The 57,218-nt window shown below is 45.0% G+C and carries 59 protein-coding genes and 1 riboswitch (2 of these 60 running past the window's edge); of the genes, 43 read left to right on the top strand and 16 right to left on the bottom strand.

Annotated elements, in window-relative coordinates:
- Together emrD and ACXABW_RS17770 are read right to left on the bottom strand one after the other, a co-directional pair.
- Positions 1–108, bottom strand: partial view of a multidrug efflux MFS transporter EmrD gene (gene emrD / locus ACXABW_RS17775; protein WP_457526640.1) — the 5' portion only. Its footprint begins 1,098 nt before the window's first position; only the first 108 of its 1,206 coding nucleotides appear in the window; its start codon is at positions 106–108; its stop codon lies off the left edge, out of view.
- Between the two features lie 209 nt (positions 109–317).
- Entirely contained in the window at positions 318–626 is a 309-nt protein-coding gene (locus ACXABW_RS17770) for a DUF1289 domain-containing protein (protein WP_252031158.1), read from the bottom strand.
- Between the two features lie 133 nt (positions 627–759).
- Here ACXABW_RS17770 and ACXABW_RS17765 point away from each other — a divergent pair, with 133 nt between their 5' ends.
- Together ACXABW_RS17765 and yegD are read left to right on the top strand one after the other, a co-directional pair.
- Positions 760–1,017 (top strand): hypothetical protein, encoded by a 258-nt coding sequence (locus ACXABW_RS17765; RefSeq protein ID WP_457526638.1) that lies wholly within the window; start codon positions 760–762, stop codon positions 1,015–1,017.
- A gap of 102 nt (positions 1,018–1,119) precedes the next feature.
- A complete protein-coding gene (yegD, locus tag ACXABW_RS17760; RefSeq protein WP_457526636.1) occupies positions 1,120–2,472 on the top strand; it encodes a molecular chaperone in 1,353 nt (450 codons plus the stop codon).
- Between the two features lie 65 nt (positions 2,473–2,537).
- Here the strand turns inward: yegD and ACXABW_RS17755 are convergent, their stop codons facing one another.
- On the bottom strand, positions 2,538–3,476 hold the full coding sequence (locus ACXABW_RS17755; protein ID WP_457526634.1) for a DMT family transporter: 939 nt from the start codon (positions 3,474–3,476) through the stop codon (positions 2,538–2,540).
- A gap of 171 nt (positions 3,477–3,647) precedes the next feature.
- Here ACXABW_RS17755 and ACXABW_RS17750 point away from each other — a divergent pair, with 171 nt between their 5' ends.
- Positions 3,648–4,100, top strand: a complete 453-nt coding sequence (locus tag ACXABW_RS17750; RefSeq protein ID WP_252034102.1) for an Lrp/AsnC family transcriptional regulator — start codon at positions 3,648–3,650, stop codon at positions 4,098–4,100.
- On the opposite strand, the gene ACXABW_RS17745 is transcribed toward ACXABW_RS17750, so the two are convergent.
- The 4 genes from ACXABW_RS17745 to melA all read right to left on the bottom strand — a co-directional run bounded on the left by ACXABW_RS17745 (position 4,081) and on the right by melA (position 8,609).
- Positions 4,081–5,127, bottom strand: a complete 1,047-nt coding sequence (locus ACXABW_RS17745; RefSeq protein WP_457526632.1) for a GGDEF domain-containing protein — start codon at positions 5,125–5,127, stop codon at positions 4,081–4,083. The two genes, ACXABW_RS17750 and ACXABW_RS17745, sit on opposite strands and share 20 nt — an antisense overlap.
- Positions 5,128–5,255: 128 nt before the next feature.
- The gene (locus ACXABW_RS17740) at positions 5,256–5,636 is read right to left on the bottom strand and encodes a hypothetical protein (RefSeq protein ID WP_457526630.1); all 381 of its coding nucleotides are present in this window, start codon (positions 5,634–5,636) and stop codon (positions 5,256–5,258) included.
- Positions 5,637–5,736: 100 nt separating this feature from the next.
- Positions 5,737–7,155: a melibiose:sodium transporter MelB gene (melB, locus tag ACXABW_RS17735; RefSeq protein WP_457526628.1), complete on the bottom strand. Its 1,419-nt coding sequence runs from the start codon at positions 7,153–7,155 to the stop codon at positions 5,737–5,739.
- Positions 7,156–7,253: 98 nt separating this feature from the next.
- On the bottom strand, positions 7,254–8,609 hold the full coding sequence (gene melA, locus ACXABW_RS17730) for an alpha-galactosidase (protein ID WP_457526626.1): 1,356 nt from the start codon (positions 8,607–8,609) through the stop codon (positions 7,254–7,256).
- 323 nt (positions 8,610–8,932) lie between these two features.
- Between melA and melR the strand changes: the two genes are divergently transcribed.
- Complete coding sequence (gene melR, locus ACXABW_RS17725; protein WP_457526624.1) at positions 8,933–9,934, top strand: transcriptional regulator MelR; 1,002 nt, start codon at positions 8,933–8,935, stop codon at positions 9,932–9,934.
- Positions 9,935–10,057: 123 nt separating this feature from the next.
- Entirely contained in the window at positions 10,058–11,437 is a 1,380-nt protein-coding gene (locus tag ACXABW_RS17720; protein ID WP_457526622.1) for a sensor domain-containing diguanylate cyclase, read from the top strand.
- Positions 11,438–11,495: 58 nt separating this feature from the next.
- Here ACXABW_RS17720 and ACXABW_RS17715 read toward each other — a convergent pair whose 3' ends face one another.
- A complete protein-coding gene (locus tag ACXABW_RS17715) occupies positions 11,496–12,926 on the bottom strand; it encodes a methyl-accepting chemotaxis protein (protein ID WP_457526620.1) in 1,431 nt (476 codons plus the stop codon).
- 188 nt (positions 12,927–13,114) lie between these two features.
- Entirely contained in the window at positions 13,115–14,320 is a 1,206-nt protein-coding gene (locus ACXABW_RS17710) for an aromatic amino acid transport family protein (protein WP_457526618.1), read from the bottom strand.
- A 696-nt stretch (positions 14,321–15,016) separates the two neighbouring features.
- Here ACXABW_RS17710 and ACXABW_RS17705 point away from each other — a divergent pair.
- Together ACXABW_RS17705 and ACXABW_RS17700 are read left to right on the top strand one after the other, a co-directional pair.
- The gene (locus tag ACXABW_RS17705; protein ID WP_457526616.1) at positions 15,017–15,616 is read left to right on the top strand and encodes an acyl carrier protein phosphodiesterase; all 600 of its coding nucleotides are present in this window, start codon (positions 15,017–15,019) and stop codon (positions 15,614–15,616) included.
- Between the two features lie 36 nt (positions 15,617–15,652).
- Entirely contained in the window at positions 15,653–16,912 is a 1,260-nt protein-coding gene (locus ACXABW_RS17700; RefSeq protein ID WP_457526614.1) for a DEAD/DEAH box helicase, read from the top strand.
- A gap of 77 nt (positions 16,913–16,989) precedes the next feature.
- On the opposite strand, the gene ACXABW_RS17695 is transcribed toward ACXABW_RS17700, so the two are convergent.
- Entirely contained in the window at positions 16,990–17,706 is a 717-nt protein-coding gene (locus ACXABW_RS17695; protein ID WP_252031116.1) for a TetR/AcrR family transcriptional regulator, read from the bottom strand.
- Positions 17,707–17,858: 152 nt separating this feature from the next.
- On the opposite strand from ACXABW_RS17695, the gene ACXABW_RS17690 reads away from it, so the two are divergent.
- From ACXABW_RS17690 to ACXABW_RS17660, 7 genes are all read left to right on the top strand, one after another.
- On the top strand, positions 17,859–18,932 hold the full coding sequence (locus ACXABW_RS17690; RefSeq protein WP_457526612.1) for an efflux RND transporter periplasmic adaptor subunit: 1,074 nt from the start codon (positions 17,859–17,861) through the stop codon (positions 18,930–18,932).
- A complete protein-coding gene (locus tag ACXABW_RS17685) occupies positions 18,933–20,006 on the top strand; it encodes an efflux RND transporter periplasmic adaptor subunit (RefSeq protein ID WP_457526610.1) in 1,074 nt (357 codons plus the stop codon).
- Positions 20,003–23,065 carry an efflux RND transporter permease subunit gene (locus tag ACXABW_RS17680; protein ID WP_457526608.1) on the top strand — a complete coding sequence of 1,021 codons (3,063 nt, stop codon included), beginning with the start codon at positions 20,003–20,005 and terminating at the stop codon, positions 23,063–23,065. Before ACXABW_RS17685 ends, ACXABW_RS17680 begins: the two co-directional genes overlap by 4 nt.
- A gap of 593 nt (positions 23,066–23,658) precedes the next feature.
- Positions 23,659–24,399, top strand: coding sequence for an SDR family oxidoreductase (locus tag ACXABW_RS17675; protein ID WP_457526606.1), 741 nt, complete (start codon positions 23,659–23,661; stop codon positions 24,397–24,399).
- A gap of 13 nt (positions 24,400–24,412) precedes the next feature.
- Positions 24,413–25,618, top strand: coding sequence for an acetyl-CoA C-acetyltransferase (locus tag ACXABW_RS17670; protein WP_252031102.1), 1,206 nt, complete (start codon positions 24,413–24,415; stop codon positions 25,616–25,618).
- Positions 25,619–25,658: 40 nt separating this feature from the next.
- On the top strand, positions 25,659–26,006 hold the full coding sequence (locus tag ACXABW_RS17665; RefSeq protein WP_252031100.1) for a phasin family protein: 348 nt from the start codon (positions 25,659–25,661) through the stop codon (positions 26,004–26,006).
- A 61-nt stretch (positions 26,007–26,067) separates the two neighbouring features.
- The gene (locus ACXABW_RS17660) at positions 26,068–27,864 is read left to right on the top strand and encodes a class I poly(R)-hydroxyalkanoic acid synthase (protein WP_457526603.1); all 1,797 of its coding nucleotides are present in this window, start codon (positions 26,068–26,070) and stop codon (positions 27,862–27,864) included.
- Positions 27,865–27,932: 68 nt separating this feature from the next.
- On the opposite strand, the gene ACXABW_RS17655 is transcribed toward ACXABW_RS17660, so the two are convergent.
- Together ACXABW_RS17655 and ACXABW_RS17650 are read right to left on the bottom strand one after the other, a co-directional pair.
- Positions 27,933–28,418: a hypothetical protein gene (locus ACXABW_RS17655; protein WP_457526601.1), complete on the bottom strand. Its 486-nt coding sequence runs from the start codon at positions 28,416–28,418 to the stop codon at positions 27,933–27,935.
- Entirely contained in the window at positions 28,409–29,227 is an 819-nt protein-coding gene (locus tag ACXABW_RS17650; RefSeq protein WP_457526599.1) for a winged helix-turn-helix domain-containing protein, read from the bottom strand. Before ACXABW_RS17650 ends, ACXABW_RS17655 begins: the two co-directional genes overlap by 10 nt.
- 287 nt (positions 29,228–29,514) lie before the next feature.
- Here ACXABW_RS17650 and ACXABW_RS17645 point away from each other — a divergent pair, with 287 nt between their 5' ends.
- Together ACXABW_RS17645 and ACXABW_RS17640 are read left to right on the top strand one after the other, a co-directional pair.
- Complete coding sequence (locus ACXABW_RS17645; RefSeq protein WP_457526597.1) at positions 29,515–30,099, top strand: outer membrane beta-barrel protein; 585 nt, start codon at positions 29,515–29,517, stop codon at positions 30,097–30,099.
- Between the two features lie 161 nt (positions 30,100–30,260).
- Positions 30,261–31,430 carry an MFS transporter gene (locus tag ACXABW_RS17640; protein ID WP_457526595.1) on the top strand — a complete coding sequence of 390 codons (1,170 nt, stop codon included), beginning with the start codon at positions 30,261–30,263 and terminating at the stop codon, positions 31,428–31,430.
- A gap of 67 nt (positions 31,431–31,497) precedes the next feature.
- Here ACXABW_RS17640 and ACXABW_RS17635 read toward each other — a convergent pair whose 3' ends face one another.
- Positions 31,498–32,136 carry an NAD(P)-dependent oxidoreductase gene (locus ACXABW_RS17635; RefSeq protein WP_457526593.1) on the bottom strand — a complete coding sequence of 213 codons (639 nt, stop codon included), beginning with the start codon at positions 32,134–32,136 and terminating at the stop codon, positions 31,498–31,500.
- A gap of 124 nt (positions 32,137–32,260) precedes the next feature.
- On the opposite strand from ACXABW_RS17635, the gene ACXABW_RS17630 reads away from it, so the two are divergent.
- From ACXABW_RS17630 to ACXABW_RS17580, 11 genes are all read left to right on the top strand, one after another.
- Positions 32,261–33,151 carry a LysR family transcriptional regulator gene (locus tag ACXABW_RS17630; RefSeq protein WP_457526591.1) on the top strand — a complete coding sequence of 297 codons (891 nt, stop codon included), beginning with the start codon at positions 32,261–32,263 and terminating at the stop codon, positions 33,149–33,151.
- A gap of 105 nt (positions 33,152–33,256) precedes the next feature.
- A riboswitch (TPP riboswitch) is annotated at positions 33,257–33,355 on the top strand.
- A 63-nt stretch (positions 33,356–33,418) separates the two neighbouring features.
- The gene (gene thiD / locus ACXABW_RS17625) at positions 33,419–34,261 is read left to right on the top strand and encodes a bifunctional hydroxymethylpyrimidine kinase/phosphomethylpyrimidine kinase (protein ID WP_457526589.1); all 843 of its coding nucleotides are present in this window, start codon (positions 33,419–33,421) and stop codon (positions 34,259–34,261) included.
- Between the two features lie 70 nt (positions 34,262–34,331).
- On the top strand, positions 34,332–35,105 hold the full coding sequence (locus ACXABW_RS17620) for an ABC transporter ATP-binding protein (RefSeq protein WP_457527222.1): 774 nt from the start codon (positions 34,332–34,334) through the stop codon (positions 35,103–35,105).
- Complete coding sequence (locus ACXABW_RS17615) at positions 35,098–35,895, top strand: ABC transporter permease (RefSeq protein ID WP_457526587.1); 798 nt, start codon at positions 35,098–35,100, stop codon at positions 35,893–35,895. Before ACXABW_RS17620 ends, ACXABW_RS17615 begins: the two co-directional genes overlap by 8 nt.
- A gap of 40 nt (positions 35,896–35,935) precedes the next feature.
- Entirely contained in the window at positions 35,936–36,886 is a 951-nt protein-coding gene (locus ACXABW_RS17610; RefSeq protein ID WP_252031079.1) for an ABC transporter substrate-binding protein, read from the top strand.
- Positions 36,887–36,907: 21 nt separating this feature from the next.
- On the top strand, positions 36,908–37,582 hold the full coding sequence (tenA, locus tag ACXABW_RS17605) for a thiaminase II (RefSeq protein ID WP_457526585.1): 675 nt from the start codon (positions 36,908–36,910) through the stop codon (positions 37,580–37,582).
- 12 nt (positions 37,583–37,594) lie between these two features.
- A complete protein-coding gene (thiM, locus tag ACXABW_RS17600; RefSeq protein ID WP_252031075.1) occupies positions 37,595–38,380 on the top strand; it encodes a hydroxyethylthiazole kinase in 786 nt (261 codons plus the stop codon).
- Between the two features lie 63 nt (positions 38,381–38,443).
- Entirely contained in the window at positions 38,444–39,070 is a 627-nt protein-coding gene (gene thiE / locus ACXABW_RS17595; RefSeq protein ID WP_457526583.1) for a thiamine phosphate synthase, read from the top strand.
- A gap of 57 nt (positions 39,071–39,127) precedes the next feature.
- On the top strand, positions 39,128–39,760 hold the full coding sequence (locus ACXABW_RS17590; RefSeq protein WP_457526581.1) for a DsbA family protein: 633 nt from the start codon (positions 39,128–39,130) through the stop codon (positions 39,758–39,760).
- 551 nt (positions 39,761–40,311) lie between these two features.
- The gene (locus ACXABW_RS17585) at positions 40,312–40,833 is read left to right on the top strand and encodes an NADPH-dependent FMN reductase (protein ID WP_457526579.1); all 522 of its coding nucleotides are present in this window, start codon (positions 40,312–40,314) and stop codon (positions 40,831–40,833) included.
- Positions 40,834–40,851: 18 nt separating this feature from the next.
- The gene (locus tag ACXABW_RS17580) at positions 40,852–42,240 is read left to right on the top strand and encodes an MATE family efflux transporter (RefSeq protein ID WP_457526577.1); all 1,389 of its coding nucleotides are present in this window, start codon (positions 40,852–40,854) and stop codon (positions 42,238–42,240) included.
- Between the two features lie 23 nt (positions 42,241–42,263).
- Here the strand turns inward: ACXABW_RS17580 and ACXABW_RS17575 are convergent, their stop codons facing one another.
- Entirely contained in the window at positions 42,264–42,791 is a 528-nt protein-coding gene (locus ACXABW_RS17575) for a Crp/Fnr family transcriptional regulator (protein WP_457526575.1), read from the bottom strand.
- 89 nt (positions 42,792–42,880) lie between these two features.
- Here ACXABW_RS17575 and ACXABW_RS17570 point away from each other — a divergent pair, with 89 nt between their 5' ends.
- From ACXABW_RS17570 to ACXABW_RS17555, 4 genes are all read left to right on the top strand, one after another.
- A complete protein-coding gene (locus ACXABW_RS17570) occupies positions 42,881–43,609 on the top strand; it encodes an SDR family oxidoreductase (protein ID WP_457526573.1) in 729 nt (242 codons plus the stop codon).
- On the top strand, positions 43,609–44,070 hold the full coding sequence (locus tag ACXABW_RS17565; protein ID WP_457526571.1) for a DUF2141 domain-containing protein: 462 nt from the start codon (positions 43,609–43,611) through the stop codon (positions 44,068–44,070). The genes ACXABW_RS17570 and ACXABW_RS17565 overlap by 1 nt, the downstream gene beginning before the upstream one ends.
- Positions 44,071–44,080: 10 nt before the next feature.
- On the top strand, positions 44,081–44,740 hold the full coding sequence (locus ACXABW_RS17560; protein WP_457526569.1) for a TVP38/TMEM64 family protein: 660 nt from the start codon (positions 44,081–44,083) through the stop codon (positions 44,738–44,740).
- Between the two features lie 147 nt (positions 44,741–44,887).
- Entirely contained in the window at positions 44,888–45,694 is an 807-nt protein-coding gene (locus ACXABW_RS17555) for a hypothetical protein (RefSeq protein WP_457527220.1), read from the top strand.
- Between the two features lie 60 nt (positions 45,695–45,754).
- Here ACXABW_RS17555 and ACXABW_RS17550 read toward each other — a convergent pair whose 3' ends face one another.
- A complete protein-coding gene (locus ACXABW_RS17550) occupies positions 45,755–47,458 on the bottom strand; it encodes an FAD-dependent oxidoreductase (protein ID WP_457526567.1) in 1,704 nt (567 codons plus the stop codon).
- A gap of 280 nt (positions 47,459–47,738) precedes the next feature.
- Between ACXABW_RS17550 and ACXABW_RS17545 the strand changes: the two genes are divergently transcribed.
- From ACXABW_RS17545 to ACXABW_RS17525, 5 genes are all read left to right on the top strand, one after another.
- Positions 47,739–48,032 (top strand): ArsR/SmtB family transcription factor, encoded by a 294-nt coding sequence (locus ACXABW_RS17545; RefSeq protein ID WP_457527218.1) that lies wholly within the window; start codon positions 47,739–47,741, stop codon positions 48,030–48,032.
- Positions 48,029–48,448, top strand: a complete 420-nt coding sequence (locus ACXABW_RS17540) for a YeeE/YedE family protein (RefSeq protein ID WP_457526565.1) — start codon at positions 48,029–48,031, stop codon at positions 48,446–48,448. The genes ACXABW_RS17545 and ACXABW_RS17540 overlap by 4 nt, the downstream gene beginning before the upstream one ends.
- Positions 48,449–48,464: 16 nt before the next feature.
- Entirely contained in the window at positions 48,465–48,914 is a 450-nt protein-coding gene (locus tag ACXABW_RS17535; protein WP_265686360.1) for a YeeE/YedE family protein, read from the top strand.
- A 132-nt stretch (positions 48,915–49,046) separates the two neighbouring features.
- Positions 49,047–49,382 carry a hypothetical protein gene (locus ACXABW_RS17530; protein ID WP_457526563.1) on the top strand — a complete coding sequence of 112 codons (336 nt, stop codon included), beginning with the start codon at positions 49,047–49,049 and terminating at the stop codon, positions 49,380–49,382.
- Positions 49,383–49,618: 236 nt separating this feature from the next.
- Positions 49,619–49,990 (top strand): thiamine-phosphate diphosphorylase, encoded by a 372-nt coding sequence (locus ACXABW_RS17525; protein WP_457526561.1) that lies wholly within the window; start codon positions 49,619–49,621, stop codon positions 49,988–49,990.
- Between the two features lie 81 nt (positions 49,991–50,071).
- Here the strand turns inward: ACXABW_RS17525 and ACXABW_RS17520 are convergent, their stop codons facing one another.
- Complete coding sequence (locus tag ACXABW_RS17520) at positions 50,072–50,959, bottom strand: endonuclease/exonuclease/phosphatase family protein (RefSeq protein ID WP_457526559.1); 888 nt, start codon at positions 50,957–50,959, stop codon at positions 50,072–50,074.
- A gap of 297 nt (positions 50,960–51,256) precedes the next feature.
- Between ACXABW_RS17520 and nrdD the strand changes: the two genes are divergently transcribed.
- From nrdD to ACXABW_RS17485, 7 genes are all read left to right on the top strand, one after another.
- The gene (gene nrdD / locus ACXABW_RS17515) at positions 51,257–53,377 is read left to right on the top strand and encodes an anaerobic ribonucleoside-triphosphate reductase (RefSeq protein WP_457527216.1); all 2,121 of its coding nucleotides are present in this window, start codon (positions 51,257–51,259) and stop codon (positions 53,375–53,377) included.
- Positions 53,378–53,428: 51 nt separating this feature from the next.
- On the top strand, positions 53,429–53,899 hold the full coding sequence (nrdG, locus tag ACXABW_RS17510; RefSeq protein WP_457526557.1) for an anaerobic ribonucleoside-triphosphate reductase-activating protein: 471 nt from the start codon (positions 53,429–53,431) through the stop codon (positions 53,897–53,899).
- 337 nt (positions 53,900–54,236) lie between these two features.
- Complete coding sequence (locus tag ACXABW_RS17505) at positions 54,237–54,668, top strand: hypothetical protein (RefSeq protein ID WP_334423463.1); 432 nt, start codon at positions 54,237–54,239, stop codon at positions 54,666–54,668.
- 159 nt (positions 54,669–54,827) lie between these two features.
- Positions 54,828–55,451, top strand: coding sequence for a hypothetical protein (locus ACXABW_RS17500; RefSeq protein WP_457526556.1), 624 nt, complete (start codon positions 54,828–54,830; stop codon positions 55,449–55,451).
- Positions 55,452–55,593: 142 nt separating this feature from the next.
- Positions 55,594–55,908 (top strand): DUF6693 family protein, encoded by a 315-nt coding sequence (locus ACXABW_RS17495; RefSeq protein WP_457526554.1) that lies wholly within the window; start codon positions 55,594–55,596, stop codon positions 55,906–55,908.
- Positions 55,909–56,059: 151 nt separating this feature from the next.
- Positions 56,060–56,671 carry a hypothetical protein gene (locus ACXABW_RS17490; protein ID WP_457526552.1) on the top strand — a complete coding sequence of 204 codons (612 nt, stop codon included), beginning with the start codon at positions 56,060–56,062 and terminating at the stop codon, positions 56,669–56,671.
- Between the two features lie 209 nt (positions 56,672–56,880).
- Positions 56,881–57,218, top strand: partial view of a hypothetical protein gene (locus tag ACXABW_RS17485; RefSeq protein ID WP_193272084.1) — the start only. It continues 547 nt past the right edge of the window; the window shows 338 of its 885 coding nt (coding positions 1–338); it begins with the start codon at positions 56,881–56,883; the stop codon falls past the right edge of the window.

The following is a 57,218-nucleotide window of genomic DNA, read 5'->3' as shown; positions in this document are numbered from 1 at the left end:
AGCCATATGACCAATAGATGGTACATACATGGTTTGAGTCATTTGGCCAACCGCAGTCAAAATTGCGATCAAGAATGTCAGTTTCACTAAAGGAAACGATGCAGACATGATAAATCTCCATCAAGAAGGCGAACGAAACCATTAGCTGGGCTATCGACCAGCTAATAACGAATATTTAAAGGGGAAATCCTAGGCGCGAGATATTATTGCTGCTCGGGATGATTAGCAATCAAAAAATGTGATCTCACGCAAGATAAAAATCTATGATTTGAATTAGAAAAACTAATCCACAATGAAGGGCGATTTGAATTGAAGAATTAAGCGATAGGCAGGGCGTTTAAACACTTGCGGCAAATACATTGGTCGCTGTTTACGAGCGAAGAGGTATCACGTTGCTCGACGTTGAAACACCAGCAGGTAGACTTACCCGCACTAATGTCACACCAAGCGGGTTCGCCACAACTTTGACAGAGGTGAGTTTGCTTCTGTTTAGTGAGTTCTGCCATTACTTCGTCGCGTTCTTGTTCAGTTACGTGCTGCCATTGAACGATCTCATCGATAGTGCGATGACACCCCTGGCAAATACCACCATTATTTTTGCATGCTGCGATACATGGAGTTTTCAAACCGAGCCCTAATACTTCTTCAATTTTGCGTCACTATACCTTATCTCAACACGTTTAGATAAAGCGATTGTATTTGAGAAAGGGAATGATTATCATTAAATGAAAATGATAATTACTCTCATGTGTAAAATTAATGATCACTTTACTTGTGGCGCTGATGTTTATGATGGGGCTGGGCGCAAAGCTCTCAATCCCGATTACCTTGCTTATTCCTCTTCTGACTTTAGTGACTTTTGCCCACTTAGCACTAGGCTTGAACGTGCTGCCTGTCCTGGCTTTCGTATTTGTTGCTGCGCCAGTATTGATCCGCCTTAAACGCTCCTCCCATCTGCACGCATATTTCGCTGCCAGTGTTGTATTGCCAACTCTAATTGGGCTGATATACATCTGAAAGCTTGGCTTGGTTGCACAAAATGGCTTTGGATATAGTTTTTGCCGCTGAGTTAAGGTAGGATCGCCGCCCTTTTTTACGTGCAGATAGCGGGTGGTGCAGGTGTATATAGGTTTTGACTACGGTACAGCAAATTGTTCAGTAGCTGTGATGGAGCAAGGCTCCCCACGATTGTTACCACTTGAGAACACGAGCTTTTATATTCCATCGACGCTCTGCGCGCCGACAAGAGAGTCGGTATCTGAATATCTATACCGACATTTAGATATCTCGCCATCCGACAAGATTGGTGAACAAGTGCTTCGTAGTGCGATTCGTTTTAATCGTGACGAAGGAATAGAACTTGAGCCTGATGACCTAGCGTTTGGTAAAGCTGCCCTTGATCTCTACTTAGAAGATCCGCGCGATGTGTATTACGTAAAATCACCAAAGTCTTTTTTAGGTGCCTCTGGCCTACATGAGGTTCAAGTTAGCTTCTTTGAAGACCTTGTATGCGCGATGATGGCTAACATTAAGTCGAACGCTCAAGCGAGTTTGAATGTAGACGTCACCGATACCGTTATTGGTCGTCCGATTAACTTCCATGGTCGAGGCGGTGACGTCGCCAACCAACAGGCTGAAAGCATTCTTCGCAAGGCTGCGTCACGAGCTGGATTTAAGAACATTGAATTTCAATTTGAGCCAGTAGCTGCCGGGCTTGAGTACGAAGCGACCCTCGATAAAGACCAAACCGTGCTGGTGGTCGATATTGGTGGTGGTACAACCGACTGCTCGTTAATTCAAATGGGGCCAAGTTGGAAAGGGCAAAGTGACCGTAGTGCGAGTTTACTTGCCCATAGTGGCCAGCGTGTTGGCGGAAATGACCTAGACATCTACTTAGCGTTCAAGCAGATGATGACGCCGTTTGGCATGGGTAGCCAAACGAATGCTGGGATAGAGATGCCGCTTACTCAGTTTTGGAATCCAATCGCAATCAACAATGTTGAGGCGCAGCGTGCATTCTACTCAAGACAAAACTTAGCAGAGCTAAAACTGCTGCAAAAAGAAGCGCAGCACCCTGAGCGATTGGCTCGTCTCATTGAGGTATTCCATGAAACGTTGGGCTACAGCATTATCCGTCAGGCCGAAGAGGCGAAGATTGCGCTTTCTGACGTTGTGTCTCATACCGCCAACATCCGTCTGTTACAAGAAACGCTTCAGATCGATATTGAACGACAGCAAATGATCGAGGCCATTGAATCGCCGAAAAGTAAGATGTCTGAGTTGGTTAAAGAAGCGGTAGAGCAAGGTGGAACGAAGCCAGATGCCATCTTCATGACGGGAGGTTCTGCTCGCTCACCCATTTTGCGCCATGCCGTAGAGCAGCAATTGCCGAACATCCCTGTCGTGAGTGGAAACTACTTTGGTTCAGTGACCGCTGGGTTAGCACGTTGGGCTGAGATTTGCTTTAAGTAGCGAGTACAGGATTAGCGCGCTTACGCTCAAAATTAAAAAGCTCAGCTTAGCCGCTGAGCTTTTTGCTATTTATGCGTAGGGGGGCGATAGGAGAGAGACGTATCGCTTCTCATAAATACATTGCTGGCGATTAGGCTGCCTACACAGACTGTGACCAACGCAATGGTTGTAAAGTAACTTGGGACTTCACCAAACACTGGAATCGCAAGTAAAGTCGCAATGGCTGGTGTCGCACTACCAAAGGCTGCAGATCGTTCGGCACCGAGTATGGAAATAGCATGTAGATACGTGAATGATGCTACTAGACCTGCGCCAATACCCTGAAGCATCACATGGCCAAATAACTCATTCCATGGCCAAGAAGAAACAGTAGTCGTAGCTAAATGGCTGTCCAACGTGCCGGTGGCTATCAGTAATATCAAGGCCGCTGAAGAAATGAGGGAAATGAAGCCTGCGCTGACTAAAGGTGAGAGGTTCGCGACCCTAGCGCAAATGGTAAACGCCGCCCACATTAAACTGCCCAGTAAGAACAGCAAATGCCCCGTGATAGGGGAGTTGCTTCCAGCGGTCGCCTCTGCGTTGCTAAGACTAGACACGAAGAACATACCGATCCCTGCTATCACCAGTGATAGCCCAACGATACGGTGACTACTTAATGGTTGGGCGAAGAAAAACACCGCCAGCCCTGAAACAAACAAAGGCAGTGTGCCCGGTATTAACGCGCTGCCATCAGCGACGGGTGCGTATTGCATAGCGGTTGCAGCGACAAGCAAATAAGGTAATCCGCAGCCAATTAACATTCCTGCCAAGTAACGTTTTGGGACAGCAAAGATGCTTGTTCGAGCTCTGTACGCGAAAGGCAGTAACACTAACGCAGGCAACAGAAAACGAGTCAGTGCGATGTCGGCAGGGGTTAAGTCTGAAATCGCGCCGCCACGCAGCGAAAGAAAAAAGCCCGACCAAAGTAACAAAGTCGCGATAATCGCGAGGTAGCCTGAAAACATTCCGTGTCCTTTGTAGTGTGTTAATGATTTGTGAACAACACGGTAATTATGGAGGTTGCTAGACGCATTTATCTGGCAAATTTCACTTTGATTGGCTAATAATGCGCATGTATAAACTAATAGAAGTGAATTTATTGGTGGTTTTCAGCTTTAAGAGGCGCAGTGAACAAGATGGATAGAATTGATAGACACATACTAGAGCTGATTCAAAAGCAGGGTAGACTGCCAACCGCAGAACTGGCTGACCGAGTAGGATTATCCGCATCGCCTTGTGCCAGACGGTTAAAACGTTTGGAAGAAGAGGGGTTCATAACCGGCTATAGCGCGAACTTAGACAAATCTAAGGTAGGAGTAGGGATGACGGTGTTTGTCGAAGTTAGCCTCAACAACCATCAAGCAAATTCCATTGATAACTTCGAAAGGGAAGTGAATGACCTTGATGAAGTCACCCGTTGCCATGTAGTGTCTGGGGCGTATGACTACTTGCTAGAAGTCGTGAGTAAAGACCTTACGGGTTACGAAGCCTTTATTCGAAAGCTTCAATGCTTAGAAACCGTTAAAGACATCCACACGCACTTGGCTATTCGCCAAGTTAAAACCGGTATTACCCCGATATTGAACTGATGGCTTGTACGTTGGGGTCAATAGCGTTGTGAATCGTCACGGTATCTCGTCCAGCAAGCTTGGATTCATACAATGCAAGGTCTGCTTTCTTAAACCAGGTTTCTACACTGTCATCGGGCATGCACTTAGCTAAGCCAATACTTAAGGTCACTGTGGCGTCTTGAGGGTATTGATGCTGTTTAACCTTCCGAGACAAGTAATGAAGTTTTTTCTGTACATCCAGCTCAGTGGTGTTTCTACATAGCAGCAAAAACTCATCACCTCCTAAGCGAAATAGCGTATCTGTGTCTTTGGTGTTGTGAGTGATGGTTTGAACCACTGCGCTGATCACTTCATCCCCAACGTCATGTCCATGTTGGTCATTGATCTGTTTAAAGAAGTCGATATCAATAATGGCGATACAGGCTTGCTTGCTTGGCTTAGAGGCGAGCCTAGCACTCTCTAAAAGAGTATCGAGTTGGTGACGATTCAACGCTCCTGTGAGTGGATCTCGTGTAGACAAATATCGCAGCTCACTTTGCAGTAGCCTTATGCCACGAACAAGAATATGCGCCACAACCGCCGTAATGAACATGGCAGTGACAAACCTGCCAATAACACTGCCCTCTAGATTAGGTATTGCGGCCGCTGAGCTACCCAAAATGATCGCAGTGTTCACCACCAAAGCTTGGGTTTGAGGCAGTAAAAACACTACCGATAGAATAATGGGAAACACCCAGTAGGTTGCGAGCGCCCCAAAAATGTAGATCGCTAAAATCAGCGACATAATGAGCAAAGTAACCGGAATAAGGTGACCAAGAGAAAACGTTTTGCGCGTTGTATTGGCATACACTTCAAACAGCAAACTGATTTCAAATAGCAGCAACACTGTACCGAGCGCATTCTCATTGATGAGGAAGTTTTTGATACTTAAGGGGATAAAAACGAGAAAGCTAATGACACTTAAGAATTTGAGCACGGTGTAGTGCTGGCTAAGATCCAGTATTCCGTTGCTGACTTCACTAAAGGATTTTGGCTTCATATCCATAAACGACCTCTAAGCTCGCTAGCCAACGCATACAGATTTTTCTTATAGTCTAAAAACCATACTCCTATAGGTGGTATTGCGCAAAGTTTATGTGTGAAAAGTGTGGGCTGGTAATTATGTGCTAGAAGCTATGGTAATGGCGTTTTGTAGCGTTTATCTTGGTTATTACGCTTAACGTTTTCACTCAACAGTATTTCGTCGGCTAGGCTAGCAAAGCCATAGATAGCGTCGTTATCTGGGCTCATTATGTAGGCAGACAAGTCATAGTAACCCGTCTCAGGTACAGTAATGATCTGGCTGATGTGATGGTTTACACCTTGTGCAACACGGCCACGGAACTCACCTTCGTATGCGTGATCATCTTTAATGTTGGCAAACCAGTAGCTCCAACCTAAGCCTTGATCTTCAAAGCTAGGGTTGACCAGAATATTGTCGTTTTGGTGCGCGTAGGCAGCGCTTGATATTGTCAGTGCGACAGCCATAGCAGAGGCAAGTGTTGTGTGTTTCATCGTCGTCTCTCTATCAGTATTAGAGTTTTATAGTTGTGTTGAGAAACCATGAGAGCAATGACTCCCATGGCTGAATTTAATTCAAATTGGGTTGGTAGGATTAGTTCGCGCGTGCAGGCTCAGCGGATATTGGAGCGCTGTCTGGCTGAATTTCAACATGCTCGTATTTAGCAGTGAGATGGTCTTGAATGCTTTGTTGGTAAGCGCCGTTAAGTTTGTAAAATCGAAAGTACACCACTAAAGCAATAGCAAAGAAAAAGGCAGGTAAGCCGACCATGATGCATTGCATCCCAAACACCGTCTCTGCGCTTTGTTCTACGTTCGGTACGTAATCGACGGCGGTAAGCGCAATACCGATGAAGAATGCCGCAAATGCAGAGCCGGCTTTTACCACTAAGGTTTGTACAGAGTAGGCGATACTTTCACAGCGTGTGCCTAGCTTGTATTCCCCGTAGTCCACGGTATCCGCAACCATAATGACATTTAACACCCAGAACAGAGCCGTACCGATTTGCAGTAAGACACCGGCAGCTGAGATGAGCAAAATGCTTTGTTTATCGTATAACCCAACGTATATGAGGACTGCGCTGCCTAAGATTGGGAAGCTCGATGCGCAGGCCCACAGAGTGCGACGCGAAAACATCTGCGCAAGCTTAGGAAACAGTACCAGAGTAATGAGGTTGGCAACGCCAGCGTAAGCCATGTAGTAAGGGAAGAGCTCTTCATTACCGACGACATAAGTAAAGTAGTAAACGGCAAACGCGGTAATGATGTTGGTTGCTAAGTTGTACGAGAGTGCCATGCACAGCACGCTAGTGAGTTGGTCATTTTTGTAGATGAGAGAGAGCAGTTTTTTTAGTGATACTTTTTCTTCTGGTTGCGCCGAGTCTCTAGTGTCGGTTGAATAGCGCTCATTGACATTCTTTAGCGTGATAAATGTTGAAATTAAGAAGCATACAATCAGCAGCGCAGAGAAAACTTGAAATCCGAAACCTTTGTCATCGCCGCCTATAAAGTTGATTAACGGCATCGCAATCGCAGCGGTAACAATCCAAGCAAGGCTGGCAAAGAATCTAGGGTAAGGGACTAGCTCTTCACGTTCGCGTTTATCCAGCGTTAACGTTGGTACTAGTGACCAAAAAGGGATGTCCATCAGGGTGTAGGTCATACCCCAAAGAATGTAAGTGACAAACGCATAAGCAATGAGCCAAGGGCCGTCGATATGGTGCGCGCTAAACAGCATAAGAAGCACAACGGAGTTGGCAATGGTACCGATAAGAATCCAAGGTTTAAATTTTCCCCAACGACTGCGTGTATTGTTGACTATCCAGCCCATGATGGGGTCATTGACGGCGTCCCAGATTCGAGCAACGAGGAAGATCGTTCCTACCGCTGCCGCCGAAATACCGACGACGTCGGTGTAGTAGAACATCAAATACATGTAAACAATCGTGATGGCGAAATCCTTGCCAAACGCACCAAAGCCATAAGATAGCTTGGTATTCATAGAGATACTCATTGTTACTCCTTACGCCCCCTGTTTAGGGGGCGCTTTGTAGATCACGTTATAGTTGTAGGTCACGTTATAGTGGTTGTTTTTGTCGTTATTTTTTCTAATTACTTTTGATGTACCCAAGCCGGTAGCCAACCCTCATGCGCTTCGATAAGGTCATCCACCAAGGCATAAATTTCATCGAGCCCTAGAACTGCGGCAGTATGTGGATCGAGTAGGGCTGCGTGATAAATTCGCTCTCGATTCTCCGTTAAAATCGCTTCGGTTAATAAAGTTTGAACATTGATATTGGTCTGCATTAGGGCGGCAAGGTGGCTTGGTAGAGTGCCGGCTTTGATTGGCTGAACACCATTAGCGTCGACCAAGCAAGCGACCTCAACGCAGCACCCATGTGGTAGGTTATCGATGAGGGATTCATTCTTGACGTTGCCGTAGATAACGCTTGGCGTGCCAGTCCATATGGAGTTCATAATGGTACTTGCGTACTCATGCGATTCTTCCACAGTAATTTTCTCAGCGTTTTTAAACTCTTCTAAATCCTTTTTCCAGTCTGCAATCTGCTCAACACAACGCTTAGGGTATTCGTCGAGTGGAACCTTGTAGCGTTCAATCAAATCAGGGCGATTTGGTTTGATAAAGTAAGGGGTGTACTCAGCGAAATGCTCAGAAGATTCTGTCACGAAATAGCCCAGTTTTTTGGACATCTCATAACGCACTAAGTTGGTACAGCGCCCACTATGGTGCAAGCCGGGTTTTGGAGCCTTACCACTTTCAAATGCGTCTAGAAGATCAGGATAGATATCGACGTATTCACCGTGCTCATTTTTCTTCTCTAGCGTTAAGTAGTAAGCCATGTGGTTGATGCCCGCACAGGTATAGCGTAAATCTGAGTAGTTCAGATCTAAGTCGCGTGCGAGCTCTTCTGCTGTGCCTTGTACCGAATGGCATAAACCTACTTGTTTGATATGAGGGAACTTTTCGTACATTGCCCAAGTATTCATTGCCATCGGGTTCACGTAGTTAAGCATGGTCGCATTCGGACAGACTTCTGTCATATCCTCGCAAACTTTCCATAGATGCGGGATCGTTCTCAAAGAACGCATGATGCCTCCAGGACCCAAGGTATCGGCAATGGTTTGTTCTAACCCATGACGTTTACACACCTCAAAATCGGTAACAGTGCAAGGTTCATAGCCACCAATTTGGAAAGCAATAACAACAAAATCCGCTCCTTGTAGGGCTTCCTTTTGATTGGTGTGGCAGGAAATAGTGCCGGTCGCCCCTGATGATTCCATGAGTTTTTGAACTACGATGTGAGATTCTTCTAATCGAAGGTCATCGATGTCCATTAATGCGATATGAGCATCTTTCAGATCTGGTTTGTGGAATACGTCCCCAAGAATGTTTTTGACGAAAATCGTTGAGCCGGCACCAATGAAAGTGATTTTTGGGCTGTTCATGTTAGGAGTCCTTCTGTTTTGTACTTGTTGCAATGCAATCAAATTACACGTTTGCCAAGCCAGAATTCCTCTCAGATAACCCAATCAGTGTCCTGATTTCTAATATTCGCGATTCCGTAAATTAAAATCTTAGGAAATGGGATAACTTTATTGAATAAGCGGAGGTCTGCTGTCTATTCGGTCAGTAAAGATAGAGCCTTCAAGGGCTTAACTCACATATATTTACAGAATTAAGTTCGGCAAGTTGGAAATGTGGTACGGTTTGGCGAAGATTCTTGCTTTTCTTATGCCAAGGTTGTTATACGGATTCCTAAGGAATAATCATGTCGCAGGATTTGGATACGATGAGTGTAGTCACTCAAGACGAATACTCCCCAGAGACGGTGTCGGTCAGCCCGCTGTCTTTGTATTCGTCGTATGAAAAAATCGATGTGGAACTCAGAGCACCCCATGCTATGCCCGGCTACCATTGGCATGGCCAAGTGGAAGTGAATATTCCTTTTGGTGGAGATATTGAATACATCATCAATGGTAGCCCGGTCGTGATTAAAAATGGCTCAATAGGCTTATTTTGGGCCTCCGTACCTCACCGGCTGACCAATCCGGGTGATAGCCACAATATGGGTATCATCAATATTCCAATCCATCATTTTATGTCTTGGCCGCTTAATCGCGATCTTATCAACCAAATAACCCATGGTAGCGTTCTCCAGTCGCTATCGGGCCGTTTAGTCAGTGAGTTTGAATTGGCGCGCTGGGCGCAGGATGTCAATCATCCTTTGGAAAGCCGCCAGCAACTTGCTATTGATGAAATTGGTTTGATGCTAAAACGCTTATGTTTAGACGGCTGGGAGCAGCTGCTGGTCAATACACAGGAAAAATCAACGCAGAAAGGGGTATCTAAGCATGCTCAGTTCTACGTAAGCCAAATCTTAGAGTTCATTGCGACTCACCATAATCAACCCTTGACGTCACAGTCGATTGCGGAGCATATTGGGCTGCACACCAACTATGCGATGAACATTTTTAAGCGCACGATGCAGATGACGATTAAGCAGTACATCACCGCAATGCGTATTAATCACGCCCGCGCTTTACTGAGTGATACAGACCGTTCGATATTGGATATCTCTCTAACGGTTGGTTTTAACTCCAGTAGCCGCTTTTACGAGACATTCCAAACTTATATCGGCTTAACCCCCACTCAATACCGAAAAGCGTCTCGGGAAGACCATCGTTGGAGCGCCCATGGTAGCAGCCCGGTGTATGACCTTGAGAAAGGGGCCTGCGATGGCAAAAAGCCATTAGGTATGGCCGGTAGCTAAACACCCAAAGGTTTACTTTCATGTTCTGTGTTAAAGCCGCTTTGTAATAAGAGCGGTTTCATTTCAGTATGTTTGGTATTCCGCGTCTATAATTTTATCAGTCAGTGAATTTGAGTTAATGTCATGACGCGTTTGATTGTCCAGCAATTCGTATCGTCAAAGTCGGTAATATCCATCATATCTTGGTTGCTATCACTGATGGCGATAGCCCTGCTGGCGTGTGTTTATTATTTTCTATCTACACTGGATAATCAGGCTGAGTCGGAGCTTAAGCAAAGGGCAGAACTCGCTCTATACATCGAAAACGAGCATCACGAAGATATCTTATCTGAATACGCTTTTTGGAACTTTGCATATCAAAAAGTGTATGTCGACTTCGACCCTGAGTGGGTTGAACGCAACATTGGCCAATATCTATTAGACCACTACGAATTTGATATCAGTATCGCTATCGCGCCGGGAGATCAGATGAGGGCGATGTCGGTGGATGAGCAGGAAGCTAACTTAACTTACGAGCAAATCATGGATGCGGGGCTGTCACAGTTGTTAACAGCTACTGCTGAAGGGCGTGAACAAGAAGAATCACTCAATGGGTATTTGAAGCTAAATGAAGACGTGTACTACTTTTTATCTGGGCATTTCGTTGAAGAATTCACAGAGCAGCCGAGGCCAGGGCACTATTTGGTTCTAGGGATAAAGGTGGATCAAGAATACCTTGATAAACTATCGCTGAATTATCAATTAGATGACTTAGCGCTTGTTACAGAGGGTACTTCTCTGAAGAACAGCTTGTTATTGTACTCACCGAAAGGCGAGGAACTAGGGGCACTAACTTGGACTCCATTTGTCCCCAGCAAAGCCATCCTACCCAAAATTGCTCTGGTGTTCTTAAGCTTACTTGTTATCTCGATATGTATTGTTCGCCATTTACTCAAAAAAGAGCAACAAGACAGAAAAGCGTATGAAGAACGACTGTACCGAGAAGCGACGACGGATTCCCTGACTAAAGTAAAAAATCGACGCTATTTCATGGAGCTAGGGAGAAACGAGCTGCGTGTGCATCACTATCGGCAAAAAGGTATGTGTTTACTGGTGATGGACATCGATCACTTCAAATCCATTAACGATCAATACGGCCATAGAGCCGGCGATCAAGCCCTAGTACATTTTGTTACTCTGTGTAAGCAGAACCTAAGAAAGTCAGACATTATCGGCCGTATTGGTGGTGAAGAATTTGCTGTGGTGCTACCTGAAGCGGATATCGACGCAGCATTAGAAGTGGCTCAGCGTATTCAAGATAACCTACGTGACAGCGACTTACTCATCAATAAACAGCGGCTCAAAATGACAGTGAGTATTGGGATCGCGACACTTAGCAACGAACCTAGTTTTGAGTTGTTGTTAGAACATGCTGACACAGCAATGTACGAAGCAAAAGGGGCGGGAAGAGATACGACACGTTTCTACAAGCATGGCATTGCAGTTGCTAATTCAGCGTCATAGCTAAAAGGTCACTCCTGCTTTCAATAAAAAAGCCTGCCAAATGGCAGGCTTTTTAATGTTAATTGGTTCGATATCTAGACAGAATCTCACCCAAGTTATGTGATGCGTTCGCTAGATTACCCACACCAACTGAAGATTGCTCAGCGACTTCGCGAATCGCATTCGATTGAGTTCGAATGTCAGACAGTTCGGAAGCAATATCGTTTGCGACAGCACTTTGTTCTTGAGCTGATGTAGAGATCTGAATGCTCATATCGTTGATAGTGCGCGCTGACTGAGAAATTCTTGCCACATCGTCGCCAATATCACTGACAAGCTCGCTGCTGGTTTGCGCTTGGCTTACCGTCTGGTTGGTAATCTTAGAGATGTTTTGGCTTTCAGATTGAAGCTTTTCAATCATAGCTTGAATCTCTACCGTAGCCTGCTGTGTACGGCTTGCTAATGTACGCACTTCATCCGCAACGACGGCAAAGCCGCGGCCTTGTTCACCCGCTCGTGCTGCTTCAATTGCGGCATTTAATGCCAGTAGGTTCGTTTGTTCCGAGATACCGTTGATAGTCGTGATCACGTCACTAATTTGAGTGGTATTCTCGTTCAGGGTAGCCACCGAGCTGGACGCATCTTCAATATAGGAAGATAGGTGGGCAATTTCCTGAATAGCCTGCTCAACACGCTGGCGACTTTCTTCAACTTGTGCAGAATCTTGTTCACTCTGTTCTGTTGCTTGATGCGCGATATTAGAGACTTCCTGAGCCGATGCGGTCATCTGCTCCATAGCGGTCGCAACTGAATCTAGAGAAGAATACTGGCTTACGATCTGTGATTCACTGTGTTTCATGTTTTGTTCGAATGAAGACGAAGTCGTGCTTAGCGTTGTTGCGTTGTCTTTTACTGAAACAACCAATTCAGTCAGTGTGTCCATCGCATTGTCGAGCGCACAGCCAATAGTACCGAATTCATCACGACCCGGATGAAATCCAAGGCGTGACGTTAAATCACCTTCAGCAATCTTTTGAGTCGTGGTGTAAAGCACCCAAAGTGCACCACCTAAGAATGTCGCGATCCAGTAAAGCAACAAACCGAATGGAAGCGCCCACAAGTAACTAAGCAGCATCGAAGTCAGTGCGTCTTGACGCGCAGCACTATACTGTTGAGACATGTCTTCAGTTAGCGCATAAACCTGACCATCACGACCTTTCGCTGTTGCAGTCACAGAGCCATTCTCAAATGTGGTCGCCGCAAGAACGCTACGCTGACTGAGATTGTTGACGTTATCTGCAGGGCTATCACTGCCGGTAAGAATACCTTGCAGCTTGTATTCCACCGCTATTGTTGCATGTTGTTGTGCTTGTTCGATTGTAGAAAAGTATCGTGCACCAGCGACGAATGTTAAGGCAGCTAAAAAGAGAACAAAAATGGCCCACATTTTGTCATTGACCGACATCTTGATAAACAATCGATCTATCGTCCTGAAATCAACTTCTTTCATGGTTACTCCATAACAGCAATTTGTAAGCGATTAGTGTATTAATCTTGGAGAGAATCGTATGAGATTTAGATCGACTTATTGTGAAATGTAATGATATGAAAGTTACATATAAGAGATATGTATCACATTATTATTATGACGAAAAAGGGGACAGGCAGTGCCTGTCCCCTCAAATACTTCAAGGCTCATTAACCTAGAGCAGGTAGTAAGCCTAACGTAATCAGGATCTGAGCTGAGATTATCAACACACCGATACCGCCAGTTAGATAAAGAGCAGCATGTCCACCCAACACTTGGTACTGGCCTTGGTAGTCTTCAGATTTACGTACTTTATGTACCATGATGACCGGCAAGAAAATCGCCAAAATAACCAACGCAATAGCCGCATAGCCCAATGCCATAATAAAGCCTTGTGGGTAGAACAGAGCGAAACCCAGTGGCGGAGTAAACGTGACGAGTGCAGCGACGACTCGATTAAAGCCTTGGCCTTCTTTTTTCATTGTGTCGCCAAGGAACTCGAACAAGCCCAAGCTGACTCCAAGGAATGAAGTCAGTAGAGCCAAGTCAGCAAACACACCGACAATTTGTCCAAGGTCTGAACGGTGAACAGTTTGCGCGAGTGTTGAAATCAACCCAGATAGCCCAGAGTTGTCGACTAACTGGCTTTGGCTAACAACACCAAGCGTCACTACTTGCCAGAAAATGTAAATAACCAGTGGAATTGAAGAACCAATCAAGATGGCTTTGCGCAGAGAGCGGGTATCGCCATCTAGGTAGTTAACAATGGCAGGTATACTGCCGTGAAAGCCAAATGAGGTAAAAATCACCGGAATGGCAGCCACCACTAATCCTTGTTGCAGTGGCATGCTGAGTAAGTACGACTCTGTGACATTTGGTGCTAGGAAGGCGAGCACCAAAACCATCGCTACCAGCTTACTGATAAACAAAACTCGGTTTACTTTGTCTACCGCACCTGTACCCACAGCAACAATTGCTGCAACGATTACCGTAAATAGCACAGTGGCCGATGAGCCTGATATTTCAAATCCAGACCACTGGCTGATGCGCTCACCAAACTGAGCGCCGCCTCCAGCAATGTATGCAGCACATAGTGCATAGAACAAAAACAGCATCGCAAAGCTCGCGAGCCATTTACCTTTCTGGCCTAGGATTTGTTTGGCAAGAGTGTGCAGTGTTGCACTGCTGTCTGCGTACTGGTGTAGCTCCAACATGAGTAGAGCAGTGAAGGCCATTAATGCCCACAAGCCCAGCATGATCGCAAGTGAAGTCGAAAAACCAATCCCTGCAGACGCAAGGGGTAACGCAAGCATGCCTGCTCCAATTGTGGTGCCAGCAATAATGAGCGTGCTTCCAAAGATTCGTGATTTTGTCATCTGTAAAATATTCGGTACATTTGTTGGTGGTTGTCATATGTAGCGGTGGATATGTTTATTTCGCTCAATATAACTGCTTTGTTGGGGATTTTGTGGAATTACACACTAAAGATCAAGCTAAATGTAATGTTTTTTATCCATAGGTGTAATGTTAAATTTACAGCAAGCCGATAGTGACGCTTCAATGCAGTGGCAAACGATTACTTGTGCGCAGAATCAAATCGGGGTACGTTTTTTCTTCCCGCTTTCAAAAAAGTGTCATATAAATGCTTTAAAAAGGAACAACAGACTCCATATAGGAGTATGTCGTACAAGTCTTGTATTTAAGGAGGTCTCCAAATGAGTGACCAATATGCGAACGATGAGTGTCTAGAACTACTAGATGCGATGGAAATCGGTATCGACTTATCAGACTACGAACAGTCGATCGAAGAACTTGCGGAAGAGACATTCAAATAATCTGCCCGCGAAACCAGTTAAGCCAGTGCCTTTGCACTGGCTTTGTGCTTTTAGGCACTCTGTTTCTAGGGGCTAAGGTTTAAGGTTTAAGGTTTGCGGTTTCTGAACCTTGCTCTAACCGTATGGTTTGGTCGAGTTGGTTAGATCCAAGCGATACGCACATTTTTCGCTACACTGAAATCACTGTTTGAAGTAAATCGAACGCCCCAAATCATTAAGGATACTGAACGAGTTGTTATGAACTTTCTAGCTCATCTTCATATTGCTGATCATTGTGATTCGAGCCTGCTAGGGAACTTGCTGGGTGATTTTGTTAAAGGGGATCCAGCAGGAAAGTTCCAACCTCATATTGTCGACGGTATAAAGCTGCATCGGCTGGTGGACTCCTATACTGACCATCATGAAGTGATGAAACCGGCAAAGCAGATGTTTTCAGGAACATCACGCCGATTTGCTCCTATTGCTTTAGATGTCTTTTGGGATCATTGTTTGGCCTCAAAATGGCAAAGTTATCACTCCGAATCTCTGGCCCAGTTTTGTAAACACAGTGAAGCGTTAACTCGAGGTGAAGCTGTATCACAAAGCGAGGCCGATTTCCCATTGCCAGAAAGGTTTAAAATTACCACTGGCCATATGTGGAAGGGGAAGTGGCTAGAGTCGTACCAAGAATTAGACAATATTGAATATGCTCTGCAGCGTATGTCGAAACGTAGCCCGAGAATGGCGGGGCTTGCGTCTTGCTTTCAGCATATAGAGGCAAATTACGCTGAGCTGCAGTTGTTATTTGATACGCTTTACCCAGATGTATTAAACGCAGCAAAACGAGCGTCATTCTGATAGAATCCGCGCCTGCTTTCTTTATTGGTAAATCACATGTCACATCCATTTCTAGAATTAGGTCTAAATCCCCAGTTGGTTGAGGTTGTAAAAGAGCTTGGTTTCTCGCAGCCAACAGAAGTTCAGCAGCAGGCAATTCCAAAAGTTTTAGAGAAAAATGACGTGTTGGCGGGCGCTCAGACCGGTACAGGAAAAACAGCGGCGTTCGGCTTACCTATATTGCAACGTTTCCTAGATGAGCCACAGCAACGAGAAGAAAATAGCCGAGTGATACGAGCTTTGGTATTGGTGCCGACTCGTGAACTGGCGCAACAGGTTTACGATAGCTTAGTCAGCTATGCAAGCGGCACTGAGCTTAAAGTTGTCACGGCGTATGGTGGCACGAGTATGAATGTGCAAACCGCAAATTTGAAAGGTGGTGCTGACGTGCTTATCGCCACGCCAGGGCGATTACTGGACCATTTGTTCTGCAAAAACATCATTCTGACTCAAACAGAAGTACTGGTTTTAGATGAAGCAGATCGCATGTTGGATATGGGCTTTATGCCGGATATTCAGCGCATTCTGAAGCGAATGAATGAAGTCCGTCAGACCCTGTTCTTCTCAGCGACTTTCGATAAGAAAATCAAAGCCATCGCGCATAAGATGATGAATGATCCGGTCGAAATCCAGGTCACGCCTTCAAATAGTACCGCTGAGACGGTTAAACAAATTGTTTACCCAGTGGATAAGAAGCGAAAGAGCGAGCTGCTTGCATACCTAATTGGCTCTCGCAATTGGCAGCAAGTGTTAGTCTTCACTAAAACTAAGCAAGGCACAGATGCATTAGTCAAAGAATTAAAACTTGATGGTATTAAAGCGGCTTCAATCAATGGAGATAAGAGCCAAGGTGCTCGCCAAAAGGCGCTTGATGACTTCAAAGAGGGCAAAGTAAGAGCCTTGATTGCAACGGATGTGGCTGCTCGAGGCATCGATATTCAGCAGCTAGAGCAAGTGGTTAACTACGATATGCCATACAAAGCTGAAGACTATGTGCACCGTATTGGTCGTACGGGCAGAGCGGGACAGGAAGGTTTTGCGATATCTTTAATGAGTCGCGATGAAGAGTACTTACTTGAGGCCATAGAAACCCTACTGGACAAGCGTTTACCTCAAGAGTGGTTGCAAGGTTTTGAACCTAGTTTGATTGAAGAGATTGAACCCGATAGATCGCCACGTAAAAAGAGTCGCTCTGCGGAAAAACGTAAAATGAAAGCCAAACTAAAAATTCACGCAGGGCGTGGTAAACGTAGGTAGCCGTTGCATTCATCCATTAATCTTGTATGGCTTTAACGACATAAATAAAAACGCCTCCAATTAGGAGGCGTTTTTTATTATTCTGATTTGAATTCACATGGTACATCGTAAATTAAGTCTGCAACAGAAGCGGGCTTCACCTGCTGAGATTCGGTAATGCCAAATCGGCAAATCATCATCTGATTAAACATATCCCAGTGTTTGAGCAGGCATTGGTCGTAATCGGTTGTTTCGTCCGACCATGTCTGTTTCAAGAACGGACTCATGCTTGCTGCGCCATGAGCGAACATGATCATCTGCCATTTGATTTCCCAGATTTTAACGGGCGTCTCTGGGTGCTTTTCATTGTACTCATCAGCGATGGCAAAAACGATTTTCTGCAGCTCTCCTGAGCGGTCGATAAAGTAATCGAACAGTGCGTCTTCTTGCCTTACAGCATCAGCAATGAGCTGGATCGGTTGCTTAGCAATCAGCATGTGTGCCAGCAAATGAACGACGAAGAAGTAGAGCTTCTCATTGGCATTCGCTGACTTCGGCATGTGCTCAATGATGGTACCCATATATTTCTCCATGTACTCATGGAGGCCGTCACTGATGGCATACCAAATCTTGTCTTTGCTGCCAAAATGGTGGCGAATCAAGCTGTGTGATACTCCCGCCTTTTCACTAATATTTCGTAAAGAGACGCGTTCGTACCCCAGTTCGCAAAATAACTCGGCTGCCACGCACATGATATCGCATTTTGTTTTTTCAGCATCCTGTGCGCTTCTACGCCCTTGTTTTCTTTCAGTCATTTCTATTGCCCCTGTTCGAACGCTCTATTTTTACCAGATCTCGTCCGATTTTTCACGGTAAAAAATATTGTCCAAGTGGAAAATATATATTGATCTTGTGAGTGCGGTAATTATACTGCACAGGTGTGCAATAACAACAATCGAGAACAATTATGCTCAGCTTAAACTCAAAATCAATACCCGGACGATTGCTCACAGTGGCTGCTTTCAGCCTTGTTTTGGCTGGGTGTAATAAAGCGAATTCAGAAATGACAAACCCGGTCATCAAGCCCGTCAAACTGGTCGAAGTACCGGATCTTCAGGCGCAGCAATTAGATAGTTTTATCGCCAAGATAGATGCGACCGAAAGAGCGGCGTTGTCATTTCAGGTACCAGGTGAAATAGAAACAATAGAAGTTCAAATGGGAGAGCCTGTCAGCAAAGGCATGGTTCTCGCGAAACTTGATCCAACAGATTACCAATTAGCCGTTGATGCTAGACAAGCGGAATACGATTTGGCGGAAACGCAGTTGAAGCGTGCACAACAGTTGATGAAGAAAAAACTGATCAGTCGCGACAGTTTCGACCAAGCGGAAACCAGTTACAAAGCTGCAAAAGTGGCGTTGCACCAAGCTAAAACAGATCTTCAGTACACGGTAATTACCGCACCGTTTGATGGAGTGGTGTCTTTGTCATTTGCGAAAGCTCATGAAGTGGTTGCAGCTAATCAGCCTGTTCTAAACGTAATTGATAATTCAGTAATGGATGTGACTTTTACCATTCCAGTGAGCTACACCGAGATTTATGGTCTGGATATGATTCGCAATGGTCAGCTTTCTGTATCTATGGACAGCCATCGCCAATATGTCATACCAGCTCAGTTTAAAGAAGTGTCGACCCAACCTGATATGGACACCAATAGCTATACCGCGAGCGTCACGATTCAAAGGCCTGAAGAACTGAACTTACTCTCAGGAATGAGTGGACAGGTAAAACTCGTTAATACCCAAGAACCGAATCACTACCGTCTGGCTGACAGTGCTTGGGTAGAAAAACAGGTGCAATCGGGCGTAGTGATGCGCTTTGACCCACAAACTCAGTTAGTTAACCGCGTAGAGGTAGCGATAGACGAGCATGGCAATGTGGTTTCAGGCATTGAGAAGGGTGATTTGTTAGTGGAAGCCGGTGTGGCCAACCTAATGGATGGTCAGCAAGTGAAAGCATGGACGAGAGAAGCGGGTATCTAAATGAAACGCAAAGTAATTTCTAAGCTAGCTTTGGCTGGACTGGCCGTGGTTACACTGACTTCAATTCAAGGCTGTGAACAACAGACTGAACATCGTCCGCGCCCCGAATTGCAAGTAAACACCGTCACACTGACGCAGCCTATTGTTAGCCAGTACCGAAGCTTCAACGGTCAAGTTGTGCCAGCTGAGCTTACCCCTCTCTCTTTTCGCTTGGACGGTGAGATTTCAGGTATCTTGGTGCAAGAAGGGGATCGAGTAAAGAAAGGTGAAGTGGTTGCCATTCTTGATGATTCTAAGCAAAAACAAACCTTGTTTGATGCACAGGCGAAAATGGAATTGGCGTTAAAGCAGTTCCAGCGCGGCAAAGATTTATTCAGCAACAAGATGATTTCCAAAGCGGAGCATGACGAGTTAACCGCTAACTTTAAGCTGGCACAGGCTAATCTTGGCTTGGCTAAATCTCAAATCGAATACACTCGCTTGCGTTCTCCGGCCGCTGGCACGGTAGCTGGTGTCGATAAGAAGCGGTTTGAGAACACCTCTCCGGGTGAAAGTGTATTGAGCATTTATCAAGATGACCAAGTGTATGTCCGCATCAGTTTGTCGGATTCGGTGATTGCGATGCTTAACCCAAATCGTAACGCAAAGAAATACCAACCAAGTGCGACGTTTTCTGGTCATGAGGGGAGTTACACATTGAACTACCTGGAACACACTAGTGAGTTGCACCCTCAGAGCCAAACTTATGAATTCTGGCTTTCAATGCCACAAGTAGATCCAGAGATACTGCCGGGCACCAGTGTGAATGTCACAGTGGATATGGTGGCAGCGGGTTTGAGCACGGTGCAAGGCTTTGAGGTGCCAATGACGGCGATCGACAGTGGTCTTGTAAGAAAAGAGTTTTTCGTATGGAAGCTACAAGATGGCGTTGCAACGCGTGCGCCGGTTGAGGTTGAACAGATTAATAGTGAAGGTGCAGTTGTCGCATCTGGCGTTCAGAGCGGAGATGTACTGATCAACTCAAACTTGCGTAAGTTACGCGAAGGTATGGCTGTTCAAGGAGCGCAACAATGAGCATTGCTGAATACTCAATAAAGAACAAGGTCATTAGTTGGCTTTTCCTTGTGATCCTTGCGGTTGGTGGTGTTACATCCTTTATGGATTTAGGGCGCCTCGAAGACCCAGCGTTTACGATTAAAGATGCAATGATCATATCCACCTATCCAGGTGCGACGTCTCAGGAAGTAGAAGAAGAGCTTACCTATCCGTTGGAAAAGGAAATTCGGAAACTCCCTTATATCGATAAAATTACCTCGACGTCTTCCAACGGCATGTCTCAGATTATGGTCAGCATGCAGATGGAATATGGCCCGGATGAACTACCGCAAATTTGGGACGAAATGCGTCGTAAGATTAACGATTTATCACCAACGCTGCCTAGTGGGGTGAATTCGGTCCAAATCATCGATGACTTCGGTGATGTGTACGGCATCATGATTATGCTCACGGGCGATGGCTTTGATTATATCGAGCTAAAACGTTATGCCGATCATCTTACTCGAGAGTTGGAGCTGGTCGACGGTGTAGGCAAAGTTGCGATTGCGGGAGACCAACAAGAGCAGTTATTTGTTGAAATCTCGCTGGAAAGACTTGCTGCATTTAACCTCGATATGAATACCGTCGTTGGATTGTTGAGTCAGCAGAACAGTGTTCAAGCGGCTGGCGAAGTGATGGTGAATGGCCAAGCCCTCACGATTAGACCTAACGGCACATTAACGTCGGTAGAAGAGCTTGAAGATCTCGTCATTCATGGCCGAGACACGGGCAATTTAATTCGCTTGAAAGATGTGGCGGACGTAACGCGTGGTATTCAAGAAAAGCCTTCTAACCTAATCACTTACAACGGCAAACCGGCAATCAACCTTGCAATCTCATTTAATGCTGGTGTTAACGTTGTTGAGGTGGGTAAAGCGCTTGAACAAGAGTTAGCTGCACTTGAAAGTATCAAACCGGCGGGTGTGGAGCTTAACTACTTCTATAACCAGTCAGCGGAAGTGGATAAATCAGTGCAAGATTTCGTTGTCAGCTTAGGCCAAGCGGTGGCAATCGTAATTATTGTTCTTCTGTTTGCGATGGGGTTACGCAGCGGCATCATCATTGGTGCAGTACTTCTGTTAACGGTATTTGGTACCTTTATTCTAATGAGTTACAACGATGTGGAATTACATCGTATTTCATTAGGGGCATTGATTATCGCGCTAGGTATGTTGGTCGACAACGCCATCGTCGTGGTAGAAGGTATTCTTGTCGGCTTAAAGCAGGGTAAGAGTAAACTACAAGCCTCGGTTGATATTGTTAAACAGACTCAGTGGCCGTTGCTTGGTGCGACAATCATTGCGATCACGGCGTTTGCTCCGATTGGTTTATCGCAGGACGCAACAGGCGAGTTTATGGAGTCCTTGTTCTGGGTTCTTTGCTACTCCTTGTTCTTGAGCTGGATTACGGCACTCACTTTAACGCCATTCTTAGCTAACTTGCTGCTAAAAGAAGACAACTCGGATAGTGCACAGGAAGATGTTGACCCTTACAAAGGTGTTTTGTTTACGGTGTTCGGTACGCTACTTCGCTTTGCAATGCGCTTCAGGTGGTTAACGGTCGCGAGTATGGTCGCGTTACTTGTCGCTGCTGTTATTGGGTTTGGTTCAGTTAAGCAGTCTTTCTTCCCAGCATCTAATACACCAATGTTCTATGTAGACATGTGGATGCCGGAAGGTACTGATATACGCGAAACAGCTAAGCAAGCTAACGAAGTAGAAAGCTATATTCGTAGCAAAGATAACGTTGAGTTTGTTACCACAACCACGGGGCAGGGCTTACAACGTTTTGCGTTAACGTATCAGCCAGAGAAAAGCTACGAAGCGTACACGCAGCTGCAAGTTCGCGCGACTGATCGTGATGCGATGTTTGAATTGTTGGCAAAGTTGGACGAGCAACTTCCAGTTAAGTTCAATCAACCAACGTTCCAGTTCAAGTTGATCGAATTTGGTCCGTCACCGGCCTCTAAAATAGAAGCGCGTATTTCGGGGCCAGATCCACAAGTTTTGCGTAATATCGCTCAGCAAGTGGAAGATGTCTTCCTCGCAGACCCTGGTGCCCGCAATGTTCGCCATGACTGGCGTGAGCGAACCAAAGAGCTCGTCCCGCTATTTAATGAATCTAAAGCAAGACGTTTAGGGATCTCAAAGCAAGAGTTGTCTGAAACCCTACAAATGGCGTTTGGCGGCAGTGCGATTGGTCTGCTGCGTGATGGTACTCACATGCTGCCGATTATTGCGCGCTTGCCGGAGAACGAACGTGTTGATTTTGAATCGTTAGCTAACGTTAAGATTTGGAGCCCATCACTTCAGACGTATATTCCTGTCGAACAAGTAATCGATGGAGTGACATTGGAGTGGCAAGAACCGCTGATTCAGCGTCGAGATAGAAAACGTACATTAACAGTACTGGCAGACCATGATGTTCTAGGTGATGAAACACCAGCAAGTTTGTTTGCACGTGTTCAGCCTAAAGTTGAAGCTCTGCACCTTCCCGCTGGTTACTCGATTTCTTGGGGGGGAGAATACGAATCATCGAAAGATGCACAGGAGTCGTTATTTGGTTCATTACCAATGGGGTACTTGTTGATGTTCATCATCACGATGTTGCTGTTTAACTCAGTGAGAAAACCACTGGTTATCTGGTTTACCGTCCCTCTAAGCATCATCGGTGTTTCAATTGGTTTATTAAGTAGCAACATGCCATTTAGTTTTACCGCTTTTCTTGGCTTATTAAGTTTAAGTGGGATGATTTTAAAAAATGGCATTGTACTACTCGACCAAATCAATATTGAATTGGAATCAGGCAAAGACCCGTATTTAGCAGTACTAGATAGTGCAATCAGCCGTGTTAGGCCGGTAAGTATGGCGGCGTTAACCACGATATTAGGCATGATTCCGCTCGTATTTGATGCTTTCTTTGGCTCAATGGCAATAACAATAATGGCAGGCTTAGGCTTTGCTACGGTGCTGACGCTAATTGTCGTACCTGTATTGTTCGTCATTTTCTATCGAATCAAACCATCCACTGCCGGATAAATCACGGAAAGATTAACGATTCGTTTGCCAGCCCTAACTTCGGTTAGGGCTTTTTTATATATTTGTCATTAATGGTCTTTGTTAAAGTCTAACTATTCGCTGTTTTAAGCATAAAATTATTAACCTAGTGATATATATTAAATATCACTAGGTTAATAATAACCATTCATCATTAGGAGCACCAAAATAGGGCTGTTATATCTAACAATAATTACAAGAGTGATACATTTTGGTGCAATTATAATGAATGGGTGAATACTCTATGTAACAAGTGTTTGATTGGATCTATTTTCTTAATATACAGTAACTTATGAATTATTGATAATGTTCAATAATAAGGAATAATTTAGTTAAAACAGAGAGTTATAATAGGTTTAACAACTATATAACATTTCATCCCTTATGGGATCATCCTCAACTTTACGAATATAAAACGAAATAGTATTTGAAATGTAACATTTAGGCTTTAATTTAAATAACAACAAGTTCTTAGTTTTTATACTGAGAATAATACTAATAATGTCAGTTGGTGCTTATTTGGCGGCACCACTCAGATGCACTTATTTTATTGCTGTTAAGAATGGAGTCTCTTAATGAAAAAAGTCGCTTTGATCACTGGATCAAAAGGCGGAATTGGTTCTGCTATTTCAACTCAACTCGTCAACGATGGTTATCGTGTGATTGCTACTTATTTTACCGGTAATTATCAGTGTGCGCTGGATTGGTTTAATGAAAAGCAGTTTACTCAAGACCAAGTACGCTTGTTCGAATTGGATGTAACCAATACAGAAGAATGTGCACAACGTTTAGCCCAACTTCTTGAAGAAGAAGGCACGGTGGATACGATCGTTAATAATGCGGGTATCACTCGCGACGGTCTATTTAAAAAGATGACGGCTAGTGCATGGAAAGATGTCATCGAGACTAACCTCAATAGTGTGTTTAATGTGACTCAACCTTTATTCGCAGCAATGTGTGAAAAAGGTGGTGGTCGCGTTATCAACATCTCATCGGTAAATGGACTGAAAGGCCAATTTGGTCAAGCAAACTACTCAGCGGCGAAAGCTGGCATGATTGGTTTCTCCAAGGCTTTGGCTGCAGAAGGGGCACGCGCAGGTGTCACCGTTAATGTAGTTGCTCCTGGCTACACAGCGACTCCAATGGTAGAGCAAATGAAACCTGAAGTGCTTGAATCCATCAAAGCTCAAATCCCTATGAAACGCTTAGCGACACCTGAAGAAATTGCCAAAGCGGTGAGTTTCTTGGCTAGCGAAGACGGCGCGTACATCACTGGCGAAACACTGTCGGTGAACGGCGGCCTATACATGCATTAAGAGGGTGAGAGCTATGGAAAAAGTATTTATTGTTGCAGCAAAACGAACGCCTATTGGTGCTTTCGGTGGAACACTGAAAGATATGTCGGCAGGTAATTTAGCGTCTGTTGCCATTAAAGGGGCCTTGGCGTCTGGAAATGTAAATCCAGAGATTGTGGATGAAGTCATTGTTGGCCATGTTGTGAGTGCAGGCCAAGGAATGGGAGTAGGTCGTCAGGCTTCATTGTACGCGGGCATTCCAGAATCAGTGCCAGCATACAGCCTAAATATGGTCTGTGGCAGCGGAATGAAAACCGTAATGGATGCGGCTTCCCATATTAAAAGCGGCGATGCAGACATCGTTGTCGCAGCGGGTGTTGAAGTGATGTCGCAAATTCCATTCACGGTACCAGCTAGCATTCGCGACGGCCACAAAATGGGCAACATGGGGCTGACTGACTTACTCGTGTCAGATGGTCTAACGGATGTTTACAACCAATACCACATGGGTGTAACGGCCGAAAACGTCGCCAAAGAGGTGAATATTTCACGTCAGCAGCAAGACGAATACGCACTGGGTAGCCAAATGAAAGCGGTTGCCGCGATTGAAGCAGGCAAGTTTCAGGATGAAATTGTTGCCGTTGATGTCAAACAGCGTCGTGAAACAATCGTGTTTGATACGGATGAGTATCCAAAGTCTTCTGCAACATTAAGTGGTCTAGAAAAACTGCGTCCAGCCTTTGACCGCGAAGGCTCTGTAACGGCGGGGAATGCTTCAGGCATTAACGATGGAGCGAGCGCAATAATTCTAGCATCTGAAAGCGCAGTTAAGCTACATGGGTTAACGCCTATCGCTGAAATCGAGAGTTACGCTCAATCGGGGTTAGATCCAAAAGTGATGGGGTTAGGCCCGGTAGAAGCGGTAACAAAAGCGCTAGCTAAGGCTGAGTTAACTACAGCGGATATGGATCTTTACGAGCTTAATGAAGCTTTTGCTGCTCAGGCACTCGGCGTGATTCATAAGCTCGCGGAAGAGCACGAAGTATCGGTTTCATCCATTTTGGATAAAGCCAATGTTAATGGTGGTGCAATTGCACTTGGGCATCCTCTAGGTGCTTCAGGAAATCGCATCTTAGTCACTCTTATTCATGAATTAACCCGACGTAACGGCCAATATGGCGTCGCTTCACTGTGTGTAGGTGGCGGTATGGGTACGGCAGTTGTCGTCAAATTAGTTTAATCATCAATGGAATTTCCAGAAATTTATTAGGAGCAACACTATGTACACTGATTTCTTCAAAACTTTCACAGACCAAACTGAACAGAACCTACAGCCTTACCTAAAATTCAACAAGCTTGTGACCAAGAATGTTGAAGTCCTAACTGAGCTGCAACTTAACGCAATTCGCACTTACAGCGAAATGGGTTTAACTCAGATGAAAGCGGCTAGCGAAATTAAAGATGTGACATCTTTAACTGCGTTTAACAGCCAGCAACTATCTGTTCTTACAAAGCTTTCTCAGCAAATGATGGACGACAGCAACAAGCTACAAGCTATCGCAAAAGAGTTTAAAGAAGACGTAGATTCTCTTACTTCGGAAAACCTTAAGACTGTGACTCCTGCATAAGCACAGTATCCGCTTGCCGCCTTTCTAAGGCGGCTTTTTTCCGAATACAGGAGTATAAATTATGTTTCAGCACTTCTTTTCGGACTACCTTGTAAAGCTCCAAGAAACCAATCAACAGTGGTGGCACGATCTTGAATTCAGCAAGGCAGCCGTTAACTCTCCTCTAAATAAAGCGATGCAAGAAGTGAACTTTGAAGATACAGCAAAGCTCTTCGAACAAGCTGCCAATCAGCCCGCTGCGCTTTTAAAGCTGCAAACACAGTGGTGGGAACAACAGCTTCAAATCTGGCAAAACGTCGCATTAGCAGGGAATACCGAGAGTTTAATTGAAGCTGAAAAAGGCGATAAGCGTTTCAGTGACGACGCATGGAAATCCGATGCGTTTTATAACTTTATTAAACAATCTTACCTTTTATTCAGTAAAACTTACCTAGACACCATCAATAGCATTGAAGGGCTAGACGAAAAAACGAAGGAACGCCTTTCGTTTTTCTCACGTCAAGCGATCAACGCTATGTCGCCAAGCAATTTTATTGCGACTAACCCAGAGCTACTTAAGCTGACGTTAGAGCAAAATGGCGAGAACCTGTTATCGGGTTTGGAACAGCTAAAAGAAGACGTAGAGTCAAGCGCGGACATTCTTAAAATTCGCATGACGAACAATAATGCTTTCCGTGTAGGCGAGGATGTCGCAAACACAGGTGGTGATGTTGTGTTTAAGAACGAGCTTTTTGAGCTGATTCAATACAAGCCACTCACAGAAAAAGTCAATTCAACGCCACTATTAATTGTTCCTCCTTTCATTAACAAGTACTACATCTTGGACTTGCGTGAAAAGAATTCGATGGTGCGCTGGCTGCTTGAGCAAGGGCATAGTGTCTTCATGATGTCTTGGCGCAATCCGGGTAAAGAACAGGCGCAGGTTGAGTTTGGCGATTATGTCACAGAGGGCGTTGTTAAAGCAGTGTCAGCTATCGAAGACATTACTGGCCAAGAGCAAATCAATGCCGCTGGTTATTGTATCGGTGGTACGGTATTGGCATCAACGGTGGCTTATTACGCTGCTAAACGTATGAAGAAGCGCATTAAGTCTGCGACTTTCTTTACTACGTTACTTGATTTCTCCCAGCCAGGAGAAGTTGGGGCTTACGTAAATGACACTATCGTTAGTGCTATTGAAATGCAGAACAATGCCAAAGGTTATATGGATGGACGCTCATTGAGTGTGACATTCAGTTTGTTACGTGAGAACAGTCTGTACTGGAATTACTACGTCGACAACTACCTCAAAGGCAACAGCCCAGTTGATTTTGATTTACTGTACTGGAATAGCGATAGCACCAATGTCGTCGCTAAGTGCCACAACTTCTTGCTTCGAGAGCTTTACTTAGAGAACAAGCTTGTGCAAGACAAAGGCGTTAAAATCGGTGGTGTATGGATTGATCTAAACAAGATTAAAATCCCAAGCTATTTTGTGTCGACCAAAGAAGACCACATCGCTCTTTGGCAAGGTACCTATCGCGGAGCGTTAAAGTCAGGTGGAAACAAGACGTTTGTACTTGGCGAGTCTGGCCACATCGCAGGCATTGTGAATCATCCAGCCAAAAACAAATATGGCTACTGGTTGAATGATAACCTCGATGATTCTGCTGAAGAATGGCTAGCGAATGCAAGTCACAAAGAAGGATCTTGGTGGACACACTGGCATCAATGGCTACTGAGTTTCAATGCTGAGGAACAAGTAGAGCCGTTTACTCAAGGCTCTGAGCAGTTCCCAATTATTGGCCCTGCACCGGGGAACTACGTTAAGCAGGTATTGCCAGTAAAGGTAAGTGTACCTGAAGAAACGACAAGCTAGCTTAAAGTCGTAGATAAAAAGAGCCCAGCGAACCGCTGGGTTCTTTTTTAATCAAATGACAAGAGTCATCACGGCTGAGATGAATAACATAAATAATTAAGGTTCTCTGCGTGGTCAGCACTATAAATGTATAACTGTTTGTTCTTGATGTAATAATTGTAGTTAATGCTATAGCCTTTTAAAGACTCGATATCATTGACGAAAAAGCGAGCATTTTCTGGCTTTTCACTCCAACGGATACGTTCGAATGTGATCGCGAGGTTGTTATCCTTTTGTACGTACTCAGCATCTATCCCAAACTCGTACGCCTGTGAGCTTTCAGATGTTTTTTGCACCTCACCTTCTTGGAATATGGTTAAGCTTTTGTCAGAAGCAAAATGCAAAATCAAATGTTCGGTGATCTGAAAATAATCGTCAAACGCCTTAGAGGTAAAACCTCGTTCGACATTACGACAACTCCAGTGACTCCCCGATAAAGAGGGCGGTGTCATAGCAGAGTACAGTGCGATCAAAGCAAGGAAACAAAGCGCTAATAAGGCATTAACTATTCGCACAATTGAGCCTCTTGCCGAATGATGTTGGCTAAAGATGCTTCTATTGAATCTTGATTAAGTGAGAATAGTGAGACGGTACTATTCTTATGCCCTAACTTTTGTTGCAGGAATACTTGCATTGCTGGCTCATCTACATTGTAGATGGACTCGTAGACTCTTAGATAAACGTTCATTTTGCAGTCGGCAGGCAGTTGTGACTTCAGCTTATCTCGGAAGTTGTCATAGTCAGAAATTAGCCCGTAGTTGTCTGAAACCAATATGCTGGTTTCATCTACTTGCAGTTCTTTGAATTGAACGTCTTCTAAAAAGGTGCTTTGAGAAGTCATTAATAGCTTAGTTGCTAAAAGGGTGATTGCGGCGCATAGCACGAGTGTTGTCCATTTACTCGCTGTCCATGTACGCAATGGAAAAGTGAGTTTGGTTGCCAAATTAGAATTAGGTTTGGACCTCAACGGTTGCTTAGGCTTTTCTGAATCTTCAGAAAGTGATGTATCGGCTTTATCTGCCGGAATATCCAGTAAGTAGCCTACTTTGGTGATCGTTTTAACTTCCACACCGACAGCTTGCAGTTTGTCCAAACAGCTTCTAATCCCAGAAATTACATTAGTTAAAGCCTGATCGGTGACGTAAGAACCATCCCAGCATTGGCTGAATAGCATATCTCTCGAAACGGGCTTACCACGGTTTTCATACAGAAGCATGAGAACTTGGAATGGCAATGGGCGTAGGACTACAGTGTCACCTCTCATGTTATGCAATGCACGAGAAGTACAATCTACTTTCAAATTGGAAAAACGAATATCGTCCATTGCAACTACGCGATCACTAAGTTTGTCTGATCTCAGATACGAGATGTATAAGTGTAAATAATTGTGACGATCATAACAGACAATGTTGCCAAATCAATTTTTCATTGTTTTGTTTCACTGCCGTTTTGTTATCAAGCAGTTATAGATTTCATTATGTGGTGAATTTATAACTTTTTATGTTTATGTACCGTTGTTTGAAAATGGTGTGGTGATTGTTTGTTCTTTTGTGAACCGAGTCGTTAGTGTGCTGCCTCTTTTGGCAACTCATACAAACGAGAAGTTTAATCATGAAAAAAACACTATTGATATGCACACTTTTGACATCTGCATTTTCTTGTTCAACTTACGCCAGCGATATTAGCGGCTTTTATTTAGGTGGTGGTATTGGTACTTCGGGGTTTGACGGAGGATCTACAGCTGACAACGAGCATGATGTGACGATGAAGACTGATGGACCAGCTCTAAAGTTGATAGGAGGTTACGCGTTTAACCGAATCGTCGCTACTGAATTGCAATACACTAAATATGGTGATGTAAAATTAGGATTTTCTGATGCTCCTGATGTCGATGCAGATATCGAATATAGCTCAATTTCTATTGCCGCCAACTTAGGTTATACATTCGATAGTGGGTGGAGGCCATTTGCAACGGTCGGCTTAACAAGAGTTGGCGCTAAAACTGGCGGTCAGGCGGGCGGCTATCGCATTGGATTTGGTGGGGAATATACATCACTTGCACTGAATCACTTGGCACTTAGACTTGGCTATGAGGCAGATGTTTTCAGTGAAGAACAGGGTGGGGATGGCTTCGAAAACTCTAGTGATAATCTGACGTTGTCTTCTTGGTATGTTAGTGCGTCTTATAAATTCTAGTCTCTAGCGCCGCAAATCATTAGCTATTTAAATAACGAGTTAAGCCCAGGCTAAGTGCGCGCTGGACTTAACTTGTTGGTTGCGATACAACAAATCTACTAAGACATGGTTACCGTGTAGCTATGATGCCATCAGATTGAATCGTAACTCGTAGGATCAGGATGAACAGAAACGTATGGATGCTGTCAGTGTGTCAGGCACTGCTGATGACGGGAAATATATTGCTAATTTCCGTAATTGGATTGGTCGGGAAACAGCTTGCTCCGTCAGACAATATGATCACCTTGCCGGTGGCGTTGCAGTTCCTGGGCCTAATGTGCGCGACCATACCGGCTTCGCTGATTATGGGGAAACTAGGGCGCAAGAAAGGCTTTAGTATCGGAAACATTATTGGGATTACTGGCGCAAGCACGGTTGCTTATGCCTTATCCAATCAGCAATTCTACCTGTTTTGTGCAGGCGCTTTTTTACTGGGTATAGGAATCGGTTTTGGTACTTTATATCGTTTTGCAGCGATTGAAGTGTGCAGTGAAGAAGTGCGTCATCGTGCGATTTCAGTTTCTATGGCTGGTGGTGTTTTTGCGGCTTTTCTAGGGCCTAACTTGGCTATTTTATCTGTTGAGTGGTCGTCGGATGGCCTATATACCACGGCATTTCTTGCATTGGTGGTGCTCAATGTTATCGCGTTAGCGATTTTGCAATTCATCCAGTTTCCTCCTGCACCTAAAAAGCACACCCAGCTAAGCTCCGACTCGCTAATGATGATCGCTAAGCAGCCTAACTTTCTCATCGCCGTATTTGCTGCAATGGTTGCGTACGCGGTAATGAATATACTGATGACAGCGACACCGTTAGCAATGATCGGATGCGGTTTCGATTTTCATAAAGCAGCTGGTGTCATTGAATGGCATGTACTGGGGATGTTTGTCCCAGCATTTTTCACCGGAAAGCTGATTGAGTTGTTTGGTGCTCGTAAGATGATATTGACCGGTGGGTTGCTGTTTGTGCTGTGTGTGATGATTAACATTAATGGACAAAGCATTTGGCATTTCCGTTCGGCACTTGTGCTATTAGGTGTTGGGTGGAACTTCATGTTTATCGCGGCAACCAGTTTGTGTAGTCAATCATACGCGGCACACAATAAACCTAAAGCGCAGGCCTTTAATGAGTTTGTGGTGTTTGGTTGTGTGACCATCACCGCGCTACTTTCTGGCTGGCTGGAAGCGACAGTGGGTTGGGAAAAGCTTAACGTTTACGTATTACCATTTGTCATCGCTGTAATGGTGATATTTAGTGTTAACGTGTACCGTTCTCGTATGGCTGCGCAATAACGTCGCGCCACAATAATAAAGCCACTCTAACCAGTGTAAGGGAGTGGCTTTAGTGTCAGGTTAGTGCTTAGTAGGCAATACCAATTCTTTGGTTTAGATGTTTAGCCGATTCCAATTCATCGACCAAAGCATGAGCATAATCGGTCACCGAAATACGGCTGTTACCTTGCTCGTCCGTAAGTAATTGTTCCCCACCAACTCTATAGTTTCCTTGTTTGTCACCAGGGAAAATCTCAGCCGCTGGACTAATATAAGTCCACGTTGTTGGTCCCTGATATTGGCGGAATACTTTCAGTGCTTCGCCTTGAGCGATGGCTTCTGGTTTGTACTCTTCAGGAAACTCTGGAATCGTCACTAATGGTGTGTTTGGAGCGACTTCCAGTGAACCGGCACCGCCAACCCAGACTATGCGTTGTGTCTTTGTTTCTGCAAGTGAGGCAAGCAGTCGGTTTGCCGATTTAGCCACGATTCCATGGTTGTTCGCTGCACGTCCGCCAATGGATACGACTAGTGTGTCTACATCAGTGAGAGCCTGCTCAAGATCAAAATCTTCAGATTCAATATCAAGTGTGCGAACTACGTTTGATAAGCCGTCAACCTTGCTCTTATCTCTAACTAGTGAGATGACGTTGTGACCACGTGAAGCCGCCTCTTTTACGATCTCACCACCAATCCATCCAGTTGCGCCTAATACTGCAATGTTCATAACGTCGTTCTCCATGTGTTGTTGTGTTTTGACGATGGAGAAAGTTTATTGGTTAAGTTATTTGCAATAAATATCAAAAATAGATGTATATTGTATCTTAATGGTTATCTAATTAGGGTGAGAAATGGATAGGTTGATCGCCATGCGTAGCTTTGTTGAGGTAGCAAACTGCGCCAGTTTTACCAAAGCAGCAGAGAACCTCGATCTAAGTCGATTGCAGGTGTCTCGTCATGTCCAAGAGATTGAAACTTGGTTAAAACAGCGCCTGCTGCATAGGACCACAAGAAAGGTCAGCTTAACCTCGGTTGGCGAGCAAGCTCTGCGACACTGCGAGAGCATATTGAACGAAGTTGCAGAGCTCGAAGTAAAAGCGCTGAGTCATTCCGACCGTTTAGAGGGGAAGATCCGCATTTCAGCGCCAATCGGTCTCGCGCAAACCATGTTGCTGGATGTGATTTCCGAATTCACTGAACGACACCCTGACGTGATTATTGAAGTGGTTGCCAGCGATCAGTTTTCTCAGCTTGTTGAAGAAAGGCTAGATATTGCACTGCGCTATACCGCTGAACCTGATGACACTCTTATTGCACGTCGGCTTATGCATGTCGACTCCATCGTATGTGCATCACCACAATACCTGCAATTACAGGGTGAACCAACTCAGCTCCAAGATCTCGAAGCTCATAACTGTTTTGGTCATTTAGGTGCAACACATTGGGACTTCGTAAAAGACAACCAGCCAGTCAGTGTGAAAGTACAGGGTAATTTGTTTGCCAACGATACCATGATGATTTCGTTGGCAGCCCTACGTGGAAAGGGTATCGCTCGTTTACCTTGTGACTTAGCAAATCCGCTAATCGCGCAAGGAAAACTCGTCAGGATTCTACCGGAATACACGTTACAGAGCAGTGCGATTTGGGCCGTGTATCTATCCCGTAGCTATCAATTACCTGTGGTTAGGCAATTCATCGACTTTATCGCCGAGCAATGGAGCCACGACATCCGAGCACAGTAAGTCGATGTAAGTTGGACTTAGCAGGCTTAAGGCAATATTTAATGATTAACTGCTCTTTTATTTGGGTTAAATCATTGCCCTTTGCCGCAAAATTGATATTATCGCGAAACATAGTCGGGGGGCCAAATGGCTGAGATCGCAAAAGCGAGACCCGTTGAACCTGATTCAGTTAACACTGGCGTAGGGAACTATCACTCTTGTCTCACTTGTGGCGATAGCCACGTGATCTAGGGCTAGAAGTTCCTGCACGCTTGCTTAGGAGCTTATATGCCGCACTCTTCATCTAACGATACTGTAAACACACCGATTGTTTTAACCATTGCGGGTTCAGACAGTGGTGGTGGTGCCGGTATTCAAGCTGACATTAAAGCTATCTCAGCAACAGGCAGCTATGCGTGCTCCGCGATCACTGCGATTACAGCGCAGAACACACTTGGCGTATCCGCGATCTTTCCAATTCCACTCGAGCACGTAGAGAAGCAGCTCGACGCGGTATTTACCGATCTCAACGTAATCGCTGTAAAAGTTGGCATGCTTGCAGACTCTTCCATCATTAAAGTGGTGGCAGAAAAGATTAAGCAATACTCACCGAAATTCTTAGTGGTAGACCCAGTGATGGTTGCGACGAGTGGAGATCTTCTTTTAGAGCAATCGGCCATCACGACACTAAAAAGTGAGTTACTTCCTTTGGCTGATGTTATTACGCCAAACCTACCGGAAGGTGCAGCGTTAATTGGTTGTGACGTCCCTGAAACTGAGCAAGCAATGACAGATATGATTACGGAGCTACGTAATCTTGGGGCTAAAGCTGTATTGCTAAAAGGTGGTCACCTAGAAAAAGATCAAAACAGTAATGATCTCTTGATTACCGCGAACGAAGTCGAGCAACTATCGGCAAAACGTGTGGAAACACGTAATACTCACGGCACAGGTTGTACTTTATCTTCAGCGATTGCATCGTACCTTGCGCAGGGTAATGACCTTAGCTCAGCGACGGCTTTGGGCAAGAAGTACATCTCTGAAGCCATCGCTCACGCCGATGAGCTGGATATCGGTTCTGGCCATGGGCCGGTTAACCACTTTTATGCAATCCAAGCAGGCAATCGCTAATACCATGTTTGATTCAACGAAGCTTGATTCAACAAAGCAGCCTGCCAGTCACCAGAGTCATTGTGAGGCGATGGAAAACCTAGATGAATGCATCGACATTCGTGGTGGTTACTTGCGCTATCTAGATAACGCGCAACCAACGATCGAAAAACTGACTATGCAGATCCCAGCGAAAAACTGGACCTGCATACTAGGTAAGAGCGGCTGTGGTAAAAGCTCGTTGCTGCGGTATTTAGCCGGTTTGCTCGGCGATAAAGTCGAATGGCGTGGCGCAGTTTCAATCCAAAATCAGCATTCGCTATCGGCAGAAGTGCACTCGCAAATCGCTTACATGGCACAACAGGATTTGTTAATGCCATGGCTGTCGGTGCTAGATAACGTACTACTTAGCAGCCAATTTGGTGAAGCGAGTTCATTATCTAAGGAGCAGCTAACCTCCAAAGCATTAGAATTGCTAGAGCAAGTAGGTTTGCGAGACCACGCTCAGAGCTTGCCACAACAGTTATCGGGCGGTATGCGTCAACGAGCCGCGCTTGCGCGTACCTTAATGCAAGACAAACCGATTGTATTAATGGATGAACCATTTTCTGCGCTTGATGCTGTAACACGCCACCGCTTACAGAATTTGGCGTGTGAACTGTTAAAAGAGAAAACGGTAGTGTTGATCACACACGATCCGCAAGAAGCGATCAGGCTAGCCGGGCAGTTATACATTATGAGTGGCTCTCCAGCGCGGGCGGTATGTTTGGATGTTCCTAAATCTCCGACACCAAGAAAGCTCGATGCCGAATGTGCTCAGATCCAGCAAAGCATCCTAGACAGTTTGGAGCGTGATTATGAGTAGCATGACCCGTGTAACCGCCATTTCAAATAAATTGGAAAAGAAAGAACGAGTTTCTCACCCAGCTCTGCGCGTAGCGATTTCATGTTCTGTGATTGTCGCAATTTGGCAGTTGGTTGTGGTGGTGTTTGATATGCCGTCTTTCATTTTGCCAGCGCCTTTGGATGTGTTTGAACGCCTGATACAGCGCCACGACGTATTGCTAAAGCATACCTGGGTTACCGGGCAAGAAATCGTTCTAGGGCTATTTCTTGGCTTAACCATGGGGATGACATTTGCTCTGCAGATGCTGCTGTTCAAACCGGTAAAACGTTGGCTGTTGCCTATGCTTATTGCCAGCCAAGCGATTCCAGTCTTTGCGATTGCACCTGTGCTGATGCTTTGGTTTGGTTATGGCATCACCTCGAAAGTCGTCATGGCTGCGCTGATTATCTTCTTCCCTGTCACAACTTGTTGCTACGACGGCCTTAGAAATACCCCCGTTGGCTATATCGATCTTGTCAAAACGATGGGGGCGACTCGTTGGCAATTGCTAAGGCGTGTTCAGCTTCCAGCCGCACTACCAACACTGGCGTCTGGTATTCGTGTCGCGGTTGTTATCGCGCCAATTGGTGCCGTTGCAGGTGAGTGGGTTGGCTCGAGTGAAGGTCTTGGGTATTTAATGCTTCAAGCCAATGCTCGCATGATGATCGATGAAATGTTCGCCGCTCTATTTATTCTTTCTGCACTTTCCGTTGCGCTGTACTTCATCGCAGACAAAGGGCTTAAGAAACTCATTCCATGGGAAGCTTGAATCTCCCTCAAGCATATAAAGAAAACAAAAGGACTATCTAGTGAAAAACAAAACAATTTTAAGCGCAGTTGCGCTTGCTGCTCTGAGCCTATCTACCAGCGTAGCAGCTGAAACGAAGAAGCTGACACTTATGTTGGATTGGTTTGTAAACCCAAACCACGGCCCGATTGTTATCGCTAAAGAGCGTGGGTACTTTAAAGAACAAGGTATCGAAGTCGATATTCAAGAGCCTGCCGACCCAAGCACGCCAGCTAAATTAGTGGCTGCAAATAAAGTCGATTTGGCGGTGTCTTACCAACCGAGCTTAACCATTGACGTTGCAGCCGGCCTGCCGCTTGTTCGCTCAGCCACCCTGATCGCGACGCCTCTGAACACCTTAATGGTGCTAGACAATAAAAAAATTCAAAGCCTGAGTGACCTTAAAGGTAAGAAAATCGGTATCGCTATTGCTGGTAACGAAGAAGCGACCATCGGTACTATGTTAGATAAAGGCGGCGTGAACTACGAAGACGTACAAATCATCAATGTTGGCTGGGCGCTATCGTCTTCACTTGCATCTGGCAAAGTGGACGCAATTTGGGGCGGACTGCGTAACTTCGAAACCAACCAACTTGAGCTTGAGGGTTACAAAGCGAAAGCGTTCTTCCCAGAAGAAAATGGTGTTCCTGCCTACGACGAGCTTATTTTTGTTGCTAACGCTAACAAATACGACGAGCAAGCTATTGTTGCGTTTAACAAGGCCTTAGAGCAGGCGACAACTTATATTGTCAACCATCCACAAGAATCGTGGAAAGAGTTTGTTGCCTATGCACCGGATACATTAAACAACGAACTGAATGAGCGTGCATGGAACGATACGCTAACTCGATTTGCGCTACGTCCTTCTGCTGTCGACCTTAAGCGCTACGACGATTACGCGCAGTTCATGTACGCGCAAGACATCATCGAATCGCTACCTGAAGCAAAAGATTACGTACGCAGTTTTCAATAATAACGACTTAGAGTTATCACAATGAACCATCAAGATTTAATTAACGCTTGCCGTGAAGATTGGGAAGCGTATACCAAACATGATTTTGTTACCCAACTGGCGAAGGGCGAACTTGCTCAGCCTTGTTACTTGCATTATTTAAAACAAGATTTCTTGTTCCTTAAGCAGTATGCACGTGCTTATGCGCTAGCGATCTACAAGGCGCGCACTCTGGAAGAAATGCGCTTTGCACTACCAAGTGTTCATGCATTGCTAGACTCCGAGATCAAACACCACGTGACTTACTGCGAGGAATGGGGTTTAACCGAGCGCGATATGGAAGCGGAGCCAGAGGATTTTGGTACCGTCGCATATACACGTTACGTGCTGGATGCAGGCATGACAGGCGATTTGGTTGACCTATACGCAGCGTTAGCACCTTGTTCAATCGGTTATGCAGAAATTGGCCGTAACCTTGGCAGTGATGAGAACACCGTTCGTGAAGGGAACCCATATGCGAGCTGGATTGATCTATACAGCGGTGAAGAATTCCAAAACGGCGTTGGTCACAGTATTGAACGTATAGATCAATTATTGGCCGAGATTAATGTTAATAGCCAACGAGGTCAACACTTGATTCAAGTGTTCAAAACGGCAACTCGTATGGAAATTGCTTTTTGGCAGCAAGGCTTAGACGCCCTGCAAGCGGCAAAGTAACCGGAGGCGTATATGAACATTGAAACAATTAATAACGCGCTTAATGCAGTACGTGATCAAAAACCATTGGTTGTGAATATCACCAATTACGTGGTGATGAATAACACAGCTAATGCCCTGTTAGCGATTGGCGCGTCACCAATTATGGCGCACTCTCAGCAAGAAATGGCGGAGATGATGTCGTTCTCTGGCGCGTTGGTGATTAACATTGGCACGCTTGATAGCGTTTGGACACCTAGAATGGCGTTTGCTGTTGAGCAGGCGAATTCAAACGGCAAAGTGGTGGTTCTAGACCCTGTTGGTTGCGGAGCAAGTTCACTACGAACTGAGACGTCGAGAAAAATTGCGTCTTTGGCGGAAAAACTGATCATTCGCGGTAACGCTTCTGAAATCATTAGTTTAGCCGGTGAACAAGGGCAATCTAAGGGCGTAGACGCACTGGATAGCAGTGAAGCCGCACTGGGTGCCGCGCGTTATCTTGTCGAACACTACAAGTGTAGCGTCGTAATTTCAGGTGCGACCGATTACGTAGTGACTGAACATGACGTGTACACGCTAAATAATGGTCACGAAATGATGCCGTACGTGACGGGAATGGGCTGTACACTGACGGCTCTGACTGGCGCATTTGCGGCAGTAGGGGATACGACAGGTTTAGCTGCTGCCGCTGTTTTAGGGGTAGCTGGTGAAATTGCCGCTCAGCAATCAAAAGGGCCGGGCAGCTTGCAAGTTAACTTACTGGATGCTCTGTACCAACTTGATGCGGACACACTTGCAGCGCGTTTGAAGCTATCGTAGTCCATTTTGTAAAACCTATGCAGAGTCTCCAGTATGCAGGCTCTGCATTAAATAGGAAGTCCTATGAACCCTTACCGTTTGTATCTGGTTACAGATGATCAACAAGACTTATCAACACTGGTTAATGTCGTAAAACAGGCCGTTGCTGGTGGCGTGACCATGGTTCAGGTACGAGAGAAACATGGTGATGTTCGTGCTTTTATAGAACGTGCGTTAGCGGTGAAAGCCGTATTGAAAGGCTCAGGTGTACCTCTTATCATCAATGATAGAGTCGATGTAGCATTAGGTGTTGATGCCGATGGTGTTCACTTAGGGCAGTCGGATATGCCAGCGGAAATGGCGAGATCTCTAATTGGTCCAGATAAAATCTTGGGTTTATCGGTAGAAAACGAGCAGCAGCTTAGCGAAGCATTAAAGCTCAATGTGGACTACCTCGGGTTGAGCGCAATCTTTGCGACACCAACCAAAACCAACATCAAGAAAGAGTGGGGCATCGAAGGATTAAGAGCAGCGGTTGCTCAAAGCCAGCTGCCAATCGTAGCAATCGGTGGTATTAACAGCTCAAACCTAGATGACATAGTAGCGACTCAAGTTGAGGGTATCGCTCTGGTTTCTGCAATCTGTCATGCCGATGATCCTGAATACGCTTCCCGACAGCTAATCGCTCAAATTGAGAAGTCTGTAAGTTAGAGGGTTACAGAGTTGTAGTAGAGTAATAAAACGGACTACAGCTCAGTGACTATGGATATGACAGCCAACAAACTCTACTACGTATACGACCCAATGTGCTCTTGGTGCTGGGGCTACAAACCAACTTGGAGCAAAATTGAACAAGCAATCTCAAAGGACCTAGACGTTGTCTACGTTGTGGGTGGACTCGCACCCGACTCAGATGTGCCTATGCCGCTAGAGATGCAAACTCAGATAGCGTCATACTGGAAACGTATTGAAGACTATTTAGGCACTCAATTTAATTACGATTTTTGGGAAAAGAATACACCTCGTCGTTCAACGTACCCATCGTGTCGGGCAACATTGGCTGCCCGTAAGCAAGGTAAAGAGCAAACCATGCTCACTGCCATTCAACATGCCTATTACCTTCAAGCGCGTAACCCCAGTGATAATTCGGTATTGATTGAGGTTGCTAAAGAGGCCGGTTTAGATCAAGCGCAGTTTAAGGCAGACCTTGAATCGAGCGAGATTGAAACCGAGCTACAGAACGAACTTTCGCTCGCACGTTCGATTGGTGGTAACAGCTTCCCGTCGCTGTTTGTCGAGCGAGAAGGTCGTATTACTGAGCTTCGAATCGACTACCAAAATGCCGACTCCACCATCGATGAAGTGAAAGCGTTATTAGGGTCTGTTGACCTTTCGAGCTGATTTTTGCAGCACTTTGTGGGAAATTTCTACAAGGCAGAGGCTTTGATGTGTAGCTAGCCTACATGAGAAGCCGATAACGCAGTAGAAATGAACCACAAAGGCTGCCCAAAGGGTTCGGCTACGCGCCCCGGACTAAAATCGTTTTACGCTTTGTTAAAGACTATTTGCGTAGAGTGACTAGGCTACACAGTCTTCGCCTTGCCTAAAACGATTTTATCTCGAACAAAATTTAACCACGAAAGATCAACAGACCCTATGGTAATAACACTTATCCGATTCAAATAGGGTGTAGCAAGCCTGTTCACCCTCCTTAAACCAAGACTCCTGTGCACTTTAGCCGATTCATGCTTTCGGCTTGAGTACAGCTCTGCATCATCTACAGATCAATAACTCGCCGATATCGCACTCACTTTAAACGTCTTAAATCTACGAGAGTAGAAGCTAATTTAATTGCTAGTCATATGGAAATAAACCTTTAACCATTGGGCTATTAATCGCTGATTGGATTTTAATTATATTAATTTCATCCACCGATTTCTAAGGAAGAGACAATGAAAGTATTAGCATTTGGCGCAAGCAGCAGCAAAAACTCAATCAACCAACAACTGGCACACTACGCAGCGAAACAGATTAAAGACGCCGATATCAACCTGATCGACATTAACGATTTCGAAATGCCGATTTTTAGTGAAGATCGTGAAAAAGAATTAGGCTCTCCTGAACAAGCGCAGCGCTTCTTTAAAGCTATTGGTGAAGCGGATGTGCTTGTTATCTCTTTTGCAGAGCACAATGGTTCTTATACCGCTGCGTACAAGAATTTGTTTGATTGGACGTCGCGTATCAACATGCAAGTATTTCAAAGTAAACCTGTTCTGATGCTCGCAACGTCGCCGGGTCCAGGCGGTGCTAGTACCGTATTAGCAGCCGCGAAAGGGTCAGCACCGTACTTTGCAGCGGATGTAAAAGCGGGAATTTCACTTGCGAGCTTTTACGACAACTTCGACTTTGAATCGGGCACGGTCACCAGCGAAGAGTTCAACCAGCAGCTGTTGGACGCGATCGAAACACTATAATCACCAAAAGGTAGCGCTATGGAACAGCCACTCCTAACCAAGCCTGTAAAGTCCGCGCTGCTTTCAATGGCAGCGCCAGCAGCGTTTGGCATGCTAATGACTTTCTTGTTTCAACTTGTCGACAGCTATTTTGTCGGCAAGCTGGGCACTCAACCACTAGCCGCAATAAGCTTTGCCTACCCAGTGTATATTCTTGTGGTAGGCCTTTTTATGGGTATCGCCGCCGGTGTTTCTGCCACAGTTGGTAAAGCACTTGGAGAAAATAACAAACGCAAAGCGCAATCGCTCGGCACAATTTCTATCCTCCTATTTGCTTTCTTTACCCTGCTGCTTGGCGGGTTAGGGTATAGCACCATAGGTGTGACATTTAGCTTGCTAGGGGCAGATGCTCAGACGGCCGCGTTAGTTGGCGAGTATATGGCGCCTTTGTACTTAGGTATGGCACTATTGGTGATTGGGTTAATCGCCAACGCTGCCCTGATGGCAAAAGGCGTAATGGTGAAAACAACCATCATCATGGCGATTGGTGGTGTCACTAATGTAGTGTTCGACTATTTCTTGATCTTTGGCTTCGGTATTTTCCCCGAGCTCGGACTCCAAGGTGCTGCGATTGCGACGTTGATTTCATGGGCTGTCATCGCCGTGTTGATGTTGGTGCTACTGTTCGAACAAGACATATTGTCGTTTCAAGCTATCCATGACGTTAAAGCACAAGTCGAAGAAATCTTACGAATCTCTACGCCAGCGATCGCCGCGCAAATACTCGGGCCAATAGCTATCGCATTTGTTACTCGCATGGTTTCAAGCTATGGGGAGTCAGCAATTGCGGCATTCGGAATTGCAACGCGATTAGAATCGTTATTATTGACCGGTATTCTATCGCTTAGCGTGATTGTCACTCCTTTAGTCGCGCAAAACTTTGGTGCTCGAGCGACGCATCGCTTAGATGCTATCGTAGCGTATTCAGGGAGAATGACGGTGTATTGGGGGCTAGCGACGTTTGTATTGATTGCGCTTTTCAACCGAGAAATCATGGGGTTGTTTACACATGAACCACAGGTCGTTGAGCACGGCGCGCTTTATTTTTACGTAGTGGGGATCACCTTTCCTGCTTATGGGCTAGTTTTACTCACGAGTGCATTTCTGAATGGCGTGCAACAAGCCAGTTCATCACTCAAACTTACCTTAGTGAAATCGCTAATGCTGACTATTCCACTAGTTTTTATTGGAGCGCAACTGGACATTGAATTTATCTGGGGCGGGATTGCAATAGCGAATGTGTTGGGAATGATGTACGCCAAGAAATTGCTCGATAGCTGGGTGAAACAATCGGAATCACAGCTTGACCAACAGTCACCGATTGAAGACTACTGGAGTGATCTAAAGGGGTTATTCAGCCGCACTTAGCCCAATGAATTGACCGAGTAGGCTTAAGGCATCACTCTGTGTTTTATTCGGCTTAATCCAACTGGAGTGATGCCAAGATAGCGTGCAATGTCGTTCTGAGTCACACGTTCTAATAATCCCGGAGCGGTATCGACTAGCTGCGTAAATCGTTGCTCAGCGGATAAGCATAATAGGTCGCGTTCACGCTGTTCTTTTTTCATCGCAAAACTGAGCAACAGCTGGATCATTTGCTGAGCGAGTTGTTCATCTTGTTGTGTGGTTTGATACAAATTCTGAAAATCAATCTGAAGTAACTCTGTGTCACTGAGTGCAACTAAGCCAAAAGTCGTTTTTTTCTGTGCATAGGCTGCAGTCATGCTGCCGATCACGTCTCCTTCCTGCAAAAACGATTTTATAAGCTCTTTGCCGTCTTCGGTGACATACACCGCTTTTAGAATTCCGCGTTGAATCGAGTATAGGTGGGGGTTACTTTCTCCTTGATGGAAAATATACTCTCCTTGCTTTGTGCATACTCGCTTTCCGTATTTCTTTACGTATTCAGAAAATTCCATCACTTTTAACCCAGGTTAACGCCAACACCAGCTCTGTTGCTTAGATTGATTACCAATCAGCCTAATACAAGCAAAAGGAATGGTGAAGAATGGAATTAACAAATAAGACAATACTCATCACCGGTGGGACGTCTGGTATTGGTTTGCACTTGGTAGAGCAGCTTTGTGCTGGTAATCGAGTTGTTATCGCTGGGCGCGATGTCGAAAAGCTACGACAGCTTGAGCTCAACTATGGCGTCGAAACCTGTTGGGTAGATTTAGCGGTGATTGAATCGGTAGAAAAGCTTGCCCAAACCATCGAAAGCCAACATTCCCACATCGATGTGCTCATTAATAACGCTGCGGTTCAATACACGCCGACGTTCGACAGTGACGACTTCCACTACCAAACCATTGTTCGGGAAATTACGACTAATTTCACGTCGGTGTGCTGTTTAACCTATCTACTGCTGCCTCTGCTAAGAAAGTCTGATTCAGCTACCGTACTCAATGTGAACTCAGGGCTAGCGTTAACGCCGAAAAAAGGCTCTGCGGTTTACTGTGCCACCAAGAGTGCATTGAGTACTTTCTCTACCTCACTCAGTTATCAATTAGCCGAGCTCAATATCAAGGTGCTACAAGCCTTTCTTCCTGTGGTCGACACGCCCATGACGTATGGCAGAGGTAAAAGCAAGATGTCAGCTGAGCGCGCTGCACAAAAAATCATACACGGAATAAAAGCAGAGCAAAAAGCAAACGACATAGGCAAAGTTAAGCTGCTTCGATGGCTTCTGCGTTTTTTCCCTGCAATGGCATACCGAATCATGAGGAATGCGTAATGAAGCTGCATAAATGGTTTATGGTTTTTTCGGCATTTGTTACTCAGGCCGCTGCATCTGAAAACACTGTCGCTGCAGCAACGGACAGCCTGACCGTCGAAGTTGAAGTGACTGGGGTTGATGTGGCACGGGGAGGAGATGTGATCGTGTTTGTTTTCGCCGAAGAAGGCTTTCCCAAGCAGCATGATAAAGCGCTGCAATCTAAAGTAATGCCGGTTAATGGAGACACGCAACACTTTGAATTTAATGTTCAGCAATCGAACCTAGCGATAAAAGTGCTACACGACGAAGATGGCACAGGCAAGGTTAGCAAAAACTGGACTGGCGTTTACCCATCGGAAGGGCTTGGATTTTCCAATGATCAGAAAGTGACGCTTCTTGGTGCTCCTACTTATCGAAATAGCGTGGTGAACCTGAATGAGCAAAGTGCTCGGCTTCAGATTGCCATTCTTTACCCGTAAGGAGCTGGCTATGTCTTCAATGATTAAAGTGCTACTGGTATTGGCGCTCGCATTCGCCTCTACGTTCATCCTACTCAACGCGATTGGGGTATTGAACGTTGAAAAAATTGAACGCTGGTTTGAATTGGCTCAGTCGATTTCACCGTTATACATTTTTGCAATTGCAGTATTACTGCTGACCGCAGACTTGTTCGTCGCAATGCCCACACTCACCATCACTTTGTTGGCTGGGTTCTTCTTAGGGCAATGGTTTGGTGCACTGGCGGCAACAAGTGGGATGATGCTCGCTGGGTTAGTCGGGTATGGAATATCGTTTCGATACGGCGAAAAACTGCTACTCAAATTACTGAAGGAAAAGACAAAGATTGCAGAAGCAAAACAGGCATTTAACCAGCATGGTTTCACCATGATACTGCTATCTCGGGCTACCCCAATTTTGCCGGAAGTCACGGCCTGTTTAGCGGGCGCATCGGGCATGAAATTGTCTAAGTTCATGCTTGCATGGACTATTAGCACAGTCCCGTATTGCTTGATTGCTGCTTACGCTGGTTCCATAAGTAGCATGAATAACCCGAAGCCAGCATTGATCGCTGCGGCTTTAATGACAGGGATCTTGTGGCTTGGCTGGTACTGGTTTCGCAGGCAGACTCTGGCAGTTGCCACCAAGTAAGCCTTATGCGATGTCATCAAATGGCTATTGATATTGATTCACATCATTTATGATTGCCCCAACGACATGCAAGGAGCTGAACCCACAAGGGTTAGCTCCTTTTTTAATGAGGCAATCAAAGTGAAAAAGACACTGGTTTCGACCCTAATGTTAACGCTACTCGCATCACCTGTATGGGCTGAATCCGAAGTGATAAATGATAAATCGTTAGCTGAGAAAGCAGCGAAAGAGTTAGCTAACCCAAACACTGCCTACGCAAGTTTAAATTTTAAGTTTCAGTACAACGGTGGATACAAAGACGGAGGAAGCAACTTCACCACGGTGTTTCAACCAACATTGCCGTTTCCTTTGGATGGTGGTGACAAGATCATTTTTAGGCCAGCGGTGTCGGCCATAGATAACGACTTCAATGTCGGCAGTGTGCACATGAATCAATCAGGTGTATCCGACATTTCATTCGACTTAGCGTATGCGCCAAACATTGCGCCAGATATGATTGTCGCGTTTGGTGTAATAGCATCGCTCCCGACCGGCAGTGATGAATTATCTTCGGATCAGTTCGCTGTGGGGCCCGAAGTATTGTTTGGTAAGCTTAGTTCAGAGCGAGTAGTAGGCTTGTTTCCTAACCACTTGTATGGCGTAGCAGGCTCAGGCATTGATGAAGGCAAACGCATTAACAAAACGTCTTCGCAGCTGTTTTGGGTAGAAATGTTAGGAGGCGGATGGACGTTAGGCACAGCGCCGACTATTTCCTACGATTGGAATACCAATCAAGCCGAGATACCGCTGAATATCAGTGTCACCAAAACAACCGTTATTGGTGGTCGGCCTTGGAAATTCGGTTTAGAGGCGAATTACTACATCGAGAAAGACGATAAAACCAGACCAGATTTTATGATTGGATTCAACATCACTCCGGTGGTCGAAAATCAGTTGGTGTCTTGGTTAAATTAGGTGATTGAGAGCCTTAGCGGCTGGCTAAGGCTCCATCGTTACGAAGTTAAATATGGCTGGTTACGCCTGTGCCATTTTATAGGTTCTGTAACCACCAATCAGATTGCGCGCTTTAAAGCCGTTGTTGACCAATTGGCGATACGCTACGTTACCGCGTAACCCAACCTGGCAATAAATTACAATCTCTTTGTCTTTTGGTAGTTCGTCCATACGATGGCGTAATTGATCGACAGGAATGTTAATCGCACCTTCAATGAAGCCGGCATTCTCTAGCTCTCCCGGATTACGAACATCAAGCAGCACTTGGTCATTTGTCAGAGAATCGATCTGGTCGTAATGAATCGGGGTGGCATCTCCCGCCATAATGTTGCTTGCAACAAACGCAGCTTGATTTATCACATCTTTTGCTGAGCCATACGGCGGCGCATAAGTAAGCTCAAGGTGTTGAAGCTGTTCCACTGTCATACCCGCACGCTGCGCGACTGCCATGACATCGATACGCTTATCGACGCCGTCTTTACCAGCCGCTTGCGCACCTAGGATTTTGCCCGTTTCAGGATCGAACAACATTTTGAATGAGACGATCTCTGCGCCAGGGTAGTAGCTCGCGTGACTGGCTGTGTGGACATACACCTTTTCGTATTCAATGCCTTCGCGCTTCAGTTGCTTTTCGTTTTTGCCAGTAGATGCAACCGCCAAATCAAAGATCTTACAAATCGCAGTGCCTTGCGTACCTTGATAGGTTTCGCTGCGGCCTAACATATTGTCTGCCGCCATGCGCCCCTGACGATTAGCAGGGCCCGCAAGAGGAACCAAAGTTTGCGCGCCAGTGACAAAGTCTTTCTCTTCAATAGCATCACCAACAGCGTAGATACTTGGATCGCTGGTCTGCATCATTTCGTTGGTGTAAATACCACCTAGCTGCCCAATCTGAAGCCCTGCCTCTCGGGCAAGCTTGGTTTCTGGTCGAACACCAATCGCCATGATGAGGATATCGGTACGTAGTGTCTCACCGCTATTTAAAGTCAGGTTTAGCTCGCCATTGATATGTTGATGTGCAGTGCTTTCTCCGCTGTCTGCATTTGCGACTTGCTGATTTGGTACAAACTCGATGCTTTCAAGGGCGACACCAAGTTTTAGGTCGATACCTTTTGAGCGAATGTCTTGATGAGCAAACCCCGCCATTTCTCTATCTACTGGAGTCATGACCTGATCGGCCATTTCGATCAGCGTAGTTTTGATGCCAAGTTGGTGGAAGGCTTCCATCATTTCCAAGCCAATGAATCCGCCGCCCACAACAGTGGCGTGCTCTGGTTTGTTCATTTGAATGGTTTGAATGATGCGATCCATATCAGGGATGTTACGCAGTGAGTGCGTTAACGGATTATCAACGCCCGGAATTGGTGGAACCACTGGGCCCGCGCCTGGACTTAGCAGTAAAAAGTCATAGTTTTCTGTGTATTCAGAGCCGTCGAGTAGGTTCTTAATGGTGACTGTTTTCTCGTGGCGATTAATCGCGACCACTTCGTTCATCACACGAACATCGACGTTAAAACGGGCTAGAAAGCTTTCAGGGGTTTGTAGCAATAGCTTGCTTCGTTCCTGAATGTCGCCACCAATATGGTAGGGCAAGCCACAGTTGGCAAACGAGACAAAGGGCCCGCGTTCGAACATGATGATCTCTGCATCTTCGCTTAATCTACGTGCACGTGCAGCGGCTGATGCACCACCAGCGACTCCACCAACAATAACAATTTTAGTCATTTAGAACTCCAACTTACCAACGCCCTGACATCAGCGTTCTCAGGCTATATCGAAACCCAGCTGCACTCATTACGTGAATACCGATTACGTAATTATTCATGGCTTGCTAGGCAAATTTTCTATTACGTTAAACTTATAAATTAGAAAAGTCTAATGTTAATTTCACTAAATTCACAAATGCTAATTTAGTGTTGACTGAATATACTTGTATAAGTAATATCTAATTAAGGTTTTCATTGAGGAGTCAGTTGTGGTTGAAGAACAGCTAGACATAAAAAGCATGCAGGAAAAAGTTGCCGAGGCTGCCGATTTACTGAAAGTAATGGCGCATCCAGAACGGTTGCTCGTGCTTTGCCAATTAACGCAAGGGGAAGTGGGGGCAGGTGCGCTACAGCAAACATCAACGTTGAGCCAATCAGCGTTCTCTCAGCATCTCACGGTACTGCGTAATCATAAGCTGATAACAGCACGAAAAGAGTCACAACAAGTGTTCTATTCGTTGGCGGATCCAAGAGTGGAAACACTTATTGGCAGCCTACACAGCGTGTTCTGCAAAGAGGAAACATCATCATGATGCAAGCATTACCTTGGGAATCACTATTTGGCGGCATTTTGCTTGGCGTATCGGCGGTATTGCTCTTATTAGTGAACGGTAAAGTGGCAGGTATCAGCGGCGTTATTAATGGCTTGTTAGCGCCTAAGTCCGGTGATTATGCTTGGCGGCTATTGTTTGTGCTGGGCATGGTATCCGGTGGAGTGCTTAGCGTTATGATGTTAGGAATTGAAGCGCCAAGTACACAAAGCAGTTCTTTATTGGTTCTGTCGTTAGCGGGTTTACTCGTGGGGTTCGGTACTCGAATGGGTAATGGCTGTACAAGTGGACACGGTATCTGCGGGATTGGCCGTCTATCGAAGCGCTCAATCGTAGCGACCTGTGTCTTTATGGCCGTGGCAGCGCTTACCGTTTTCATTCGCCTACATGTGCTTTAACGATAGGGATAAGACAATGTGGTTATTTAGAATTACAGCCTTACTGAGTGGGTTATTGTTTGGTGCTGGAATGGCAATTTCAGGCATGATTCAACCAGAAAAGGTGATTGGCTTTCTCGATGTTGCAGGCGCGTGGGATCCGAGCCTAGCGTTTGTGATGGGAGGCGCGTTACTGGTGTTTATGCCGAGCTATTTCCTACTCATTAAACCAAGAAAAGCATCGGTCACTGGCGAAGCAATCTGTTTGCCAACCAAAAAGACGTTAGATTCAAGGTTGCTTTCAGGGGCGGCGATTTTTGGCCTTGGATGGGGTATTGCAGGCATTTGCCCTGGGCCGGCAGTCGCCAGTTTGGCATTGGGTGATAAAGGCATAGTGTTGTTTCTTTTGTCGTTGATTGTCGGCTCTTTAATTGGCCAGCTGGTACTGGAACCTAAACAACCCTCACCATCAATTCCTCAAAACTGAACAATGATGAAATGAAAAGGCCCAGCGATTGCTGGGCCTTTTTGGTAACAATGACTGCTAGTTATTTTACTCCCGCGATTGTGAGATCACCTATAGTAACTACAGGGCTTGTGAAATTGTGTGGGATCGAAGATGAGGCTAATCGCTCTATTGTTTTCAGCATTGATGCTGGCATTACCTGTAAAGGCGGGAGAGTCTCTGCCGCTGAAATGCGAGCTGTTAGAAACAGCAGATCAGTTTTGGTTCTACCGTGAGCAGATGGTTTACCAAAGCGAACAGTTTGCGATTTTTCATAATTTCAAAGGCCGCGTGGTCACGCAAGTCGATGTCAAAACCAACGAGTTGATTCGTACCACTTACCTTGGCGATTCGTACACGCCTAAATATCAAATTCTTATGGGGCGCTGCCCAACCATCGCTCATGTGCTTGAAATGTGGCAGTTAGATGATGTCCCAATGGATAATTAACTTGCTTTCGATAAACCGCTGAATTGAATCCGCGTTACAACTACCTTTCTTTATCGTCTAGACAAAATGTCTGTGTTGCTGGCGTTTGTTTGCCACATTACCATCCGATTCACTCTTTAACTTTGTTCATACCAGTTTGGATTGATAGATCGACTTTTCGAGCTTTAGGCTCAACAACAGTTTGCGCGCAGTTAAGCGCGATACTACATCTATAAAAATCCATTGGAGTATATGTCTTGAACGACTTAAAAAATCTGTCTTCGGCGAAAGTGATTAAGGAACGCATCAAGCGTGAATATGACTTACGTATTCTCAACCAAGTAAGCGAAGGCGAATTTGAATCGAGAATGGCGATTTGGGATGGAATTTCGACCGCTGCCAACTCTGTTAATGACGTGGCTAAGTTTGTCGACGTGTCATTCAGCACGCTTCAGCAAAAGCTGAAAGAGGCGGGGAGTGACTTGAGCTTAAACCACAATGAATTCGTGACAATGGCGAATGAAGAGATCAGCTACATCAAAGCCTACGTTGCCGACAACACAACGCAATATTTCTGGTACGCCACTATCGCTTTAATGGTATGCGGCGTTATCGCGATTTGCTACTAAGCAGTCGAACGCTATAAATGAAACGGCCTGTTACTAACAAGTAACAGGCCGTTTTAGTTTGGGATTAAGCGCAAGCTTCGATTAATTCACTGTGGTTAACACAGGGCAGTGATCGCTGAGTTGGTAGTTTAGAACATCTTGGCTGTTGAAGACTTGCTGTGATGGTTCGGAGGACGAAAGGCCGTCACTGACAATAATGTGGTCGATAAGCGATCGAAACTGGTGCACACGTTGTGGGTTCTTACGTGATCGCACTTTACATTCGGCGGGTGTCGACTTGGTTGCCAGAACAGCATCAGTGCCTTTTGCAATCGTTGCCCAAAGCCAGTCACCGGAATACCCCATGTTATGGTTGAAGTCGCCTAGAATCACATAGGCTTGTTGGTTCCTTTCTCGCTCTCGTACCCACTGATTTAGGCTTTCGCCTTGCTCTTTCAATGTTTGGCAGTGCTGATTATTGTTGTAGCGCCCGCTACAGCGCGCTTTCAAATGCACTGAAAGCATGTGAATTGGCTGCTCACTATTTGGTGAAAGCACAACATAGCTGGCAAACCTTAGCTTTCTTCTTTCATCGGCCAACAGGTTAATATCCGGCTGGTTATCGATTTCAATCCCTTTGCTGATCGCAAAGCCTGTGTATTGGTTGATGTCGTCAAACTGCAGCGCTTTATTACTTGAATCTGCGCGGTCGGAAATAAACACCTTGTATCCATCACCAACGACTTGCTTGATTGCATCTGGGCTGTCGACTTCTTGAAAGGCCAATATGTCGGCATTTTGCTTTGAAAAGTAATGCTGCAATTGGCGAAAATCTTGGTTACTACGCTCACTTTGTGGAAACTGCTGGCTTGGCGATAAAGTCAGCCATTCGATGTTCCATGTGGATAAAGTGACAGGTTGCGCGGCAAAAATGGATGGCGTTGCAGTTGCAAGAAAAAAGGTGAGAAATTTACGAAAATGCTTTTTCATTGTGTCTGATAAATGGAAGAAATCGGCTGACCCTTTATCTCATCAGACGTCAAAAAAAAGCAAGCGTAATTCTCGCAATTTATTAAAATTTCATCGTTTCTTTTCAATTTCGATCAATCGCCAAAAGATCGGATCCTTCTTAGTCAGCTTCCAGTTTTTGTTGATCCAAATCAATACTTTTTGATAGTGCTTCCCGTTAAATACCGCCACAACATATAGTGTCAGTCTAATAAAAAATCGCCCTATATAGTGTGTTTGTGGATAACTCTGTGAGTATGCTAAGGGTAAGGAGAAATGGTGAAACCAATCGTAATCAAACGTGACGGCTCAAGAGCTCCGTTCAGCAGGGATCGTATTCAAGCAGCAGTGGAAAGCGCAGCGGACAATGTGACAAGCGAAGTCGCAATTCATGCGTTGAACGTTGCATTAGCAGTCGAGCTGCAGCTAAAAGACTACGATGAAGTCCACATTTCAGAAATCCAAACCCTAGTCGAAAATGAGCTAATGCAAGGCCCATATAAGGCACTCGCACGCTCGTACATCGAATACCGCCACGACCGCGATATCGCCCGTGAAAAACAAAGCGCGTTAACTCGTGAAATCGAGGGTTTAATCGAAGAGAGCAACGTTGACCTAATCAACGAGAACGCAAACAAAGATGGCAAAGTGATCCCAACGCAGCGTGACTTATTAGCGGGTATTGTCGCTAAGCACTACGCTAAAACGCACATTCTTCCTCGTGACGTAGTGCAGGCACATGAAGAAGGGGACATTCACTACCACGATTTAGACTACGCACCGTTCTTCCCAATGTTTAACTGTATGCTTATCGATCTTAAAGGCATGTTAACGCATGGTTTTAAAATGGGTAACGCAGAAATTGATACGCCGAAATCCATCTCTACTGCGACAGCGGTTACTGCGCAAATCATCGCGCAAGTGGCGAGCCACATATACGGCGGTACTACCATTAACCGTATCGACGAAGTGTTAGAGCCGTATGTAGACGCGAGCTATGAAAAACACTTAGCGATTGCAAAAGAGTGGGACATTCCAGATCCACAAGCGTTTGCAACTTCGCGTACCGAGAAAGAGTGTTACGACGCATTCCAATCGCTCGAGTATGAAGTAAACACACTGCATACTGCGAACGGCCAAACGCCATTTGTTACGTTTGGCTTCGGTTTGGGTACGAGCTGGGCATCGAAACTGATTCAGCAATCAATTTTGAAAAACCGCATTGCGGGGTTAGGCAAAAACCGCAAAACAGCGGTATTCCCTAAACTGGTTTTCGCGATCAAAGATGGTTTGAACCACAAGCAAGAAGATCCAAACTACGACATCAAACAGTTGGCACTTGAGTGTGCATCTAAGCGTATGTACCCAGATATCTTGAACTACGACAAAGTGGTTGAAGTCACCGGTTCATTCAAAACGCCGATGGGTTGCCGTAGCTTCCTAAATACTTATGAAGAAAATGGCGAACTGATCCACGAAGGCCGTAACAACTTAGGTGTAGTGAGCCTAAACCTGCCGCGTATTGCACTAAAAGCGGGTGGCGATGAGAAAGCATTCTACCAATTGCTAGATGAAAAACTGGTGGTGGCGCGCCGCGCACTAGAAACGCGCATTAGCCGTTTAGAAAACGTGAAAGCACGCGTTGCGCCAATCCTATACATGGAAGGGGCGTGTGGTGTTCGCTTGAATGCCAATGACTCTATCGCCGATATCTTTAAGAACGGCCGTGCATCGATCTCTTTGGGCTACATTGGTATTCACGAAACCATTACTGCACTGTTTGGCCATGAAGACCATGTGTACGACATTGAAGAACTGCGCCAAAAAGCGCTGGATATTGTTAAGCACCTAAAAGACAAAGTGAACCAATGGGCGGAAGAAACAGGTTACGCGTTTAGCCTATACGGTACGCCAAGTGAAAACTTGTGTAGCCGTTTCTGCCGAATCGACACTAAAGAGTTTGGTGTGATTGAAGGCGTAACGGATCGTGGTTACTACACCAACAGCTTCCACCTAGATGTGCAGAAGAAAGTAAACCCGTACGATAAGATCGACTTTGAAATGCCGTACCCGCCGATCTCTAGCGGTGGCTTCATCTGTTATGGTGAGTTCCCGAACATGCAGCAGAACATTGAAGCGCTAGAAAACGTGTGGGACTACAGCTATACACGAGTGCCTTACTACGGCACAAATACACCAATCGATGAGTGTTACGAGTGTGGCTACAACGGCGAGTTCGACTGTACCAGTAAGGGCTTTACTTGCCCTAAGTGTGGCAATCACGACTCAACTAAAGTGTCGGTAACACGCCGAGTATGTGGCTACCTAGGCAGCCCAGACGCACGCCCGTTTAACTTCGGTAAACAAGAAGAAGTGAAGCGCCGTGTTAAGCACCTTTAATGTGCTCGCTCGTTGTTAGTTGATTGGTTGTGATTGTAAGTAAGGTTTAAGATGAACTACCACCAGTACCATCCTGTTGATGTGGTTAACGGCCCAGGAACGCGCTGCACACTGTTTGTGTCTGGCTGCGTGCACCAATGCCGAGGCTGTTACAACCAATCGACGCAGCGTTTGGATTCTGGTCACTTGTTCACTCAAGAACTGGAAGACCACATCATTGCGGATCTTAACGACACACGTATCAAACGTAGAGGGTTGTCGCTGTCTGGCGGCGACCCAATGCATCCAGCCAATGTTGCCGATGTGCTCAAGCTTGCTAAGCGAGTAAAAGAAGAGTGCCCAGGCAAAGACATTTGGATGTGGACAGGTTACACATTGGCAGAACTAGACGGCGCACAGCGCGAACTGCTTAGCTACGTTGATACTCTAATCGACGGCAAATTCATCCAAGAAAGAGCCGACCCAAGCTTAAAATGGCGTGGTAGCGACAACCAAATTATCCATACCTTTACACTAAGCTAAACGCCAATACTCATCACGCGCTCACCAACCTGTGGCGAGCAGTTCCTAGCTTTCTAAAAGCTATTAATTGTAATTAAAACACTCTAAAACTAGCCCGCTAACCACTGGTTAAACGTCCACTTATCGCCCAAAAGTAGGGCTCGTCATGTTATACAGAAAAATTCTATATTTTGTGAGGCACACTGAAAGCAAGGTCGCATAAGTCACTGTAAAGATGGGTTAAAACGGAGTACGATAAACGAAGTGGAGATATTAGACAGAATTATTCTGTATTTAAATGCAGAATTTTTCTGTCTAATAACTGTTAACTGGCTTGGTGAGCATAAAGGAGATCATTTTGGATATTGATTACGGCTATATCAAAGAAGTGTTGGAAGAAATAAAACGGGGACAGTCACCTTATGTTCAATCAGGAGACTTGTTTAAGAAACACCTGAACGTTGATGAGAATTATTCTAAGAAGTTTGTATTTCATTGGCACTTGATTGTTGAAAATGGCTTTATATCTACCAATACAAGCTCAATTTATGATCTTAAAGAAAGCGGATTAATCCCTAGTCCTCAAAATCCAATGCACTTCATGATCAATGGCAAGCCAATTCGTTTGACGACTATCGGTGTTGAGTTTTTACAGTCTCTAAACGAGCCTAAAGTACTAGAAGTTATTCAAGACAAATTTAAGAACGAAGGCTTGTCTGCTGTGTTCGACATCTCTAAACAGTTAGCGATGAAAATACTAAATAAAAAACTGGATAGTATAGAAATATAAACAAAGCCAGTTAACAAAGCGTTTAAGACGGATTCACAACGCTTGGCAGTTTCGGTTTAAATCAGCTTTAGTGTATACGGCACAAAGGGTTAGGTTGGGTGGTCGCGTTGTTCACCACTTAACGCGGCGTTAAGTGTCTGTTTGAGTTTCGAGGTAATTATGAGTAATAAAAATAAGAACAAAGTTAAATCAGCTCGTAGGCTAAAACGTAAACTAGCTAGAAAACAAAGAAAAAACCAAGCTCATCAATTTGTAAAAATAGAGGTGCCTGTAGTTCAGCATATAAATGACTTCACCTTAGAATCATTTAAGTCGTATTACTCTCGTTGGCCAAAAAATCTAAGAAATATCCCTAAAAATATTGTTGAACAATGGGTATATAGGCATAACGAAACATTTTTAGAAATGTGGTCTGAATTAAGACCACATAAGTGGTCATTTCAAAGAAAGAATTTCTCAGTCAAAGAGTGTCTGGGCATTACGCATCTGCCAAGAGAGATTGAACATTATGAAGACGTTGGCAATCGTTACATTAGGCAGGTAAATGATCGAGATTTTTTATCAAATTACATGCTACAACATGGCAAATTTCCGCAACCTATTATTGTGGCTAGAGGGGCATCAGCAATTCTTCACCCTAAAGGCGCTCACTTAAATGAGTTCATGACTGATAATCAACTAATTGAGGGGCATCGTAGACTAGGGTTACTGAGAGCTATGTTCAAAAATGAAATGAAACTAAAGTCAAAACAAAAAGTTTGGGTTATGAGAATCAACACTTAACAAACAATTTAAGAGTGATTCCCCACGCTTGGCATTTTTGGTTTGGGTTTAGTTTAGTGTTTACGGTTTTCAATTATAGTGTCGTGGTAGCGTGGCTCACACCTTAATTGGGCGTTAGCAATACAAATAAGGAAAAAAACACATGAAACTAAAAGCAGATATAACGGTGTTAGATATTCTTGGGCATCTACTGATCTGGCTTGTTCTTTCAATTGTAACTTTTGGGATCGCTTTGTTCTTTTTCCCCTATTCATTTTGTAAGTTCATTATCAACAGAGCCTCAGTTATTGACGAGTATGGTGTCGAACGGAGGCTAAGTTGCAACATAGACCTATTTGGTGATTTGGGGCATGTGATTCTGTGGGCAATTATTTCACTTATTACGCTTGGTATTGGCTACATCTTCTACTTCTATAAAGTATGGAATTACGCCTTAAACAATACCACGGTAAACTGAGGCAATATTGCTAACAAATCGCTTAACAGGGACTCCTAACGCTTGGCCACTTTCATGCAAATCAGCCTCGGTGTTTAGGGCACAAATTTTAAGTTGGGTGGTATAGCGTTATCGCCCGTTAGCAAGGCGTTAGTTGCTTTGGAGAGTTAGATTGAGTATTAACGAAATAGTAACTTTGGTAAAAGATATTGTATTGGCCCTATGTGCAATTGGAACTTTGTCATTAGCAGTCTATGGCTTAAAAAGTTGGGCAAGAGAGCTAACAGGAAAAGCTGATTTTGAGGTTTCTAGGCAGCTAATTCGTGCCGTATATAAATTTCGAGATGAAATGGAATATTCACGGTCTCCTATGACTTTAGCTCATGAGTTTCCTTCAGATTATGACCCAACGAACAAAGAGTCTGAATACCAAGCAAAATCATGGTCATATGTGTTTTCAAATCGGTGGAAGCCAGTTGTCGAGGCAGTTCAGGAACTAGAAGCTCAAGGCTTAGAAGCCGAAGCGCTATGGGGAACGGAAATAAAACAACTTGTACAAAATTTAAGGAAAAATGCTAGATTATTGCGCGTTGGAATGCAGGCGGTGGTTGATAATGAAATGCACGAGCATGAAAACTTTACTTGTAATCCTGACTTAGCTACACAAATGAGAAATCGTGTATGGAAACCCGCTCTCGGTGACAGTGATGAGATTACTGACTCTATAAGCTTAGCTGTAGAAGAATTGGAAAACTACCTTCGTCCGCATTTGAAACGCAACTAACAAACTGCTTAAGACGGACTATCAACGCTCGGCAATTTTGGTTCTACTTTGGTAAAGTGTTTACGGCGGTTAGTTTAAGTGTCGTGAAATGCGTTGCTAGCCACTTAGCAGGGCGTTAACCCTCACTGAGCACTGTATAAATACTCAACTAATTACCTATTGTTAAATGGGATATTATACATATCTGTATGTTATTGAAGAGTAAGCAGATGTCAGAAGTACAGAGAAAAGAAAACGAACTTTGCATCAAGATTGATTTTGAAAGAAACTCCCGAAACCCTCAACGAGTGTTTAACTCGATGAGTCACCTTATATCATCGGTTGAAGAGTTTCACTCTTGCTTGCTTAGCTCTGTTTCTGCCGAAACCAAATCAAACTTTCTCCTATCCGACATTAACGAAGGCTCGATTAAATCTTGGCTATGCCCAGAAATTGAAGGCGATGTTACGGAAGATCAAAAAGGTCGTTTAACAAGCTTTCTGACGTACTGTACGGACTTAGTTATATCGTTTATCTCAGATAAAAATACGATTGAATCCTTAGATGT

The sequence above is a fragment of the Vibrio paucivorans genome, from assembly GCF_054053395.1.
Note: the sequence above shows the minus strand (reverse complement) of the source record. Positions and strands in the feature narration are given on the sequence as shown.

What these genes read in the sequence shown, in the direction of transcription:
- ACXABW_RS17520 (WP_457526559.1), bottom strand. Translation starts at nt 50,959, where the DNA reads ATGAAAAAGCATTTTCGTAAATTTCTCACCTTTTTTCTTGCAACTGCA.
- ACXABW_RS17530 (WP_457526563.1), top strand. Translation starts at nt 49,047, where the DNA reads ATGAGGCTAATCGCTCTATTGTTTTCAGCATTGATGCTGGCATTACCT.
- tenA (WP_457526585.1), top strand. Translation starts at nt 36,908, where the DNA reads ATGAACCATCAAGATTTAATTAACGCTTGCCGTGAAGATTGGGAAGCG.
- ACXABW_RS17715 (WP_457526620.1), bottom strand. Translation starts at nt 12,926, where the DNA reads ATGAAAGAAGTTGATTTCAGGACGATAGATCGATTGTTTATCAAGATG.
- ACXABW_RS17720 (WP_457526622.1), top strand. Translation starts at nt 10,058, where the DNA reads ATGACGCGTTTGATTGTCCAGCAATTCGTATCGTCAAAGTCGGTAATA.
- melB (WP_457526628.1), bottom strand. Translation starts at nt 7,155, where the DNA reads ATGAGTATCTCTATGAATACCAAGCTATCTTATGGCTTTGGTGCGTTT.
- ACXABW_RS17560 (WP_457526569.1), top strand. Translation starts at nt 44,081, where the DNA reads ATGTCTTCAATGATTAAAGTGCTACTGGTATTGGCGCTCGCATTCGCC.
- ACXABW_RS17500 (WP_457526556.1), top strand. Translation starts at nt 54,828, where the DNA reads ATGAGTAATAAAAATAAGAACAAAGTTAAATCAGCTCGTAGGCTAAAA.
- ACXABW_RS17690 (WP_457526612.1), top strand. Translation starts at nt 17,859, where the DNA reads ATGCTCAGCTTAAACTCAAAATCAATACCCGGACGATTGCTCACAGTG.
- ACXABW_RS17495 (WP_457526554.1), top strand. Translation starts at nt 55,594, where the DNA reads ATGAAACTAAAAGCAGATATAACGGTGTTAGATATTCTTGGGCATCTA.
- ACXABW_RS17630 (WP_457526591.1), top strand. Translation starts at nt 32,261, where the DNA reads ATGGATAGGTTGATCGCCATGCGTAGCTTTGTTGAGGTAGCAAACTGC.
- ACXABW_RS17645 (WP_457526597.1), top strand. Translation starts at nt 29,515, where the DNA reads ATGAAAAAAACACTATTGATATGCACACTTTTGACATCTGCATTTTCT.
- thiM (WP_252031075.1), top strand. Translation starts at nt 37,595, where the DNA reads ATGAACATTGAAACAATTAATAACGCGCTTAATGCAGTACGTGATCAA.
- ACXABW_RS17755 (WP_457526634.1), bottom strand. Translation starts at nt 3,476, where the DNA reads ATGTTTTCAGGCTACCTCGCGATTATCGCGACTTTGTTACTTTGGTCG.
- ACXABW_RS17615 (WP_457526587.1), top strand. Translation starts at nt 35,098, where the DNA reads ATGAGTAGCATGACCCGTGTAACCGCCATTTCAAATAAATTGGAAAAG.
- ACXABW_RS17700 (WP_457526614.1), top strand. Translation starts at nt 15,653, where the DNA reads ATGTCACATCCATTTCTAGAATTAGGTCTAAATCCCCAGTTGGTTGAG.
- ACXABW_RS17640 (WP_457526595.1), top strand. Translation starts at nt 30,261, where the DNA reads ATGAACAGAAACGTATGGATGCTGTCAGTGTGTCAGGCACTGCTGATG.
- ACXABW_RS17750 (WP_252034102.1), top strand. Translation starts at nt 3,648, where the DNA reads ATGGATAGAATTGATAGACACATACTAGAGCTGATTCAAAAGCAGGGT.
- ACXABW_RS17540 (WP_457526565.1), top strand. Translation starts at nt 48,029, where the DNA reads ATGATGCAAGCATTACCTTGGGAATCACTATTTGGCGGCATTTTGCTT.
- ACXABW_RS17710 (WP_457526618.1), bottom strand. Translation starts at nt 14,320, where the DNA reads ATGACAAAATCACGAATCTTTGGAAGCACGCTCATTATTGCTGGCACC.
- ACXABW_RS17635 (WP_457526593.1), bottom strand. Translation starts at nt 32,136, where the DNA reads ATGAACATTGCAGTATTAGGCGCAACTGGATGGATTGGTGGTGAGATC.
- ACXABW_RS17670 (WP_252031102.1), top strand. Translation starts at nt 24,413, where the DNA reads ATGGAAAAAGTATTTATTGTTGCAGCAAAACGAACGCCTATTGGTGCT.
- ACXABW_RS17745 (WP_457526632.1), bottom strand. Translation starts at nt 5,127, where the DNA reads ATGGATATGAAGCCAAAATCCTTTAGTGAAGTCAGCAACGGAATACTG.
- ACXABW_RS17590 (WP_457526581.1), top strand. Translation starts at nt 39,128, where the DNA reads ATGACAGCCAACAAACTCTACTACGTATACGACCCAATGTGCTCTTGG.
- thiD (WP_457526589.1), top strand. Translation starts at nt 33,419, where the DNA reads ATGCCGCACTCTTCATCTAACGATACTGTAAACACACCGATTGTTTTA.
- ACXABW_RS17570 (WP_457526573.1), top strand. Translation starts at nt 42,881, where the DNA reads ATGGAATTAACAAATAAGACAATACTCATCACCGGTGGGACGTCTGGT.
- nrdG (WP_457526557.1), top strand. Translation starts at nt 53,429, where the DNA reads ATGAACTACCACCAGTACCATCCTGTTGATGTGGTTAACGGCCCAGGA.
- ACXABW_RS17535 (WP_265686360.1), top strand. Translation starts at nt 48,465, where the DNA reads ATGTGGTTATTTAGAATTACAGCCTTACTGAGTGGGTTATTGTTTGGT.
- ACXABW_RS17660 (WP_457526603.1), top strand. Translation starts at nt 26,068, where the DNA reads ATGTTTCAGCACTTCTTTTCGGACTACCTTGTAAAGCTCCAAGAAACC.
- thiE (WP_457526583.1), top strand. Translation starts at nt 38,444, where the DNA reads ATGAACCCTTACCGTTTGTATCTGGTTACAGATGATCAACAAGACTTA.
- ACXABW_RS17650 (WP_457526599.1), bottom strand. Translation starts at nt 29,227, where the DNA reads ATGGACGATATTCGTTTTTCCAATTTGAAAGTAGATTGTACTTCTCGT.
- ACXABW_RS17565 (WP_457526571.1), top strand. Translation starts at nt 43,609, where the DNA reads ATGAAGCTGCATAAATGGTTTATGGTTTTTTCGGCATTTGTTACTCAG.
- ACXABW_RS17550 (WP_457526567.1), bottom strand. Translation starts at nt 47,458, where the DNA reads ATGACTAAAATTGTTATTGTTGGTGGAGTCGCTGGTGGTGCATCAGCC.
- melA (WP_457526626.1), bottom strand. Translation starts at nt 8,609, where the DNA reads ATGAACAGCCCAAAAATCACTTTCATTGGTGCCGGCTCAACGATTTTC.
- melR (WP_457526624.1), top strand. Translation starts at nt 8,933, where the DNA reads ATGTCGCAGGATTTGGATACGATGAGTGTAGTCACTCAAGACGAATAC.
- ACXABW_RS17580 (WP_457526577.1), top strand. Translation starts at nt 40,852, where the DNA reads ATGGAACAGCCACTCCTAACCAAGCCTGTAAAGTCCGCGCTGCTTTCA.
- ACXABW_RS17545 (WP_457527218.1), top strand. Translation starts at nt 47,739, where the DNA reads ATGCAGGAAAAAGTTGCCGAGGCTGCCGATTTACTGAAAGTAATGGCG.
- ACXABW_RS17685 (WP_457526610.1), top strand. Translation starts at nt 18,933, where the DNA reads ATGAAACGCAAAGTAATTTCTAAGCTAGCTTTGGCTGGACTGGCCGTG.
- ACXABW_RS17675 (WP_457526606.1), top strand. Translation starts at nt 23,659, where the DNA reads ATGAAAAAAGTCGCTTTGATCACTGGATCAAAAGGCGGAATTGGTTCT.
- ACXABW_RS17575 (WP_457526575.1), bottom strand. Translation starts at nt 42,791, where the DNA reads ATGGAATTTTCTGAATACGTAAAGAAATACGGAAAGCGAGTATGCACA.
- ACXABW_RS17695 (WP_252031116.1), bottom strand. Translation starts at nt 17,706, where the DNA reads ATGACTGAAAGAAAACAAGGGCGTAGAAGCGCACAGGATGCTGAAAAA.
- ACXABW_RS17665 (WP_252031100.1), top strand. Translation starts at nt 25,659, where the DNA reads ATGTACACTGATTTCTTCAAAACTTTCACAGACCAAACTGAACAGAAC.
- ACXABW_RS17585 (WP_457526579.1), top strand. Translation starts at nt 40,312, where the DNA reads ATGAAAGTATTAGCATTTGGCGCAAGCAGCAGCAAAAACTCAATCAAC.
- ACXABW_RS17620 (WP_457527222.1), top strand. Translation starts at nt 34,332, where the DNA reads ATGGAAAACCTAGATGAATGCATCGACATTCGTGGTGGTTACTTGCGC.
- ACXABW_RS17765 (WP_457526638.1), top strand. Translation starts at nt 760, where the DNA reads ATGATCACTTTACTTGTGGCGCTGATGTTTATGATGGGGCTGGGCGCA.
- ACXABW_RS17705 (WP_457526616.1), top strand. Translation starts at nt 15,017, where the DNA reads ATGAACTTTCTAGCTCATCTTCATATTGCTGATCATTGTGATTCGAGC.
- ACXABW_RS17680 (WP_457526608.1), top strand. Translation starts at nt 20,003, where the DNA reads ATGAGCATTGCTGAATACTCAATAAAGAACAAGGTCATTAGTTGGCTT.
- ACXABW_RS17555 (WP_457527220.1), top strand. Translation starts at nt 44,888, where the DNA reads ATGTTAACGCTACTCGCATCACCTGTATGGGCTGAATCCGAAGTGATA.
- ACXABW_RS17740 (WP_457526630.1), bottom strand. Translation starts at nt 5,636, where the DNA reads ATGAAACACACAACACTTGCCTCTGCTATGGCTGTCGCACTGACAATA.